General features: G+C 33.6%; 48 protein-coding genes and 3 tRNA genes (2 of these 51 running past the window's edge). 21 read left to right on the top strand and 30 right to left on the bottom strand.

Going from position 1 to position 57,671, the window contains the following annotated elements:
- Both SB689_RS15030 and SB689_RS15025 read left to right on the top strand, forming a co-directional pair.
- Nucleotides 1–411 carry the 3' portion of a transposase gene (locus SB689_RS15030; RefSeq protein WP_410692912.1) on the top strand. The gene continues 36 nt to the left of window position 1, outside the view, so 411 of the gene's 447 nt are visible here — the last part of the coding sequence; its start codon lies beyond the left edge, outside the window; the stop codon is at nucleotides 409–411.
- Between the two features lie 6 nt (nucleotides 412–417).
- Nucleotides 418–753, top strand: a complete 336-nt coding sequence (locus SB689_RS15025; RefSeq protein WP_410692911.1) for a helix-turn-helix domain-containing protein — start codon at nucleotides 418–420, stop codon at nucleotides 751–753.
- A gap of 629 nt (nucleotides 754–1,382) precedes the next feature.
- Here SB689_RS15025 and SB689_RS15020 read toward each other — a convergent pair.
- Together SB689_RS15020 and SB689_RS15015 are read right to left on the bottom strand one after the other, a co-directional pair.
- Complete coding sequence (locus tag SB689_RS15020; protein WP_410692910.1) at nucleotides 1,383–2,894, bottom strand: hypothetical protein; 1,512 nt, start codon at nucleotides 2,892–2,894, stop codon at nucleotides 1,383–1,385.
- A gap of 62 nt (nucleotides 2,895–2,956) precedes the next feature.
- Complete coding sequence (locus tag SB689_RS15015) at nucleotides 2,957–3,856, bottom strand: hypothetical protein (protein WP_410692909.1); 900 nt, start codon at nucleotides 3,854–3,856, stop codon at nucleotides 2,957–2,959.
- Nucleotides 3,857–4,227: 371 nt separating this feature from the next.
- Between SB689_RS15015 and SB689_RS15010 the strand changes: the two genes are divergently transcribed.
- Nucleotides 4,228–5,649 (top strand): tetratricopeptide repeat protein, encoded by a 1,422-nt coding sequence (locus SB689_RS15010; protein WP_410692908.1) that lies wholly within the window; start codon nucleotides 4,228–4,230, stop codon nucleotides 5,647–5,649.
- 32 nt (nucleotides 5,650–5,681) lie between these two features.
- Here the strand turns inward: SB689_RS15010 and SB689_RS15005 are convergent, their stop codons facing one another.
- The 8 genes from SB689_RS15005 to SB689_RS14970 form a co-directional block, all read right to left on the bottom strand.
- Nucleotides 5,682–6,725 (bottom strand): NAD(P)/FAD-dependent oxidoreductase, encoded by a 1,044-nt coding sequence (locus SB689_RS15005; protein WP_410692907.1) that lies wholly within the window; start codon nucleotides 6,723–6,725, stop codon nucleotides 5,682–5,684.
- A 54-nt stretch (nucleotides 6,726–6,779) separates the two neighbouring features.
- Nucleotides 6,780–7,718, bottom strand: coding sequence for a gliding motility protein GldN (gene gldN, locus SB689_RS15000; protein WP_066751647.1), 939 nt, complete (start codon nucleotides 7,716–7,718; stop codon nucleotides 6,780–6,782).
- Between the two features lie 24 nt (nucleotides 7,719–7,742).
- Nucleotides 7,743–9,332: a GldM family protein gene (locus tag SB689_RS14995; RefSeq protein ID WP_410692906.1), complete on the bottom strand. Its 1,590-nt coding sequence runs from the start codon at nucleotides 9,330–9,332 to the stop codon at nucleotides 7,743–7,745.
- Nucleotides 9,333–9,382: 50 nt separating this feature from the next.
- Nucleotides 9,383–10,075 (bottom strand): gliding motility protein GldL, encoded by a 693-nt coding sequence (gene gldL, locus SB689_RS14990; protein ID WP_066751651.1) that lies wholly within the window; start codon nucleotides 10,073–10,075, stop codon nucleotides 9,383–9,385.
- Between the two features lie 62 nt (nucleotides 10,076–10,137).
- Complete coding sequence (gene gldK / locus SB689_RS14985) at nucleotides 10,138–11,556, bottom strand: gliding motility lipoprotein GldK (protein WP_066751654.1); 1,419 nt, start codon at nucleotides 11,554–11,556, stop codon at nucleotides 10,138–10,140.
- 108 nt (nucleotides 11,557–11,664) lie between these two features.
- Nucleotides 11,665–13,518 carry a glutamine--fructose-6-phosphate transaminase (isomerizing) gene (glmS, locus tag SB689_RS14980; protein WP_410692905.1) on the bottom strand — a complete coding sequence of 618 codons (1,854 nt, stop codon included), beginning with the start codon at nucleotides 13,516–13,518 and terminating at the stop codon, nucleotides 11,665–11,667.
- A 25-nt stretch (nucleotides 13,519–13,543) separates the two neighbouring features.
- Entirely contained in the window at nucleotides 13,544–15,106 is a 1,563-nt protein-coding gene (locus tag SB689_RS14975) for a DUF4270 family protein (RefSeq protein ID WP_410692904.1), read from the bottom strand.
- A gap of 13 nt (nucleotides 15,107–15,119) precedes the next feature.
- Nucleotides 15,120–15,890, bottom strand: a complete 771-nt coding sequence (locus SB689_RS14970) for a glycogen/starch synthase (protein WP_072409446.1) — start codon at nucleotides 15,888–15,890, stop codon at nucleotides 15,120–15,122.
- Nucleotides 15,891–16,060: 170 nt separating this feature from the next.
- Here SB689_RS14970 and panC point away from each other — a divergent pair, with 170 nt between their 5' ends.
- Nucleotides 16,061–16,909, top strand: coding sequence for a pantoate--beta-alanine ligase (gene panC / locus SB689_RS14965; RefSeq protein WP_410692903.1), 849 nt, complete (start codon nucleotides 16,061–16,063; stop codon nucleotides 16,907–16,909).
- A 247-nt stretch (nucleotides 16,910–17,156) separates the two neighbouring features.
- On the opposite strand, the gene SB689_RS14960 is transcribed toward panC, so the two are convergent.
- The 3 genes from SB689_RS14960 to SB689_RS14950 form a co-directional block, all read right to left on the bottom strand.
- Nucleotides 17,157–17,229, bottom strand: a tRNA-Lys gene (locus SB689_RS14960).
- A 76-nt stretch (nucleotides 17,230–17,305) separates the two neighbouring features.
- Nucleotides 17,306–17,388, bottom strand: a tRNA-Leu gene (locus SB689_RS14955).
- A 41-nt stretch (nucleotides 17,389–17,429) separates the two neighbouring features.
- Nucleotides 17,430–17,502 (bottom strand) — tRNA-Lys (locus tag SB689_RS14950).
- 115 nt (nucleotides 17,503–17,617) lie between these two features.
- Between SB689_RS14950 and SB689_RS14945 the strand changes: the two genes are divergently transcribed.
- Nucleotides 17,618–18,133 carry a shikimate kinase gene (locus tag SB689_RS14945; protein ID WP_410692902.1) on the top strand — a complete coding sequence of 172 codons (516 nt, stop codon included), beginning with the start codon at nucleotides 17,618–17,620 and terminating at the stop codon, nucleotides 18,131–18,133.
- Here SB689_RS14945 and SB689_RS14940 read toward each other — a convergent pair.
- Nucleotides 18,128–18,589 (bottom strand): RNA-binding S4 domain-containing protein, encoded by a 462-nt coding sequence (locus tag SB689_RS14940; RefSeq protein ID WP_410692901.1) that lies wholly within the window; start codon nucleotides 18,587–18,589, stop codon nucleotides 18,128–18,130. The two genes, SB689_RS14945 and SB689_RS14940, sit on opposite strands and share 6 nt — an antisense overlap.
- A gap of 55 nt (nucleotides 18,590–18,644) precedes the next feature.
- Between SB689_RS14940 and SB689_RS14935 the strand changes: the two genes are divergently transcribed.
- Nucleotides 18,645–19,412 carry a hypothetical protein gene (locus tag SB689_RS14935; RefSeq protein WP_410692900.1) on the top strand — a complete coding sequence of 256 codons (768 nt, stop codon included), beginning with the start codon at nucleotides 18,645–18,647 and terminating at the stop codon, nucleotides 19,410–19,412.
- Nucleotides 19,413–19,484: 72 nt separating this feature from the next.
- Here the strand turns inward: SB689_RS14935 and SB689_RS14930 are convergent, their stop codons facing one another.
- From SB689_RS14930 to SB689_RS14920, 3 genes are all read right to left on the bottom strand, one after another.
- Nucleotides 19,485–21,002: an FMN-binding glutamate synthase family protein gene (locus tag SB689_RS14930; RefSeq protein WP_410692899.1), complete on the bottom strand. Its 1,518-nt coding sequence runs from the start codon at nucleotides 21,000–21,002 to the stop codon at nucleotides 19,485–19,487.
- A 54-nt stretch (nucleotides 21,003–21,056) separates the two neighbouring features.
- On the bottom strand, nucleotides 21,057–22,403 hold the full coding sequence (gene mtaB / locus SB689_RS14925) for a tRNA (N(6)-L-threonylcarbamoyladenosine(37)-C(2))-methylthiotransferase MtaB (protein ID WP_410692898.1): 1,347 nt from the start codon (nucleotides 22,401–22,403) through the stop codon (nucleotides 21,057–21,059).
- Between the two features lie 67 nt (nucleotides 22,404–22,470).
- On the bottom strand, nucleotides 22,471–23,061 hold the full coding sequence (locus tag SB689_RS14920) for a DUF1572 family protein (RefSeq protein WP_410692897.1): 591 nt from the start codon (nucleotides 23,059–23,061) through the stop codon (nucleotides 22,471–22,473).
- A 58-nt stretch (nucleotides 23,062–23,119) separates the two neighbouring features.
- Between SB689_RS14920 and SB689_RS14915 the strand changes: the two genes are divergently transcribed.
- Nucleotides 23,120–23,479, top strand: coding sequence for a nuclear transport factor 2 family protein (locus tag SB689_RS14915; protein ID WP_410692896.1), 360 nt, complete (start codon nucleotides 23,120–23,122; stop codon nucleotides 23,477–23,479).
- Between the two features lie 46 nt (nucleotides 23,480–23,525).
- Here SB689_RS14915 and SB689_RS14910 read toward each other — a convergent pair whose 3' ends face one another.
- Nucleotides 23,526–25,631 (bottom strand): T9SS type B sorting domain-containing protein, encoded by a 2,106-nt coding sequence (locus SB689_RS14910; protein ID WP_410692895.1) that lies wholly within the window; start codon nucleotides 25,629–25,631, stop codon nucleotides 23,526–23,528.
- Between the two features lie 159 nt (nucleotides 25,632–25,790).
- Complete coding sequence (locus SB689_RS14905) at nucleotides 25,791–26,588, bottom strand: hypothetical protein (protein WP_410692894.1); 798 nt, start codon at nucleotides 26,586–26,588, stop codon at nucleotides 25,791–25,793.
- Nucleotides 26,589–26,791: 203 nt separating this feature from the next.
- Here SB689_RS14905 and glgP point away from each other — a divergent pair, with 203 nt between their 5' ends.
- Nucleotides 26,792–28,456, top strand: a complete 1,665-nt coding sequence (glgP, locus tag SB689_RS14900; protein ID WP_410692893.1) for an alpha-glucan family phosphorylase — start codon at nucleotides 26,792–26,794, stop codon at nucleotides 28,454–28,456.
- A 59-nt stretch (nucleotides 28,457–28,515) separates the two neighbouring features.
- On the opposite strand, the gene SB689_RS14895 is transcribed toward glgP, so the two are convergent.
- Together SB689_RS14895 and SB689_RS14890 are read right to left on the bottom strand one after the other, a co-directional pair.
- The gene (locus tag SB689_RS14895) at nucleotides 28,516–28,701 is read right to left on the bottom strand and encodes a DUF6496 domain-containing protein (protein WP_410692892.1); all 186 of its coding nucleotides are present in this window, start codon (nucleotides 28,699–28,701) and stop codon (nucleotides 28,516–28,518) included.
- Nucleotides 28,702–28,711: 10 nt separating this feature from the next.
- The gene (locus SB689_RS14890) at nucleotides 28,712–29,185 is read right to left on the bottom strand and encodes a hypothetical protein (protein ID WP_410692891.1); all 474 of its coding nucleotides are present in this window, start codon (nucleotides 29,183–29,185) and stop codon (nucleotides 28,712–28,714) included.
- Nucleotides 29,186–29,400: 215 nt separating this feature from the next.
- On the opposite strand from SB689_RS14890, the gene SB689_RS14885 reads away from it, so the two are divergent.
- From SB689_RS14885 to recG, 8 genes are all read left to right on the top strand, one after another.
- Nucleotides 29,401–30,582 carry a hypothetical protein gene (locus SB689_RS14885; RefSeq protein WP_410692890.1) on the top strand — a complete coding sequence of 394 codons (1,182 nt, stop codon included), beginning with the start codon at nucleotides 29,401–29,403 and terminating at the stop codon, nucleotides 30,580–30,582.
- 4 nt (nucleotides 30,583–30,586) lie between these two features.
- Entirely contained in the window at nucleotides 30,587–31,975 is a 1,389-nt protein-coding gene (locus SB689_RS14880; RefSeq protein WP_410692889.1) for a hypothetical protein, read from the top strand.
- A gap of 132 nt (nucleotides 31,976–32,107) precedes the next feature.
- Nucleotides 32,108–34,237 carry a S9 family peptidase gene (locus SB689_RS14875; protein ID WP_410692888.1) on the top strand — a complete coding sequence of 710 codons (2,130 nt, stop codon included), beginning with the start codon at nucleotides 32,108–32,110 and terminating at the stop codon, nucleotides 34,235–34,237.
- Between the two features lie 151 nt (nucleotides 34,238–34,388).
- Nucleotides 34,389–36,044 (top strand): peptide MFS transporter, encoded by a 1,656-nt coding sequence (locus SB689_RS14870; protein WP_410692887.1) that lies wholly within the window; start codon nucleotides 34,389–34,391, stop codon nucleotides 36,042–36,044.
- A 133-nt stretch (nucleotides 36,045–36,177) separates the two neighbouring features.
- Nucleotides 36,178–37,932, top strand: a complete 1,755-nt coding sequence (locus SB689_RS14865; RefSeq protein WP_410692886.1) for a peptide MFS transporter — start codon at nucleotides 36,178–36,180, stop codon at nucleotides 37,930–37,932.
- A 155-nt stretch (nucleotides 37,933–38,087) separates the two neighbouring features.
- Nucleotides 38,088–39,599, top strand: coding sequence for a peptide MFS transporter (locus tag SB689_RS14860; protein ID WP_410692917.1), 1,512 nt, complete (start codon nucleotides 38,088–38,090; stop codon nucleotides 39,597–39,599).
- A gap of 44 nt (nucleotides 39,600–39,643) precedes the next feature.
- Nucleotides 39,644–40,177: a thioredoxin family protein gene (locus tag SB689_RS14855; protein ID WP_066751721.1), complete on the top strand. Its 534-nt coding sequence runs from the start codon at nucleotides 39,644–39,646 to the stop codon at nucleotides 40,175–40,177.
- A gap of 73 nt (nucleotides 40,178–40,250) precedes the next feature.
- The gene (gene recG, locus SB689_RS14850; RefSeq protein ID WP_410692885.1) at nucleotides 40,251–42,335 is read left to right on the top strand and encodes an ATP-dependent DNA helicase RecG; all 2,085 of its coding nucleotides are present in this window, start codon (nucleotides 40,251–40,253) and stop codon (nucleotides 42,333–42,335) included.
- Nucleotides 42,336–42,947: 612 nt separating this feature from the next.
- On the opposite strand, the gene SB689_RS14845 is transcribed toward recG, so the two are convergent.
- From SB689_RS14845 to dapA, 4 genes are all read right to left on the bottom strand, one after another.
- On the bottom strand, nucleotides 42,948–43,397 hold the full coding sequence (locus tag SB689_RS14845; protein WP_410692884.1) for a response regulator: 450 nt from the start codon (nucleotides 43,395–43,397) through the stop codon (nucleotides 42,948–42,950).
- The gene (locus SB689_RS14840; protein ID WP_410692883.1) at nucleotides 43,390–43,971 is read right to left on the bottom strand and encodes a helix-turn-helix domain-containing protein; all 582 of its coding nucleotides are present in this window, start codon (nucleotides 43,969–43,971) and stop codon (nucleotides 43,390–43,392) included. The genes SB689_RS14845 and SB689_RS14840 overlap by 8 nt, the downstream gene beginning before the upstream one ends.
- Nucleotides 43,972–44,267: 296 nt before the next feature.
- Complete coding sequence (locus tag SB689_RS14835; RefSeq protein ID WP_410692882.1) at nucleotides 44,268–44,771, bottom strand: GNAT family N-acetyltransferase; 504 nt, start codon at nucleotides 44,769–44,771, stop codon at nucleotides 44,268–44,270.
- Between the two features lie 205 nt (nucleotides 44,772–44,976).
- Entirely contained in the window at nucleotides 44,977–45,849 is an 873-nt protein-coding gene (gene dapA / locus SB689_RS14830; RefSeq protein WP_410692881.1) for a 4-hydroxy-tetrahydrodipicolinate synthase, read from the bottom strand.
- A gap of 195 nt (nucleotides 45,850–46,044) precedes the next feature.
- Between dapA and SB689_RS14825 the strand changes: the two genes are divergently transcribed.
- From SB689_RS14825 to recO, 4 genes are read left to right on the top strand one after another with little or no spacing between them, the layout of a single operon-like run.
- On the top strand, nucleotides 46,045–46,803 hold the full coding sequence (locus tag SB689_RS14825; protein ID WP_410692880.1) for a 5'-nucleotidase C-terminal domain-containing protein: 759 nt from the start codon (nucleotides 46,045–46,047) through the stop codon (nucleotides 46,801–46,803).
- Nucleotides 46,803–47,753: a bifunctional metallophosphatase/5'-nucleotidase gene (locus SB689_RS14820; RefSeq protein ID WP_410692879.1), complete on the top strand. Its 951-nt coding sequence runs from the start codon at nucleotides 46,803–46,805 to the stop codon at nucleotides 47,751–47,753. The genes SB689_RS14825 and SB689_RS14820 overlap by 1 nt, the downstream gene beginning before the upstream one ends.
- Before the next feature lies 1 nt (nucleotide 47,754).
- Nucleotides 47,755–49,998, top strand: a complete 2,244-nt coding sequence (locus tag SB689_RS14815; protein WP_410692878.1) for a T9SS type A sorting domain-containing protein — start codon at nucleotides 47,755–47,757, stop codon at nucleotides 49,996–49,998.
- Nucleotides 49,998–50,684, top strand: a complete 687-nt coding sequence (recO, locus tag SB689_RS14810) for a DNA repair protein RecO (RefSeq protein ID WP_410692877.1) — start codon at nucleotides 49,998–50,000, stop codon at nucleotides 50,682–50,684. The genes SB689_RS14815 and recO overlap by 1 nt, the downstream gene beginning before the upstream one ends.
- A 10-nt stretch (nucleotides 50,685–50,694) precedes the next feature.
- Here the strand turns inward: recO and SB689_RS14805 are convergent, their stop codons facing one another.
- The 5 genes from SB689_RS14805 to SB689_RS14785 all read right to left on the bottom strand — a co-directional run bounded on the left by SB689_RS14805 (nucleotide 50,695) and on the right by SB689_RS14785 (nucleotide 55,905).
- Complete coding sequence (locus SB689_RS14805; protein ID WP_410692876.1) at nucleotides 50,695–53,349, bottom strand: MGH1-like glycoside hydrolase domain-containing protein; 2,655 nt, start codon at nucleotides 53,347–53,349, stop codon at nucleotides 50,695–50,697.
- A gap of 8 nt (nucleotides 53,350–53,357) precedes the next feature.
- On the bottom strand, nucleotides 53,358–53,798 hold the full coding sequence (locus tag SB689_RS14800; protein ID WP_410692875.1) for a hypothetical protein: 441 nt from the start codon (nucleotides 53,796–53,798) through the stop codon (nucleotides 53,358–53,360).
- 27 nt (nucleotides 53,799–53,825) lie between these two features.
- Entirely contained in the window at nucleotides 53,826–54,635 is an 810-nt protein-coding gene (locus SB689_RS14795; RefSeq protein ID WP_410692874.1) for a glucose 1-dehydrogenase, read from the bottom strand.
- 170 nt (nucleotides 54,636–54,805) lie between these two features.
- Nucleotides 54,806–55,279 carry a GNAT family N-acetyltransferase gene (locus tag SB689_RS14790; protein WP_410692873.1) on the bottom strand — a complete coding sequence of 158 codons (474 nt, stop codon included), beginning with the start codon at nucleotides 55,277–55,279 and terminating at the stop codon, nucleotides 54,806–54,808.
- Between the two features lie 8 nt (nucleotides 55,280–55,287).
- Entirely contained in the window at nucleotides 55,288–55,905 is a 618-nt protein-coding gene (locus SB689_RS14785; RefSeq protein ID WP_410692872.1) for a DUF1684 domain-containing protein, read from the bottom strand.
- Between the two features lie 248 nt (nucleotides 55,906–56,153).
- Here SB689_RS14785 and SB689_RS14780 point away from each other — a divergent pair, with 248 nt between their 5' ends.
- Nucleotides 56,154–57,671, top strand: the 5' portion of a protein-coding gene (locus SB689_RS14780) for a GMC family oxidoreductase N-terminal domain-containing protein (protein ID WP_410692871.1). It continues 60 nt past the right edge of the window; 1,518 of the gene's 1,578 nt are visible here — the first part of the coding sequence; its start codon is at nucleotides 56,154–56,156; its stop codon lies beyond the right edge, outside the window.

Below are 57,671 nucleotides of genomic sequence, written 5' to 3'. Positions count from 1 at the left end.
ATCCACAAAAGAGTTACAGAATGTGATATCAGTATTACCAGAATCTGCAATTTTTTCAACTGTGATGAGCAACTGATTGATGAAATGTACCAGAGTGATTCTTTAGATTCTGCTCATATTTTAAAATGGAGTAAACTGCTTGAGTATGATTTTTTCAGGATATATTCTCAGCATTTAATTCTCTATTCGCCACAGGCATCACTTCAGCCTAACAGTGCCAAAACAGAAAAAAGCAGTTTGCCACAGTTTAGAAAAAATATTTACACCAAAGAGATCATTGATTTTATCATAGAAATTATTGAGACAAAAAAGAAAACAAAGACTCAGGTCATAAAAGAATATAAGATTCCCAAAACCACCCTTTACAAGTGGATCGCCAAATATAGAACAGGTATTAATAATGAAAAATAATGAAGTATGAGAAATAACACACCAAACTCTCCGGATTATAAAAGGATCTTCAATGATATGATACAGATGAAGTTTCCCGAAAAAGAAAAAGAATGTCAAAATATATTAAGTAAAAAAGAATTATCCAGTTTGGATATTCTTCATCTTAATGAAAAAATATTTGGAACCGAGGACAGAGAAACTCAAATATTCAATCAGTCTCACAGATCTTACGACAAGGAAACTGTGATTGAAATTTTGGAACTTCAGAAGAAAAACAACCTGAATAATTCAGAGTTGGCAAGAGATCTGAAAATGAGCCGAAATACAATTACCAAATGGAAAAAAATGTTTGCTGCGTAATATTTTTAAGAAGTAATTTCAATTTTTAATTAATATTTTACTTAGAGCCAAAGATTTAATATAAATCTTTGGCTCTTTTTTATATTCAACAAATTAAGCTATATCTAAAAAATAATTCCAAGAGTCTTTTTAAATAAAATTTGATGTTTTTAAGCACACTAAAAGAGTCAAATTATCAGTTTTTTTCTTACAAAATCATAAGTTTAGTTCATGAAAAAAACCGAAGATTTAAATAAATCTTCGGTAAACACAAACACTAAAAAGATCAGGGATATTGGGGAACATTATCCCTTCCTTTAAAGAAAAACACTAACTATGAAAATCAAAAACTACGTGTATAGTTTAGATAATTTTTTTTCATCAAAAAGGAAACAAGGACAATGGGAATTTTGCCCTTGCTTCCGGGTAAACACTAAGTATGAAAAACTTAAACACTAATTTTTTCATCATTTGTTTTTTTATTTTCTTTTAAAAAGATCTAGAAAAAGACAGGGCAATGGAAGATGAGTAATGTATGGGGATCCCTGCCTTTAACTCATTAGAAAAATATTAAAATTGTTACTTTTTATTATTTTTGTACAACTGTATTGGCTAAACAAACCTCAACTGCATTTATTTTAACCGAATATTTATAATACATTCCCTATACAAAATTTGACAGCACTTCCTCTTGGTAAATCTCTATTCGGATAAGTCTCGCCACCCGTTTGTGTTCCATTGATTTCAACTTCATCAAACCATGCTCCTCCTATGACATAGGTACCATAAGGATTATCTACATAGGCACCTCCTATCACTTTATTACTTGTAATAGTAGTTGATGAAATGCTATAGTAATTATTCTTGTTACATATTAATTGCATGGTAGGATATACTGTTATCCCATTTTTTTTGAAGGTGTAGATATATTTTTCATCATCATGGATATTACTATGAAAAACTTTAAAATTAGTAATAGGTCTATTAAATTTAATTCGTATTCGGGAACTGCTTGGATATCTAAATATATGTTTACCTGGAACTTGAGGGTCAGGTTTACCCGTATCAATATAATTACCCATGAAATTCCCTGCAGAGACTTCAGAATCATTACCATTACATTGAAATCTTGACATACCAACTCGTTGTGTATAATTAAGAGCATTACTAAAAGTAGCAGTAACATTTGTTCCACCTACTGTAAAGGTCCCAGAATTTGTAAACATGGTATTACTACAAGATTCTGACATATCAATTGGTGGCAGAGTAGAACATTTTGACACCCATTTTGAGTTGTCCCAATTTTCCATACATTTTGTTGTTGTATTAAAAATCATCAGTCCCGCAGGTTTGGGATTTATTGCATTTCTTTGATCTGTTGTCATTCTTGGGGGTAGAAAGCCTTTATTATTAGCATTTAATTCTAGTATAGCTTTAGAAGAAGGGTTTGTAGTACCAATTCCTACGTTTGAACCTAATGGGTTTAGAATTAATGGTAAAGGAATACCCGTTTTATCAAGGCTTGAAACATAAGCTCCGTAAGGAGAATAAGGGAAAGTTCCGAAATCCATCACATGATTAGAACTTCCGTCTATTCTTAAGGTGGCATTGGTGGCACTAGGCTGGGCATTAACTCCTTGCACTACAAGTTTATGGGTAGGAGCAGCAGTTCCGATTCCGACTCTGTGATTCGCAGCATCTGCCGAAAAAGTAGTTCCGTCCACAGAAAATGCTTGGGCAGCGGTTCCTGTAAAAGCCAGCGTTCGGTTTCCCTGTGCTACGATACGATTTTCAGTTAGAGTTCCGTTACTGTTGTAAATATTTGTATTTTTTCCTCCAAAACCAGCTGACTTAAATTTAACCCAGATACTTCCGTTGAAATAATAATACCCTAAAGCATCTATATTAATAGCGTTATCAGCTTGGGAACCCGTAGAAATATTATTGACATAGATTAAAGTTGAGACTGCAATTCCTGTCATAGACTGCGCCTTCTGTCGGTCTACTCTTGGGATTAGTAATCCTTCTGGTATGGTAGAGATTCCTGTTGTATTTTTTGCAGTAATGTCAAACGTGGCTTTCGGCTCGGGAGTATTCACCCCCACCTGAGAGAAAGAAAAGCCAAAGCATAACAATGCTGATATAATTTTTATTTTTTTCATTTTCTTAATTTTAAAAAACTCCATCTATATTTTCAAAAAATCTAATAGATAGAATTAAAATTTTACTGATAATTGATCCAGGTACTTCCATTATAGTACTGCATTACATTCACAGTGTTATTATAAATCATCAATCCAGCAGGAGGAGAAGAAATAGCATTACGCTCGTTTGTATTCATTCTTGGAGGAAGAAAGCCTTTATTATTAGAGTCTAATTCTAGTATAGCTTTAGGAGAAGGGTTTGTAGTACCAATTCCTACATTTGCCCCCAAAGGATTTAATATTAATGGTAAGGGACTACTCAATACTTTATCCACACTTCCAATATAAGATCCATAAGGGGAATCGGCGAATGTCCCGAAATCTAACGAATGGTTGCTATTTCCATCGACTCTAAGAATAGCATTGGTGTAATTGGGTTGGGCATTAGTTCCTTTTACAACCAATTTGTTCGTTGGGCTTATTGTTCCAATTCCGACTTTGTCATTTGCGGCATCTACAGAAAAAGTAGAATCATCTATAGAAAATGCATTATTTGCATTTGAAGTAAAAGCTAATGTTTTATTGTCTTGAGCAACCGTCCTGTTTTCGGAAAGGGAACCATTTTTATTGTAAAGATTGGTATCTTCAGAAGAACCGGAGGTAATCAGCTTTACCCAAACATTTGTATTTGCATCGTAGTAATAGTATCCGGCTACATCTATATTAATGGCTGTACCGCTCTGATTTCCAGTGGAAATACTGTTTATATAAACTAATGTAGAGGTTTCAACATCGGTCATCGATTGTGCTCTTTGTCGGTCTACTCTGGGAATAAGCAGACCTTCTGCCGTTTCTGATGTACCCGTAATATTTTTTGCCGTGATATCAAAAGTTGCTTCCGGCGTGGCCGTATTAATACCAATTTGCGCAAAAGCCATAGCTCCCAAAAACAGCATTCCGATAAATGTTATTTTTTTCATTCTTTAATTTGTTTTTAAAAATTAATACATTCAAAATTTTTTCCTTGTGTGTTTAGAATCGTACTTGAAAAAATGACTAGTCTTATTTTTCCGAAATCTTCTCTCGAAAGAGGGTGCAAATGTAGAATTGAAAATGTGAGATTTCTTTACGTCATTTTTACGACACAACTGTAATTTATTTAAAATCAAACAATTAAAACCTAACTTAAGTAAGAATGAAGTATAAAAGAAAATAAGGTCAACAATTTTTTTTACGGTTTAATTGATCTTTTTAGAATATTTATTGATAGATATTACAATAGAATGTTTCATTTAAAACATAAGCGTAATTTTATTTTCGAAAACATTATATTTGTTATTAAACCACATGTATGTTCCCATTACAATTAAAAAAATTAATCTATATCTTATTTATACTTATATTTTCATTACATAAATCTCAAGCTTACACTTTAGATGAGTTAGATAGAATTACTGAAGAGTATAGAAAGTCCGGGAAAATGAAGGATATTATTGATATTAATAAAAAGGCTCTTGCACAATATCAGAAACAAAATAATAAAGAAGGAATTGTTTTAGCCTCTATTAATATTTCCAATTACCTAGTGATAAACACTGAACATAAAGAAAGTTTACTTTACCTTGAAAAAATAGAAAAGGATATAGAAGAAATAGAAAATCCGGAACTCAAATCAAGATTTTATGGTGGCTACGGAAGAAATTACTGTTATTTGGGAATGTATGAATTATCAAATGAATATTTCAATAAGGCAATCAAATACGGGGAACAAATTTTAGATAAAGATAAAAGGAAAAGACGTCTATACCTCTGCTACTCTTGGAAAAATCTTAATTTTAAAGAACTAAAAATTACAGATTCTATAAAGCTAATGGAGCGAAAATGCCTTGCATTATCCCCAACTCCGTTCCTGTATGCGTCCATAGCCGAAAGATTTTTAGATGAAAAAAAGCATTTGGACTCTGCGGAATACTATCTACAAAAAGGATATACTTTGAATAAAAAATTCTCTTTATATGAAAAAGGTTTATTTTTTTATAATTATGGAAGATTATATACCGAGAAAAAGGAATATAAGAAAGCACTAGGGTATTATTTACAGGCAAAACCCATATTTGAAAAAACAAAAAGTTTAAGTGAAAGAAGAATTACCTATGATAAAATTTATAGAACTTATAAAACACTCAATGATGTAGAAAAAGCCGATGAATACTATAAAAAATATGCTTTTCTAACAGATAGTATTAGTAGAAGAGAGAGAAAGGCAATCAATATTCCTATTAAAAACATTGCAGAAGAAAAAGATGAGCAGAAAAAAGATGAAAAATTTCAGCTTTATATTGTTATTATTTTTGCAGTTTTAGCTTCTATCCTTACATTTTATTTTATCCGTAAAAAAAATCTTAAAAACCAAAGACAAAAAGATAAGATCATCGATGAAAATCAGCAGGAAACTATTAAACTAAAGAAAAGAGCTAATCCGATTATTTTTAATGAGGTGAAGGAGCTTGCAAAAAATGCTGACCCTTTTTTCCTGACACGCTTCAAAGAAGTTTATCCCGAGTTTTACGAGAATCTTATTTCTCAATATCCTACCCTTACCTCCAATGAACTTAAATTCTGTGCACTGCTGAGGTTAAATCTTTCCAACAAAGAAATCTCCCAATATGAGAATTTATCGATCCGAACGATTGAAACAAAAAGATACAGACTGAGAAAAAAAATGAATTTCTCATCTGATACCGATTTCAATAAATGGATCATGGAATTGTAAAATTTCACCTATTTTTAAAACAGATAAATAATTTAATCTTTCATTTTAAATCTATTCAAAGACACTTCTTCATCTAAAGGAATATCATTTTCAATAAAATCATATAAACTCTTTGAAAAGTAACATCCGTTCAAAATTCCACGCGCTCCAAGGCCGTTAAAAACGTATAAGTTTTTATTTTGATGATGTCGGCCGATAATCGGTCTTCGATCCTTCACAGTAGGCCTAAAACCGAAATTTACTTCTTCAACTTCAAAATCATAAGGATAAAATTCCGATAATCCTTTGACCAATTGTTCAACTGCAGAATCGTCTATGTGATGATGCAATTGTTCTCTGTCGTAAGTTCCACCATAAAAATATAAACCGTTATAAGTTGGAAATAGAAAATGTTTCTTTTTAATTGTAATATTTTCAGGAATTGGAGTAGAAAGTTTTACTTTGATATGATGTCCTTTATTGGGAATTACAGCAATATCTGAAAAATAGGGATTATCTTTCACGCCCATTCCTTCACAGAAAAGGATATTTTTATAGCTAATATTTTTGTAGGTATTTTCGGAAGTATTTAATTTAGTGTAATCAAATTTCTCTTTTATTAAGTGGGAGTTATCCTCGAAATAAGTGAAGAAATCACCAAAAAAATTGTTTACATCAAGCCTTGCAGACTGATTAACCATTCCTGTATTGAAGGAGTTATTAACAATATCTAAATGTTTAAAATCTTTATCCAAAAAATTAATTAAATCTTCATTCCCTGATTTTTTAAGCCAAAGATTCTGTTCATTTTCATCATGGAAAATCCTGTGGATAGGAGCTTCAATCAAATAATTTTTGCCTGTATAGGTTTCAATTTCTTTAAGAGAATCTTTAAGGAAATCAATCTGTTCCTGAGCTTTCCAAAAGGTTGTGAATTTCTTTAGTACAACAGGATTAATAATCCCCGCGGAAACCTGAGAAGCACTCTTTTTCCCTTCCGAATACAGCACAAAAGACTTATTATTCTTTATTAACTGATGAGCGAAAAACAGTCCCGCATATCCATCTCCTACAATTATATAATCTACATTTTCCATAATAAAAAAACCTGAGTAAAAGTACTCAGGTTTTCTATAAATATCAAGTGAAATTTAGTAATTCCACATATCATTTTCCATTTGAAGAATTTGCTCCTTAATTCTGTCACTTTCTTCAATCTGCTCTTCAGCATTTCTAGGAATATAATCTTTAATAACTCCATCTCCTAAACCGCTTGAAGACTTGTAGATTACAGAAGAAAATCTTCTTGCATTCAATAAATCATCAAAAGATAGGTCTGCAGATGAGTTCTTTCTGTTGTAAACAAAGTTATTTGCTAAAACATCTCTTGCACTAGGATAATAAACCCAGAACAAATCGATTAATTCATCAGCTCCAACTAACGGTTGTCCGTCTGGTCCTGTTCTACCTTGTACAGCAGGATCTGGACCCATTGCTGCGATACCAAGAGGTCTGTATTTCATTTGACCGTCTCTTTTATCGATAAACCACATACCCATAATTTTAAGAACCTTAACCTTATCTGTAGTTGTTTTAAAGATATCTGTATATTCTTTCTTCTCTTGCTCAGTAAGTTGTCTTCCTGAGTTAAGAATGTCAATAGCTGCATCAGAGACTCTTACACTTTCCAATCTTTTCTGAATTCCTTCAGGAGAAAGTTTAGTTACAAAGTTCTCGTCGTCATATACCTCCTGAATTTTTCCAGTAATAGCTGCATCAAGTAATAATTGATATAAAGATCTTGTTTGAGTAGCCAATAATCCATCCGGATTATCATAATAGTACGGCTGGTTGATCTTATCGTTCATATCAATAATCTCCCAAACAAACATACTTTTCAAGATATCTTTATCATCTACAAAACCATATTCCAAAGGCTTCACTGTTTTGTCAACGATAGTATCTCCAACTTTTTGTTTGTTCTCAGCTCTCATCTGTCTAAACTCCTCAGGAGAAGAAGCGTTTAGAATAGTTTGGGAAAATGCAAACCCCGAAACTAAAACTAAAAGACTGCTTATATATTTTTTCATAATACTATTTTAAACTTATTAAAATTAATTAATATTGATAACGATAGGAGATATATTCTTAATCTGCTGATTACCTAATCCTGTAGCCGTTGCTTTAATATCAAATATATAAACTACGTCTCCTGTTCTTAAGTTTTTAACCAATCCAGCTGCGTCATCTAAGCTGCTACCTTTAATCAATAATGCTGCTCTACCAGGGATTTTTACCATAAACTGATTAACAGTGAATGAAACTGGGAAGTCGAAATCCGGTATTGCTGCTTGTACAGACTGGTTAGGTACTGAAGTTGCAGGCATAGATAATACGTTCTGACCTCTCATTTGTCCTTGTGGTGGTGGTACATTTTTAATTCTGTATTCAAACACCTGAGAAACATTTTGTCCACTAGGGTTTTTACCTGATAGTGTTAATTTAACAGTATTTCCTGAACTTGGACTAACAATCCATTTTCCTGGACCTGTACTTCTTACAGTAGCACCCGGAGCAGATAATGAAAGTTTAGAATTGTCAGCACCTAAGATTGATCCTGAAACAGGGTTCTCAAGTCCTCTATACATTACGTTCATCTTATCAGCAGAAAGTAATAATCCTTTTTCAAGTTTTACTTCTTGCGGACCAGCGATTACATTATAAGTATGCGTGTAAGGGAAGTTTTGAGCTTTTCCTGTAGCATCCGTTAAAGTAATAGATCCATTAAGTTTGTGCTCACCAAGTCCACCAGTATTTAAAGGAATATATCCTTTACCGTTTTCTTGTCTGCTAACTCCACTGATACTAATTTTATTACTGTTAGAATAAGTTCCCAACATAATAACCGCTTCTGCTTTTTTACCAGACTGAATATCTGTAGGTGCAGAAACAATAGCTTCGTAGTTATTAAACTTGATGCTTGCATCCACTTTTTCCTGAAGCAATAATGCTAATGCATCAGATTGTACGTTTCTTGCATCATTCTGGATAATTCCAAGATTTGATATTGCTGCAATAAGCGACTGGTGGTAGAATTTATTCTGGAACCAAGTTTTACCATTTGGAGATTTTCCTTGAGGATATTCTGCAATGATAGATGCATTCGCTCTATCAACCAAATCCTTTAATTGAGGGTTCTTTCCAAAAGTTGCAGAAATATAATTTCTTAGGTCATCCATTTTAGCTTTCAAATCCATTGCTCCTTTTGTTGGAGAATTTTCGTCTCCGTCCTTAAAGAAGTATATCATTGTAGCCTCATTATTATTAAGTGCTGCGAAGTTTTCGCTTACATCAATATCTTTTCCATCTTTGTCTTTTTCGTGAAATTCAGATTGCTTTTTAAGATTATTTTTAATCTCTTCTGCTGAATTCACTAATACATCTACTTTAGATTTCAAGACTTTGTACTGCTCCCAAGGCGTAGCGTAAGTATCTGGTACTTGTTGAGCTTTTGCCTCTAAAGTTCTTTCGAAAATTTTCTCGTTTTTCTTTTCAGTTAAAAATCTAGTCTCGTTAAGTGCTTTAGTAGAATCATAAAATGATCTGATGATTTCCGCATCAATATTTAGGGCCATCATAGCGATGAACACCAAATACATAAGGTTGATCATCTTCTGACGAGGCGTCTGTTTTCCTGTTGCCATTCTCTGTTGTTTTTGATTAAGTAGTTAAAATTTAGAAATGGTTTAGGAAATTATGACTTCATAGCAGTTAACATACCACCATAAACTCTGTTTAAGTTATTTAAGTTAGATGTTAAACCTTGTAATTCCTGATTAAATTTTTCTGAGTGTTCAGCAGATTTTTGCATATCTGCAACATATTTGTTAGCAAATTCTGATTGTCTTTTACCGTTTTCCAACTGCATTACATATAGAGCATTCATGCTTTCCATGTGTGTAGCTGCTTTGTTTAACTGATCATTATACTTATGAGTAGAAGCAGAAACGTCAACAGTTTGGTTGATCTGGTCTACAGAGTTTGAAAATTTATCAATACCTGTTCTTAATCTGTCAAATAATTGAACATCTAATTTTGCATCAGCAAGCATCTTATCCAATTTTGTAGAAAGAGAATTTTCTAATTCAGCAAATTGAGCAGCTCCATTTTTAGATGATATATTTGAATGGATTGGGTTTGGGTTTGCATGTTTATCTAATAATTCTGGGTAAACATTTTCCCAAGCATAAGACTCTTCAGATTTTGGAGGGTCAAAAGCGAAAATAATAAAGATAATTGCCTCAGTAATAAGCCCCACGGTAAGAGCGATGTTACCATTGATTGGTCCTAATGTAATGTGAGTAATTTTAAGCCAAGCTCCAAGAATTACAATTGCAGCACCGAACGAATAAAAGAAATTCATCCAAGCATCTTTAGTCTTAAACATATAAGTTAGTTTTTTTAATGTTAAATAAAATTGTTATTGAAAAAATAAATGTCCGATAATTATTATCTGTTAACTCTTCTTGGCTTAACAGCAGCTTCAGGAATATCCTGGATTGTTCTAAATCCGATATAACTTCTCGCAGAATCTTTTCTTTCCCAATCTCTTGCACCAGTCATAAGCATATAACCTACGTCTTTCCAAGAACCACCTCTTACAGATTTCTTAGTATCAGTTTTACTTTTAGTTGAAGGATTTAAAGTAGAAGAGAAACCGTATGAAGAATTATTATATCCAGACTCTGTCCATTCAGAAACGTTTCCGGCCATATCAAATAACCCAAATCCGTTTTTCTTAAATTTCTTTACTGGAGCGGCATATGTATAAGTACCTTTTTTATCATCTTCCATGTAATTACCTCTTTTCGGCTTAAAGTTTGCTAAGTAACAACCTCTATCATCCATTAAATAAGGACCTCCCCAAGGGTAAGTAGCATTTTGCATACCTCCTCTTGCAGCGTATTCCCATTCAATTTCTGTAGGTAAACGGAAAGTCAATGGTCTTTGTTTTCTTCTTTTTAAGCTTTCGTTGTAATCAGATTTCAATTTAGATCTGAAGTTACAGTATGCTCTAGCCTGGTCCCAAGTTACCCCAACAACAGGATAATCTTTGTAAGCTTTGTGCCAGAAATATTGTTCGAACAATGGCTCATTATAAGCAAAGTGGAAATCTTTTACCCAAACAGTAGTGTCCGGATAAACTGCAATACTCTCGCTCTTAAGGAAGTTTACACCTCTCTCGTTGTCAGCAAGTGCAGCATCCATATCTCCCCACTGATAATTATATTTTAATTTACTAACATCTAAGATTCTTTCGCTACCCATTCTTGAAGAAGCAGGTAAATATAAAGACTCTAATACTTCTGCATATTCTACATCAGGATATTTTGTAGTACTCCAATGTAAAGGAATTTTCCAGTCTAGTCTCTTGCTTGCATCAAATCCGCCGTCATCTCTACCTCCTTGTCCCTCTAAATACTCTTGATATGGTGTTAAATTCTCTTCTTTTTTAGCAAGGTATGCATAATCTCCTATGCTTGCACCTTTACCTCCGCCTTCACCACCTTCTCCGGCAGCTTCAGCAAGTAAAGTTCTAGCAATTGAATCTCTTACATAGTTGATAAACACCCTGTACTCTGCATTCGTAGTTTCAGCTTCGTCCATGAAGAAAGAAGAGACAGTCACAGTTTTCAATGCTGCTTTTTCAGGAGTATTTGTTGGATCCTGGTCTGCTAAACCAGCAACAAACGATCCTGCAGGAATTGCCACCATTCCGAATGGTCTTTCCGCAACAAATGATTTTGTTTTTTCTCTTGGTATCAATTCTCCTTTTGTTCCTGGCTTCCCTACAGAAGAGCTTCCACCACCTGAACAAGATACCGACGCTACTGACGCAGACAATAATAAAAGAAATATCCTTTTCATGTTAATTTTTATAATTAAGCCGTAAATATATAATTTTTTTAAGAAACTTTTAAGATTTTTTTTGAAATAACGAAAGAAATCTAAATTTATTTTATTTACAAGTATTTTTTATTCCACAGTTACAGATTTCGCAAGGTTTCTCGGTTGGTCTACATTGGCACCTCTATATACAGCGATATAATATGCTAAAAGCTGTAAAGGTACTGATGCAACAATTGGAGAGAAACATTCTGAAGTCTCAGGGATCTCAATAACATAATCTGCCATTTCACTTACCTGTGTGTCTCCTCTATTTACTACAGCAATGATTTTTCCTTTTCTGGCCTTAATTTCCTGAACATTGCTAACAATCTTATCATAGTGTCCTTTTTTAGGAGCAATGATAACGATTGGCATGTTTTCGTCAATTAATGCAATTGGTCCGTGCTTCATTTCTGCAGCAGGATATCCTTCAGCATGAATATAAGAGATTTCTTTTAGTTTTAGGGCACCTTCAAGAGCTGCAGGATAATTGTATCCTCTTCCTAAATAAAGGAAATTAGTAGCACCTACGAAGTCTTTTGCGATATTCTGAGTCAATTCATGGGTTGCATTAAGAACATCTTCTATTTTCTTAGGGATAGCATCTAATTCAGCAATTAAGCTCATAAATTCAGCGTTTCCTAGGTTACCGTTGTGTTTACCTAATTTAAGTGCGATTAAGCTAAGAATGGTAAGCTGAGCTGTAAATGCTTTTGTAGAAGCCACACCAATTTCCGGTCCTGCATGAGTATATGAACCTGCATCTGTAATTCTCGCAATAGATGAATCTACAACATTACATATACCATATATAAATGCACCTCTTTCTTTGGCAAGTTTTAAAGCGGCCATAGTATCAGCAGTTTCTCCAGACTGAGAAATTGCAATTACCACATCTTTATCAGTAATAATCGGGTTTCTGTATCTGAATTCTGATGCATATTCTACTTCTACAGGAATTCTTGCATATTCTTCGATTAAATATTCACCAATAAGACCTGCGTGCCAAGAAGTACCACAAGCAATAATGATGATTCTATTTGCATTTTTGAATTTTTCAACATGATCCCAGATTCCGGCCATTTTGATAACACCTTCATCAACAATCAGTCTTCCTCTCATTGTATCTTGTACAGATTTTGGCTGCTCAAAAATCTCTTTCAGCATAAAGTGCTCGTAACCACCTTTTTCAATCTGTTCCAAACTCAACTTAAGTTTCTGAATTTCAGGCTCAATCTTAGAATTATCATTAATTGTTCTGATATCTACTCCATTTTCCAATGAAATAGTTGCCATATGCCCTTCTTCTAAATAAATTGCCTCTTTTGTAAATTCTACGAAAGGAGAAGCATCGGAAGCAATAAAATATTCTTTATCACCAATACCGATAGCCAATGGAGAACCTAATCTACCAACAACCAATACTCCAGGATAGTCTTCATGCATAACTGTAATTGCATACGCACCATAAACTTCGTTAAGTGCATATCTTACAGCCGTTGGAAAATCCATTTCCACGTTAAGATCCATAAAATACTGGATAAGATTTACCAATACTTCAGTATCAGTTTCAGATTTAAATGTAAATCCTTTTTCAGTAAGCATTTTTTTAATCGTATCATAATTTTCAATGATACCATTATGAATGATTGCTATCTTATTATTATTAGACAAATGAGGGTGAGAATTTCTATCACTTGGAACACCGTGAGTTGCCCAACGTGTATGCCCCATTCCTATTGTAGCCGTTCCTTTTAAATGGCTCGCAATATTAACAAGATCTTCTACTTTACCTTTTGTCTTTTCAACTTCAAGCTTGTTATTTTTATCTTCCAGAACAATCCCTGCACTATCATAACCTCTATATTCTAATCTTCTAAGACCATTAATTACTACATCGTAAGCGTCCTGAAAACCTGTATATCCTACTATTCCGCACATATTTTTATCAAGTGTTTTTTAAGTTTTATTTTGTACCGTAAATGATTTTTAACTGAACTTTATTAGGATCTGAAGTTTTAGATCCTATAAATACCGCTCTTTCAACAGCATATGGCGTTGATGTATATTGGTATCCAGCCAAGCTACCTGCTGATGTAGTTAAGAAACTACCTAAATCAATTTTAAAATATTTATTTGCAATAGCAGTATCACTTAGCGTGCCCTCAATAATATCTTTTACGGATTTTGTAACTGTAAAATCATAATAAGTTGGATTTTTGTCTAAGTCATATGCTCTATAAATTGCAAAATTGTTAGAGAGATTAATACCTAAATCCGCTGTAAATGCTGTGGTAATTTTAGGATTTGCAGGATCAGTAAGATCTTTATCTCTTTGAACGATTGTAAAGTTTTTAGGTTTTGCATATTGACTCTTCCAAACATCACCATCTGTATATAATCTGATCTTAGCGCTAATAATGGCTGCTTTATTATTTTGATACAATACTTTAAGCTTATCAATTGTTTCCTTAGGAAGCCTAACTCCTATTGAAGCTCCTCCCATACCCTGAGCATATAATCTTTCATCTCCATTTTCTAGGTCACTTCCTGAAGCTACAGTTCCAGAAGGGGTTCCAACTCTTTCATATACATAATTTCCGATATGAGCATTAGCAGAACCTAAGGCAAATGTATAAGTTGATTGTGGTCTTGTTGTATTACCGTTTTCAGTCTTATCATTTTTATAATACATCACTAACTCCATATCATTAGGAGAGAATTGTATTAAATAAGCATCATCTTCATCAACAGAAAGTTTTATTCCTTTGAAGTGTCTAATGAAATTTGAAACATCGCTAAGTTCAGGCTGACCTTTTTTATCAATAATTTTAGTTTTAAAGAAACTTGGTGATAAAGGAATTCTAAAGCCAGTTGCAGATGTAAATAATGAAGAAGCATCAGAATCTTTAGTAATTGCTACAGAATTAACAGTTCCCGTAAAATCTTTAGTTCCGATTTCTTGTCCAATTGTATAAGCTTTGTTTGAATAAGCTATATCTGCAGGACCATTTAAAAACTCAGTTACTTCATTTACTCTTATCGTAAGTTTTGGAGATTTTGTTCTACCATATTTTACTGCAGGATAAGTACTTACAACTTTTTTAGCAGCTACACTTCCATCCGGATAGATGTAATCTTCATTCGTAGTCGTTGTAACAGAATCTGAAGCATATGTTGGTTTAATCACCAATACCACAGAATCAACTGCAGGATTAGTCCCGAAATCAGGACTATATGCTGGTAATCTTAACTGTGTATAATAAGCAGCTTTTTGCTTACCAAACTGAGCATCTTTTACAGCACCCAAAGTCGCATACCCTAATTTAGAGGCATCACTTCTGATACTGTCATTATTATTAATATTATAGGCAATAAGAGGATAAGAAACCTCCTCGCCATGTGCAGCTCCGTCTAAGAATAATTGTTCTCCTAAAGAATCCGGATCGGGTTCGCAATTATAAAGCAATACACTTCCAAAAATCGCCAAAGAAAGAATGGCGAAAGCTTTTTTAATATTATAAGTCATTAAAATGTGTTTTTTAATAAAGTTGGTTTATAGAATCCACATCGAGATATTCCGATTTTGGAGTTGATGTTTCGTTGAAGGCTTTATCCAAGTCTCCATCCAAAAATTCGTCTCCTTTTACTACAGCGTCTACATAGTTCATACTTTCAATTACAAAACTTTGAACGCTTGGATTATCTAACGCTTTTAATCCTGAAATATTATCAAATTTCAGTTTATCAGCTATATTTTTATCAAAAGGTGCATCTTTCTCATTATATAATGAAAGAACGATTTTTGCATCTTTGAAATAAGTATCAGATTCGTAGTACGTTTTAAGATAAATTGGAACGAAAGAAGCCATCCAGCCATTAAGGTGAATTACATCAGGAACCCAGTTTAGTTTCTTGATAGTCTCAATTACTCCTCTTGCAAAGAAAATTGCTCTCTCGTCATTGTCGTCGAAAGGAGTTCCTTCATCATCAAAATAATATTGTTTTCTTTTGAAGTATTCTTCGTTGTCTATAAAGTACACCTGCAGTCTTTCCCCCGGAAGAGACGCTACTTTAATAATTAAGGGTTGATCTAGATCGTTAATAATAATATTCATCCCAGAAAGGCGTATAACCTCGTGTAACTGGAACTTTCTCTCACTTATTTGTCCAAATCTTGGCATAAAAACTCTTACATCATTGCCTTCTTGGTGCATCTTAAGTGCCATTTTGTTTACCACTGCAGCCATATTCGTGTCTTCTTGATATGGATACATCTCTGTAGTAATGTACAGTATTTTTTGATTCGGCATAAACTTCTATCTAATTTTTGTAAAAATGCTTTAATGTGCAAAATTACAAAAAAACATCCAACATTATTTTAATTAACATTTTTTTACGATAATTCCCTTTTCCAAATTGTTAAAAACGCATTTTATTATATGATATTTTTAGTATTTTTGAATTGCTATTAAAATAAACTATGGAAGTTCTAAAAAACAAAAAAACACTTCAGGATTTCATTGAAAGACAGAAAGAAATGGGTAAAAGGATAGGTTTTGCACCTACAATGGGGGCTTTGCATAATGGCCATTTATCTCTGTATGAGGCAGCTAGAAAAGAAAACGACCTTGTCATTTCTTCAATTTTTGTGAATCCTACCCAGTTTAATAATCCTGAAGATCTGGAAAAATATCCTCGAGATATTAATAGAGATGTCTTAATTTTAAAAAATTCAGGGCTTGTGGATGCGGTTTATATTCCAAATGTTGAAGATATTTACCCTGAAAAAGCAGTAAGCCAACATTATGATTATGATGGATTAGAGAATGAAATGGAAGGAAAATCCAGACCGGGGCATTTTGACGGCGTAGGAACTGTTGTAGAAGAGCTTTTTAATCAGGTAAAACCAGACAATGCTTATTTTGGTGAAAAAGATTTCCAACAATTGGCTATTATCAAAAAAATGGTCGAAAAGAAGCAATTGACGGTAAAAATAAAAGGAGTTCCTATTTATAGAGCAGAAAACGGATTAGCATTAAGCTCAAGAAACCAAAGACTTCATGAAGACAGAAGAGAGGCTTCAAAGGTTATTTTTGAGACTTTAAATAAAGTGAATGATTGGTTCAGAGTTGTAACGATTCCGGAGATCAAAGAAAGAGTTCAGGATATTATGGATCATCAGCAAGGAATGCAGTTGGAATATTTCCTTATCGCAGATGAAGAAACTTTAAAGGAAACAGATTTCTTTTATAAAGACAGAAATTTCAGAGCGTTTATCGTTGTGATGGTAGACGGAGTGAGATTGATCGACAATATGCATTTAGATTAAAAATTTCATATAAAATATAAATAAGCGTTATCTTTTTAAGTGACGCTTTTTTTATGTTTTAATTCAAAATTTATTATTGATTAAATGATGAAGATTAAATATCTGTTTAAGTAAATCCTAAGATAGTACTTTAAAAAACTGATTTGGCTTTGGTATATATAAAAAATCAAAGGCCACCGTTAGGAAGCCTTTGAACACCAAATCACAAAATATTAATATGAAAAAAATTTACTTTTCAGTAAACTTGTGACCCGGCTGGGATTCGAACCCAGGACCCATACATTAAAAGTGTATTGCTCTACCAGCTGAGCTACCGAGTCGGTCACTAAATTTTAAGATTGCAAAAGTATGAAAAATTTTTCACATCTTAAAATAAAATTTCAATTTTCTTTGCAGTGCCTGCGACTGGATTCGAACCAGCACATCCTTAGGAAACCACCCCCTCAAGATGGCGTGTCTACCAATTTCACCACGCAGGCTAAAAAGAATTACAAAAATCTAGTAATCATTTTTTCGCTTGTGACCCGGCTGGGATTCGAACCCAGGACCCATACATTAAAAGTGTATTGCTCTACCAGCTGAGCTACCGAGTCGGTCACTTTATTATCAAGTTTTGTTGTGAGTAACGTCCCTTGTTTTGAGTGGTGCAAAGATATAGCTTTTTTTTATTTCTCAAAACTTTTTCGCAAATTTGTTTAAAATAAATTCATGATAATTTCACTGGTAGGATACATGGGGAGTGGCAAATCTCACATTTCCAAAATATTAAGCGAAAAAATAAATTTTAAATTAATTGACCTAGATAAAGAGATTTCTAGGCGAAATAAATTAACCATTCCTGAAATATTCGAAAAAAAGGGAGAAATCTACTTTAGAAAGCTGGAAAGAGAAACTTTGGAAGAACTCTTGGCTACGGAAGAAAATCTTGTTTTAAGCCTGGGTGGAGGAACTCCGGTTTATTACAATAACATGGAAATTGTAAATCTTAACTCTAAGAGCGTATTTTTAAGAGCTTCAATTCAAACTTTATCAGAAAGGATTTCAAAACAAAAAGAGAAAAGGCCGATAATAGCCAACATTTCGGATGAAAACCTTTCTGAGTTTATTGCTAAGCATTTATTCGAAAGAAACGAATTCTACAGCAAAGCACAGTTTAATATCATTACAGACTCGCGAGACCCGGAAGATATCGTTAATGAAATCATTGAAAAACTATATTTATAAGTCTTTTTCATTTTTTTCATCTTCATTTGAATCATTGGAGTCACTTGTTTCGCCAAAAAAGTCATCCCAGTCTGTGAAATCTCCGGAAATATCGTTTCCTGAATATTCATCCATGTCTCGTCTGTCTTTTTTGGTGGGTCTTCCCTCTCCTCTGGTTCTGTAATAATCCTGGGTCATTTTACGCAGTTTGAGTGTTTCATACTGCTCTTTGTCCGTCATGTCCTTGATATGAAGCGGAACCAATTTGGCGCCCATTCTGCTTTTAGGAATCTGGATGACCTTAATTTTGTAATCAATCTGATTTTTACGGATCTTAATAACATCTCCTTCCTTCACTTCTTTAGAAGACTTTACAACCGATTCGCCAATGGAAACTCTATTTTTTTTAATCTCCTCAGTAGCAATGGTTCTGGTCTTATAAAAACGAATGCTCCATAAAAATTTATCTATTCTCATAATTTTTTATACTTTTGTCGTTATATTATTTGTAAAGTAATCAAAGTTTTTTGAAATGAAAAAAATATTTTTATATATCCTTGCGGGATCACTGTGCTTTTCTGCTTGTAAAAAGGATGATGATGTTGAAACTTATGTAGAACCAGAAGACATCGCAGTACAAAATACCTATGACGACCAGTCTATCCAAAAGTTTTTAGATGCCAACTATTTGGATACCCAAGGAAATATAAAACCTTTCAGCGCAACAGATACAGCTGATGATAATTACAAAAAACTATCTCAATTGGCGCCGGTAACGCTTCCTTCAGGAGTTATTTATATCAAAAGAGCTAATGCTCAGCCTGAAGATGCACCAGCAACAGCACCGGGTAAAACAATTGGAGCTACAGACATTACAAGAATCATGATGAGAGCTAAAACTTATCTTGGAGCCAATACAAATGGAGACGTAGCATTTATCTCTGGTACGGATATGACAGGATATAACACGATTGATGGATCAGGTTCGCCAGTTATCGATCCTAAATTTTATTTTATTAGCCCTAAAAATACTTTGATTACTGGAGCAACAACTGATGCTGCAAAACAACAAAGTTATTATATGATTGAAGGCTTTAGTGAAGCTTTACAAAAATTCAAAGCTTTCGACCAGCCAGACGGATCTGCTTACAACCTACAAGGTGTAATTATTGTTCCTTCAAGAGCTGCCTTTGCAAGAGACGCTCACTACAATTACAGTGGTTATTCTTTCAGAAACAGAACGTTTGTATTTAACTTCCAAGTTTATAAAACTGAAGCTAGACCTGCTGATCAATTATAATTTTATAAATGATAACATAAAAAAAACCACTTCTCATCGAAGTGGTTTTTATTTTGTACATATGTCAAGAATTTAAGATCTTGCTTTCTGCTTTACATTTCCTAAAATATCTGGGAAATAAAGGTCTGCCAGATGATCAAACTCATCACCTCTCATAAACATTGTGGCATCTACTTCTTCGTATGAAGTTCTTCCCGCAGCTGCAATTAATTCATTACAAGTGTGAAGTGTATTTTTATGAAAATGATAAACTCTTTCTGCTTTATCGGTAACATCAAGACCTTTGATTAGCATTTTATCCTGCGTTGCAACACCTGTTGGACACTTATTGTTATTACATCTCAACGCCTGAATACAACCTAAAGAAAACATAAATCCTCTCGCATTATTACACATATCTGCACCCATTGCAACGGCTCTCAGAATATCTAAACTTGTTAAAACTTTTCCGCTTGCAATCACTCTCAGTTTATCTCTTACATTATAACTATTCAGGGTTCTGTTAACAAAGATTAAAGCTGGTTCTAAAGGCATTCCTACTCCATCAGAAAATTCTGGTGGTGCAGCTCCTGTTCCTCCTTCTGCTCCGTCGATTGTGATGAAATCAGGGTAGATTTTAAGAACATTCATTTGAACACAGATATCGTCAAACTCTTTGGTATCACCGATACATAATTTAAATCCGACAGGTTTTCCTCCGGAAAGTTCTCTCAATTGTTGAACAAACCTTAACAATCCTGCTGCATTAGAAAAAGCGGAATGAGAAGGCGGAGAAATAATTGTCATTCCCGGTGTGACGTGACGGATTTTTGCAATTTCAGGAGTATTTTTCACTCCCGGTAAAACTCCACCATGACCAGGTTTTGCACCTTGAGATAATTTAATTTCAATCATCTTCACATTCGGAAGATTGGAATATTTTGTAAATAATTCAGGATTAAATTTCCCTTCATCATCTCTACAGCCAAAATATCCTGTCCCAATTTGCCAGCAAAGGTCACCTCCTTCCAAATGGTGGGGAGAAATTCCTCCTTCACCTGTATTATGGTAAAAATTTCCTTTTTTAGCACCTTTATTTAGAGAAATCTGAGCTCTATCACTTAACGCTCCAAAACTCATTGCCGAAATATTAAATAACGAAGCATGATAAGGTTGAGAACACTGCTCCCCTCCTACCCAAACTCTCGGCAGTTCTTCTGCAGGAGATTTAGCATAAATGGAATGTTTAATTCCTTCATATTTTCTATGATTAACTTCTAACTGAGTTCCAAAAGGCACCGTATCACTCAGGTTTTTGGCACGTCTGTACACCGCAGAACGTTGATTTCTTGGAAAAGGCTTCCCATCCGTTTCTCTTTCGATGAAATACTGCTGCATTTCAGGTGAAATACTCTCGAAAAAGTATCTGAAGTACCCAACAACAGGAAAGTTGCGTAAAATGGCGTGTTTCGATTGATAGGCGTTGTATACGCCCAATGCATAGAACGCAGACAAAGAAATTGGTATCCAATAATCTGCCCGGATTAGTAAAGCTACAATCCATGCAACAATTACTAATACAATTCCCCAAGATAAAAACTTATCTCTCATAGAATGTAATATTTAAAAGTTAAAAATAAATTTAGTAGAAATTTTGCAAAGAGACTACACTTTTGCTAAAAAACTTTCATAAGAAGATTGCACAGAAACCGTGCCATCTGACAGGATTTTTTCTAAATTCAGAAATTCGATCTGGTTTACAGACGCTTGGTCAAAATCTTTTTGCACACGCACATAATTTTCTGTGAAGCCAAACATTTTGCCGTCTTTATTTTCATGCTCCCAAAGAACTGGAAGCGTTTTACCTAATTGTGTTTGATAAAATGCCATTTTCTTCTTTTCAGAAAGGATTCTAAGCATTTTATTACGTTTTTTTCTTTCAGGAATCGGAACAACACCATCCATACCTACAGCTTCTGTATTTTCTCTTTCAGAATAAGTGAAAACGTGTAAATAAGTGATTGGAAGATTATTCAGGAAGTTATAGGTTTCCATGAATCTTTCCTCAGTTTCTCCCGGAAAACCAACGATTACATCAACACCGATAGCCGCATCAGGCATTACCTCACGGATCTTATTGACTCTGTCGTTGTATAATTTCGTTAAATAACGACGTTTCATTTTTTTCAACAAATCATCGCATCCCGATTGCAACGGAATATGAAAATGCGGAACAAAACTTTTACTTTTAGAAACCAATTCGATACTTTCATCTTTTAAAAGATTCGGTTCGATGGAAGAAATACGGATTCTTTCGATCCCTTCAACCTGATCAAGCTCTGAAATTAAGTCTAAGAAAGTATGTTCGTGTCTTTTGTTTCCAAATTCCCCTTTTCCGTAATCACCAATGTTTACACCTGTAAGAACGATTTCTTTGATGTCTCTTGCAGCAATTTCTTTGGCATTATTCAGAACATTTTCGATGGTATCTGAACGGGAAATCCCTCTGGCTAGAGGAATTGTACAATACGTACATTTATAATCACAGCCATCCTGAACTTTCAAAAAAGCTCTGGTTCTGTCTCCGATCGAGTAACTTCCGATAAAGAAATCAGTTTCTTCAATTTCACAAGAATGAACAACTCCTTCGCTTTCAGATTTTTCTAAATCATCCAAATAACTCAGAATATTGAATTTTTCTTTAGCTCCAAGAACCAAATCAACGCCAGTAATTTGTGAAATTTCTTCAGGCTTCAACTGAGCATAACATCCAACAATCACTACCAACCCTTCAGGATTGGCTTTCATTGCTCTTTTTACATGAAGTTTACACTCACGGTCAGCATTTTCAGTTACCGAACAGGTATTGATTACATAAATATCAGCTCTATCATCAAAACTTACTTTATCATAACCGGCATCTGTTAATTGACGGGCAATAGTAGATGTTTCCGCAAAGTTTAATTTGCAGCCGAGTGTATGAAAAGCGGCAGTTCTATGAAAATGGGACATTGAGTATTCCTGATTTTTTATGGGTGCAAAGATAGTAATTTAAATAAAAACTATGAATTGATTCAGTCTATTGTTTATATTCGTCCCTCACTTCCGTACTATTTTGAAAGCAAACAGGCGATGAATTTGAATTAAAATCCGTCTCAATGAATTTATTTTTCATTTCAGAATTAAATTCATGGGATTTATTTCTGGCAATGGAAAGCGTTTTCCAATCATCATTTTTCATCATTTTGGCGATGTAAACGATCTGTCCGATATGATAAGGATAATGAGCCATCTGACGGAAAACCGCATCTACAACCAACTGAGGTTCGCCTCTTATATAAAGTGTAGCATATAAATTTTCGTCATTAATTTGGTTTAAAGCATCGAAAAAGCATTTCCAGCCTTTTTCCCAGAAGTCTAGGATTTCCGTTTTAGTTTTAAAATTATTTACAAATTCTTCATCACGGTTTCGCCAGCTTTTTTCTCCGTCTTCCGTTAAAAAATTTGTCCATCGGGAAAGCATATTTCCTCCAAGATGCTTTACAATGACCGCTATCGAATTACTTTCTTCGTTAAACTGCCAAAAGATCTGCTCCTCAGAAAGTTGCTCAAATGTTTTGTCACCAAGAGATTTGTAATATTCGAAACGTTTGATAAATAGCTCTTTCATATCATTTAAAATAAAAACCAAGTTAATAATTTTCGCGTATATTACATAAATGGAAATTATGAATTGTAAGATCAGTCATTTTATGAAGGATTTAAATTCTTTAAAAACAGAACAGCTTGAAAAATGGTTTACCGATGAAAGTATTATCTGGATTCCGCCTTCCAAAGAAATTTCGGGTAAAAACAGAATTTTAGCTTTGTTCAGGGCAATTTTTAGGCGTTATGAAAATATCGAATGGCGAGTTTCCGAGATCTTTCCATTAGGAAATGGAAAATATTTTTATCAGACCAATTCTTTAGGAAATATGTCAGGAAAAGGCACTTACGAAAATGAAATATGTACAATTATTCAGTTTTCAGACTGCGGAAAAATATTATATCTCTCTGATTATTTTAAAGATACAAAAGTATTTAACTAAAAAACCATCTCGTTAAAGATGGTTTTATTTTATATTGATGATTTAATTATTCTCGGTTTTTAACCATTACCCATCCTGTATATTTGAATAGGGTATTCTTTTTATCTTTTTCATTCCACGAAACAGAATACCAGTAATTTCCTGTAGGAACTTTCATTCCGCCATTCGTAGTTCCGTTCCATTTATAGCCGTTAAATTTATCCGCCTGGAAAATTTTAGATCCATATCTGTCGAAAATATTGAAGACCAGATTTTGTTTTGCTGCCAATGCGGAATAATCAATCACATCATTTATTCCGTCGCCGTTTGGTGTGATGACATTGATAAGATTCGGAACAACAATCGTAATATTAATCGGTTCGCAATCATAAGCATCTTTTACATAAATCATATTATCACCTCTCGGAACATTCGTAAAAATGTTAGAATCCTGCCAAGTGATATTGTCTATTGAATATTTGTATGGAGCAGTTCCGCCCATTACGGAAATCGTAACTGTAGTTGTTGAAATATCAACACTGGAAATTACAGGCTGTTCAGAAGCATACACTTTTACCGTTTGAGTTGTGATACAGTCACCTGTTTTTAGCTTAACCCAATAGGTTCCAACTCCAACATTATTAATAGATTGAGTCGTAGCGCCCGTACTCCATTGATAAGAACTGAATCCAGGTCCGGCATCCAATGTTGTTTTATCTTCCATACAGATTATTTTATCTTTTAAAACTGTAGAATAGACCGGAGCTATTACGATTAAAGTAACTTTAGCAATGGCAAAACAACCGTTCCCGTTCGTTACTTTTATATAAACAACGCCACTCGGAGCGATATATGCAGCTGCTAGTGTGGCAGGAATTTCATTTGTACCGTTCAATGCATCAGTTAAAGATGGATAATATTTTTTGGTAATTCCTCCCTGTGTTGTAACCGAAGCATTGGTAAGGTTAAATAATCCTGTTGAAGGATTGGTTTCTATAAAACAAGATCTCAGCGTTGCATCATTTACCACAACTACCGGGAAAAATTTCAATGTGATCACCGCTGTTGCGATACATCCAAATTGAGACGTTATTTTTACATATACTGTACCTTCTGCGGCAACATAAGCCGTAAAATTCAGGATTTCATTGGTTCCTGCATTAAGGTCAGTGAGTGTAGGATAATATTTCTTAGTCGCGGTGGGATCTCCAAAAACGGCCGCTGTTGTAAGATTAAATGTTCCTAACCCCGCATTGTTATTATTACAGGCAAATAAATTAACATTCGTTCCCGTAATATTTCCCATCTTAAATTTGAATGCACCAACCTGTCGACAGGAATTGATAGGATTTGTAGGATTCGCAGGATCCAAATAATGAATACTGTAATAATAAGTAGTCGTTGTATTAACCGTAATTGGCGTTAAAATAGGATTTGTCCCCGAAAGTGCATTATTTTGTGTAGTATGATAACTGATCAGGAAATTCGGGTTATTATTAAGAATTCCCGCTGATAAAGTCGTGAAATCAAAAATCGCAGGATTATTACATACAACAACCTCTCTCGGATCTGCTGGGTTTGCGGCAGGCAGTCCCGGAGCTACAAACGGATGAGGCTGTATCGTAGGATCTGTAAATGGTGAAGCTAAAGTAGCCGTTCCTCCCCAAGTTAAAGAAAATGGAGCCATCGTAGGATTAATCCCATCAACCCAGTTATCAATATATAAATAATAAGTCTGTCCCGGCAGAACATCCAAATATTTGCAATAAGGTGTTAATGAACCTCCTGCAGCATTGGTAAGCGTGCTTGTCATATTCAATCCTGTAGATGCTCCGACTCCGATTACGGTTGCTGCATTACAACGAATTGGTGAACCCAAACTTCCGCAGGTAACGTTTGGACCATAAACTGCCCAATCGTAATCTGCTGCAGGATCATTCGGAACTAGATCAAAAGTAAGCGTTCCTCCTGTAGCAATCGTGAATTTGTACCAAATCGAATTATGTTCACCTGTCGTTAAACATCCTCCCAAACTTTCATTGACGGCGCCAATTCCCAAAGGAGAATAGGTGATACTCGAGTTTCCACAAACCGACAATGCAGATGTACAATCTGCTTGTGAAAAAAAGGTCTGTGAAATAAATAAGAGAAGAAATAGTAGAGTTTTTTTCATATATTTTTTTTCAATGGTTATTAATTTAAGTGTTCGTAAGACAGTGGATATCAAATATAAACATTTTTTCAATCAATAATAACAATATTCAAAAAAAATAATACATTTAAATGTGAAAAATTAAAAATTATTCAAGATTTAAAAAGAAAACAACAATGATTATTTTATACTCGTAATATTTCCGCAAAGGTTTTCAAGATGAAAGATCTTATGGAAAGGACTTTTTACTTCATTCAAATGTTCTTTATCCTGAATAAAAGTATATCGGGAAGCAATAGAATTCATATCAGAAACAATTACCAGCCAACATTCGTCCACAGAAGTATCGTAGTAAGGAAATTTTTCGTTTTTCTTTTCTATCAATTCTAAAATTTTCTCGGAACAAAGCTCATCAAACAAATTCATGTTATACTCATGAGTGATGAAAACATTTCTGCGATGAAAAGATTTTCTGATACTTTTTACACAGCCAAAAGGTTTTCCTTTTTTAATACTTTTATAAATATTCAAAATATTTTCCTCCTGTTCTTCCAGACGTTCAAACTTAATATTCGGGTGAAATCCTAAAAAATAAACACCACGATATTTCGTAGTGTCTTCTTGTTCTAATAATATTTCTGCCTGACGGAACATCTTGTTAAGATTACTTTCCACCTTCTTCATTTCCAAATGGTTGATGACTTCGGTTAATTCTATTCCGATTTTTTTGTCGTTGAATTTTGCGATAAAGTCAGGGCTTTCGCAGGTAAGATCTTCAAATTTAACTTCAGGAAAATGGTGCATGAAAGAATTAAGGAGCAAGATCTCGGCTTTCTTCTTATATTTTTCGCGGTCATGAAGCGGAGACTCATCTATCGTACGGTGATACTTCTCCATCGGCTTTTTTTTCAAATGTCGATTCAGGTAGTATAAACTCAGATTTTTGATCAGATCTTCATCGGAAAATACCTTTTTCATGACTTCTTTTTTATTATGTTAAACAACAAATATCCGCTACAATTTCACTAATAAAGTTTTTGATTATCAATTTCTTACACTTAAAGGTAAGCAAAAAAACTGTTCAGAAGATGCTTTTAAAAATAATTTATTATATAATTAATGTAGAGTTTATTTTCATAATCGATACATTTGTTTTTCGATTACAAAAAAAACATTGATGTATGGATTTTAAAAATTTTAAAATGCCGTTTGGTATTAATCCTCAATATTCTAAAAAAGTCGCCTATTTCTCAATGGAATTTGCCCTTGAGCAGGTCTTAAAAATATATTCAGGAGGTTTGGGTTTCTTGGCTGGTTCTCACATGAGAAGTGCTTATAATTTAAAGCAAGACCTTATTGGGATCGGGATTCTCTGGAAATTCGGATATTATGATCAGGCGAGAAATCATGATCAAACTTTACAGCCGACCTGGACAAAAAAAATGTACAGTTTCCTTGAAGATACGGGAATAAAATTTCAAATTGAAATTCACAGTGCGCCTGTTTGGGTAAAGGTTTGGTATTTAGATCCTGAAACTTTCAACACGGCACCGATGTTTTTCCTTTCAACGGATGTTCCTGAAAATGACCACATTTCTAAAACTATTTCACATAGATTATATGACGCTAACGAGTCTACAAAGCTTGCGCAATACATTTTATTAGGAAAAGGTGGTGCAAAATTATTAGATGAAATGAATCTTGAAAGAGACACTTACCATCTTAACGAAGCTCACGGACTTCCTGCAGCTTTCCATTTATTGAAAAAATATAAAGGAGATCTGAATAAAGTGAAAGAGAAATTAGTTTTCACGACTCACACGCCTGAAGAAGCCGGGAATGAGAAACATAATATGAAATTATGTTACGATATGTCCTATTTTTCAGGTTTCAGCATGGAAGAAGTTAAAAGTATTGAAGGCTTTGACGATGACCGTTTCAACCATTCGCTTTGTGCTTTGAAAATGGCGAAAGTTGCCAACGGAGTTTCCCAACTTCATGGAGTCGTTTCCAGAGCAATGTGGAGCAAATATCCTGGAATTTGTGAAATAACTTCGATCACCAACGCTCAGGAATTCAAATACTGGTCGGACAAACCGTTATATAATTCTAAAGATGAAAATAACGAAATTGTATTTGATTACCGTAAAAAACATTTAAAAAAGAGGCTTTTCAAAATCGTTGCAGACCAAACGGGAAATTTATTTAATCCAAATATTTTCACAATCGTTTGGGCGAGAAGATTTGCAGGTTACAAACGTGCTGACTTACTTTTACACGATAAAGACAGGTTTTATAAATTATTAAATAATCCAAAATATCCTGTACAAATTATCTGGGCTGGAAAGCCTTATCCGATGGATTATTCCGCAATTTCTACTTTCAACACGCTGGTTGAAGAAAGTAAAAATCATAAAAATATGGCGGTTCTTACAGATTATGAACTTTCATTGAGTAAATCTTTAAAACAAGGTTCTGATCTTTGGTTAAATAACCCTAGAGTTCCTAGAGAAGCATCAGGAACGTCAGGAATGACGGCATCAATGAACGGTTCTGTAAACCTTTCAACAGACGATGGCTGGATCCCAGAATTCGCGAAACACGGAGAAAACTCGTTCGTAGTTCCAAAATGTGATTATGAAAAAATGAGTATTTATGAACAGGATAATTATGATTTGAATAAATTATATGAAATCCTTGAAAATGAAATACTTCCAACATATTACGACAGTCATAATAAATGGAGAAAAATTCAGCACAACTCCATGAATGATGTTAAAGATCAGTTCAATAGCGATCGAATGGCTGATGAATATTATAAAAACCTTTACAATTACAAAGGATAAAATTTATTTTTAAACCATAAAAAATTCCGTGAAAAATCTTCACGGAATTTTTATTTGTATTAATCTTTTTTCTTTTTAGGTATTTTTAAACCTTGCTCTTTGGCTTCAGAAATACCGATGGCAATCGCCTGTTTTCTGTCCGTCACTTTTTCTCCGGAAGAAGATTTCAGTTTTCCTTCCTTGAATTCGTGCATTACTTTTCCTACTTTGTCCTGAGCTTTATCTGAATATTTTGTTTTGCTCATGATCCTATTTTTAAGATTTTGGTAACGTAACTCCTAATTCATAAACATCAGCATGCTTCAAATACTTTGAGCGCTCTCTTGAAGTCACCGATTCTAAATGATCATTTTTAATCACAATGATCGGATCTTCTGTATTTTCAATTTCAAAATTGGCAAAATATCTTTCGTCGGGGCTCGTTTTATCATTACTAGCCTTTATTTTTTGTAATTCGTCGGCATATTTTCTAAATCCGGGATCGGAAGAGTGGATAAATTTATATTCTTCACCAGCATACACATAAAAATGAAGTTTTTTCTCGATAAGTCCGGCTTCATCTGTAATTTGAGGATTATCATTTCCATCTTTAAAAGCTACTTCTACCAAAGTTCCTCCTTTTTTTTGCGCACAGTCTTCAGCATCTTTAAAGCTTGAAAAACCTGTGTATACAATTTGATCACTCAAAACATAACGGTTAAGTTTCTGATCGTATGCATTCGTTTCCATAATTATTATTTTAAATTGATTGATATAATGATACATTCAATTTTTTTGCCAAACAGAACCTATTTTACTAATATTTAGTAAATATTTCAGAAGATTCTTGAACTGAATATAAACTGTGAATTTTCAACCATTAATTCTATATCTTTAAAAATTAATTAATTAAATTAAAAATATTCATTTAAACAATTAAATTTGCAGACTAAAATTTTGACGATATGAAATTAAATTTTATTTTTTCTATTTTTCTATCACTAACAGCCGTATTGGGTAAGGCTCAAAGAATTGATTCAGAAAACATTTCTTTTCAAATATTAAAAGAACCTACAAATGCCATAGAAGCTCAGAACAGAAACTTCTCGGTAGTCGTAAATTCACCTTACAACATCACAAAAGAAAATGTGGTGGCAGATGCTAAGGCTAATTTCCAAAAAAGTGTTGATAATTATGACCAAAGCGTTACAGATGCAAAACTTCAGCACGAAGAAAGGCTAAAAGAGTACGATCTTGAAGTAAAAAAACTTCAGGAAAAATACAAAATCGAATCCGCAGAATATGGCAAACTGAAAACTGTTGAAAAAATTGCAATGAATGCCCAGCCGCCGGTTTTGAGAATTCCTTCTCGTCCGCAACTGAATGTACCACAAAAACCTGTTTACACTGAACCTGATTTAAGAAATGCTTTGATTGTTGACAACAAAGTTCTTGCTTCACAAATCAATATTGATGGTTTTTCAAGAGGCGGAAATTACATCGAAATTTCTGTAAACATGGAAAGAACAAACTTTCAGGATAACGCAGGAAAATCTTTTGCAAATCAACCTACAAAATTGGTTGTAAAGCAAAACGGTGTTGTAAAAATCGATAAAACATTATTCTCTGATTTTGAAGAAATTGCATCAAGTCCAACAAACGAAATTAATTTAAGTGTTCATGAAAAAAATTATCTTCAAAAAGTAATCAATAGAATTAATGACATCTTAGCTGAGAATTTTGCGTATTCAAAAATTATTTCAACGGTAAAATTGGAGAACGTAAAAAATAAAGGAGATTATGACAATTTAGATAAAGCATACATCTACGTAACAACCAATCTTAAAAAAATGCAGGCAAAACCGGATTACGCTCCAAACAAAGCTGCTTTTGAAAACCTAAACAAAGGTGTTGAGATCTGGAAAAGTACTTTATTAAAAATTGATTACAACGATAAAAAAGCAATATTCAACGGTAAAATTGCAACTTATATTTATATGAATTTAATTCGTTTAAATATTGCATTAGGAAACAAAGCTGAAGCTGAAAAATATTTAAATGAAATGCAGGAGCATCTTGTTGACCTTAAATTATCTTGGGATCAAAACAACGAACTGAAAGCTCTTGAACTAAAAATCTATAACTAATTCCATGAAAAAAACTTTAATCCTTTCTCTGACCGTAATCAGTTCTCTGGTTTTCGGGCAAAAGAAATTCGTTTACGGTGATGCTTTCGAATTCAATTCAAAATACGAAAAAGACATCAAATTAGTTCTTTGTGACGACTATAATCAATACGTTTTCAGTGATATTAACGAAGACGGTTACAGCTCATATCCTCACAAAAAAATCTTAATGAGAAAACTGGATCAAAACGGAAACTTAATCGATACTTATACTAAAGATTATGCAAATAAAACCAATGGTGTTTTGCATAATTATTTAGGTTCAATTGAGGTCAGCAAAGATCAATTTGTGATTTATACGGAAGAAATTGAAACCAAGATCAACAGAAAAGAGATTTTTCAACATGTTTTCAACAGAAAAGACGGAAATTTTACTACAACAAGCGTTGGAAAACTTTTCACAGAAGGCGGAATGAAACAAGGAACAACTTTCCTTAGATTCTCAGAAAACGGAAAATATGTTGCTATTGTAAACGACAGATCTGTATCTAAAAAAACAGCAAACACTATCGATAATATTGTGATCGACCTTTCTACCCTTTCAAAAAAATGGGATAAAGAGATCACTTTAGACACTGAATATTTTGAATCTGATGCGGCAGTTACCAATTCAGGAAGAGTTTTAATTCTAAGAAAATCAACCGGTTGGAAAGAATCTTCTAAATTGGTTTACGTTTCGGCTCAAGGCGAGCAGGATATTGCTTTAAAAGAGAAATTAATTCTAAAAACATTAACTCCGGTTTCTATTAATGATCAGGATTATTTGGTTTCTTTCGGATATTTTACGGGAGTAAGAATCAACCAGAGTAATTTTGGAGATATGGCGTTCATCAATCTTCAGAACGGAAACATTACGATGAGTGAGGTTTCTGATTTCAGATCAAATACTAATATGTCTGGAGTAGATGTTCCTTTGGTTCAGGTTGTAGACGGAAAAGCACTTTTATACGGCTTTAATGTAAATAAAACGTTACCACCGTCAACACCTTCTAATCGTTTCCCTGATCCTATTTATTCTTACGGTCCGGGTAAATGGTTTACTGTAAAATCTGATGGAACTGCAAGTACAACTTCAACTGAAAAAAGAGGAGATATAGGATTCTTTACAAAAGATAATATCAACTATTTCTTCACGGACAGCTATGGTTTCACACCTTATAAAGTAGGAAGTGATTTCACGGATAAAAGTAAATTTGTTGAATTTCAGAACAGATATACAAGCACTGAGGCAAAGTATGGGCAACCTATTTTAACTTCTGTTAAATATATTCCGCAGTCTGACCGTGTGATTTTCCTGAGAAAAGTAGGCGACAATAAATTGCTTACTCAAAGTCTTTATGGCTGGCAGAATTAATAATTTTTATTGATAAATAAATGAAAAGTTGGCAGAAATGTCAACTTTTTTGTTTTAAATAATTCACCAAATCCTAAACTTCATCTGTAAGATTTAAATATTTTATATATTTGAATTCTTTTAAAATTAGAAATGAAAAAATTCTTACTAACGCTTACAGTTGCTGCTGTATTTCAAAGTTTATCCGCTCAGGAAATCACTTTAGATAAAATATATTCAGGTTATTACCGTGGAAAAGGCATTGCCGGAATCACTTCCATGAAAAACGGTGAAAATTATTTAGTTATCGAACAAGGTGGAATTGCAAAATACTCTTACAAAACTTCTCAAAAAGAAGGCAACATTGTTGACGGACAATTCGAAAGCTATGAATTTTCTGATGATGAGTCTAAAATCCTTTTATTAAAGCAGAGTCAGCCGATTTACAGACATTCTTTTTTAGGAGTATTTGATGTAAAAGATTTAAAATCTGGGAAAGTTGTCAGCTTAAATAACGGAAAACCTATTCAGGAACCAAGATTTTCTCCTGATGCGACCAAAGTAGCTTTTATTGTTGATAATAATTTATTTTATCAGGATTTAAGTTCAGATAAAATCACACAGATAACTGAACACGGCGTTAAAAATAAAATATTAAACGGTCTTGCAGACTGGGTTTATGAAGAAGAATTCGGACATGCGAGATTGTATGAATGGACAAAAAATTCTGATGCCATTCTTTTCGTTAAATTAGACGAAACCGAAGTTCCGGAAATCTATATTCCAATCTATGGAAAATCTTTGTATCCGCAGGAAATGCGTTACAAATATCCAAAAGCGGGAGAAAAAAACTCTGTTGTTTCGGCTCATATTTATCAGTTAAGTGATGGTAAAAAAACAAAAGTTAATTTAGATAATTATAAGCATTATTATATTCCAAACGTTATTCAGACGGCAAAACCTGACGAAATTGTTTTAATTACTTCTGAAAGAGTTCAAAATGCTTCTGATGTTTTAAAAGTGAATACAAAAACAGGAGCAGTTCAAAAATTATTCACAGAAACTGACGAAAAATGGATCGATACAGACAGTCCGACATTAGAATTCTTAGAGGATAATTCTTTCCTTTGGGGTTCTGAAAGAGATGGAAACCGTCATTTATATTGGTATGACAAAGACGGAAAACTTAAAAAACAAGTTACAAAAGGTAATTGGGAGGTAACTGATTATTATGGGTTTAATCCAAAATCAAAAGAAATCTACGTTCAGACCACAGAAAAAGGAAGCATTAATAAAGTGGTTTCTAAAGTAAATATTGAGAACGGAAAAACTCAGTTGATTTCAAACACAGACGGAAATAATTCTGCAAATTTCAGTAAAAATTATAATTATTTCATTGAAACATCTTCTACAGCATCAAAACCTAACACTTTTGTTTTAAAAGACGGAAATGGTAAAACGATAAAAGAACTTCAAAACAATAATGATCAGCTTCAAAAATTAAAGTCTGATAATTTTGTTGAAAAAGAATTCATTACGATTCCAAACGAAGCCGGCGATCAGATGAATGCATGGATTATTAAGCCTAAAAACTTTGATAAAAACAAAAAATATCCATTATTTATGTTCCAATATTCGGGTCCAGGTTCTCAACAGGTTGCTAATTCTTGGGACAATGGAAATGCAATGTGGTTTGAAATGTTGGCACAAAAAGGTTATGTTATAGCTTGTGTTGACGGACGTGGAACAGGTTTCAAAGGTGCTAAATTCAAGAAGGTAACTTACATGAATTTAGGTAAATATGAAATTGAAGATCAAATTACAGCTGCAAAATGGTTCGGTAACCAATCTTACATCGATAAATCAAGAATCGGAATGTTCGGATGGAGTTTCGGAGGTTATATGACGAGTTTGGCAATGACTAAAGGAGCTGATGTTTTCAAAATGGGAATAGCGGTTGCGCCGGTTACAAACTGGAGATATTATGATTCAGTTTACACGGAAAGATTCATGAGAACACCTCAGGAAAATGCTGATGGTTACGATAAAAACTCTCCTACTGAATATGCTAATTTATTAAAAGGAAAATTCTTATTGATCCACGGAACAGCTGATGATAACGTACATTTTCAAAATTCTATGGAATTCTCAGAAGCTTTGATTCAAAACAAAAAACAGTTTGATTTCATGGCTTATCCAGACAAAAACCACGGAATTTTTGGTGGACAAACTAGACCACAATTGTATCAGAAAATGACTGATTTTATCTTGGAGAATTTATAAAGATCAATAAATATATCTAAAACGCAATCCTTTTCAATTTTTTGAGAGGGATTTTTTTATATTCATTTCATAAATCGTTTTCGTAAAACATTATTTATTTTATCAATTAAAATTAAAAAGCTATTTTTGGGAAAATTGAAATTTATCAACTATGAAGACTAAACATCCTAAAGGGTTGCCTTTCCTCTTCTTTACTGAAATGTGGGAACGTTTCGGGTACTATTTAATTCTCGGAATTTTTGTGCTTTATGTTATTGAACCTACCGGAATGAAGGGCGGACTCGGACTTCCCGACAAAACCGCAGACGATATTTTCGGAACTTACATCGCTTTGACTTATTTGACTCCTTTCATCGGAGGTTTTTTGGCGGATAGAGTTTTAGGATATATAAAATCTATTTATTTGGGTGGAATTTTAATGGCAGCCGGATATATTGGGATGGGAGTTTTTAAAGAACTTCCTTTGTTTTACGGATCTTTAGCTTTAATTATTATCGGAAATGGTTTTTTTAAACCTACAATTTCTACATTATTAGGAAATTTATACTCCGAAGAACCTTATAAAGCCAATAAAGACTCTGGATACAACATTTTCTACATGGGAATTAATATTGGAGCGTTTATTTGCAACATTATTGCGGCTTTCATGAGAAATAAATTCGGTTGGGGTGAAGCATTCATCACCGCTGGAGTTGGAATGTTAATCGGAATGGTCATTTTTACCATCGGTAGAAAACATTACATTCACGCGGCTCAAATGAAGCCTGTACAGGAAGGCGATACCAAGCTTTCTGAAATTTTGCTTAAAGTCTTTCTTCCCGCAATTATTGCAGGGGTGATCGGATGGTTTATTCCTGGAAATATCTTTGGAAGCGACAGTACGGATGCCTTTATTTTCGCATGTATTCCTGTTATTTACTTTTATGCTTCACTTTACTTTAAAGCTAAACCTGCAGAAAAAGCCTCTATCGGTGCCCTTTTATCTGTATTTATGATCAGTATGTTCTTTTGGGCAGTTTTCAAACAAAATGGAACAGCTTTAACGAGATGGGCTAATTATTATACCGATCGAAGTGTTCCTGCTTCAATGGAAAAACCTTTAGAGGATATTTATATGGTTGAACGAAAAAGCTATGAAGATAAAGAAGTTCCTGTATATAATGATCAGTATCAATCTCAAAAAGATAAAGACGGGAAACCACTTAAAGAAGTTGGAAAAGATATTTACTTTAATAATATTTCAGATTTAGACCGCAAAGCTTTGGGAGGAACTGGTCCAAATGAAGTTTACTTATACAATACAGAACTGTTTCAATCCATCAATCCATTTTGGGTAATTGCATTGACGCCTGTTGTCGTAGGATTCTGGGCTTTATTAAGACGAAAAGGAAAAGAACCTTTAACACCAACAAAAATTGTTTTGGGATTATTTATTTCGGCATTATCTTGTCTCGTCATGGTATTGGCAGTGATGGCCGGAGAAAACGGAGCCATAAAAGTATCAGCATTGTGGCTAGTTGCCGGATATGGAGTGATTACAATCGGAGAACTTTGTCTTTCACCGATGGGATTATCTTTTGTTTCTAAATTATCTCCTGCAAGATTAACAGCATTAATGATGGGAGGTTTCTTCCTTGCCAATTCAGTAGGAAACAAACTATCAGGAATTTTAGCAAGTACGTGGTACAACTATGATAACAAAGCGAATTATTTCTTAGTTAATTTCGCTTTGTTGATATTTGCCACACTTTTAGGCTTATCAATGCTGAAAAGATTAAACAAAATCATGAAAGAAAAAGGGCATTAATCCTTATCTTCATAAAGAATATCAAAGCTGTAGACCTGTTCTGCAGCTTTTTTCTTTAAATATAAAATTAAAACCTTGCTGAAAACACAAAAAAAACTATATTTGTCAGTCTTAACAAAAATTAACAATAAAAATGGATAATACTGAAGCATTAAGTCCTAAACCGGATGAATTTGTAGAAAGAAAAGGTTCCAGACACCCAAAAGGATTATGGGTACTTTTCGGAACCGAAATGTGGGAGCGTTTCAACTTTTATGGAATGAGAGCGCTTTTGACGCTTTTCATGGTAAATTCCCTATTAATAAAAGAAGCTGATGCGGCAATCATTTATGGTGGATTTTTAGCTTTATGTTATCTTACTCCGCTTTTAGGAGGTTTTATTGCTGATAAATATATCGGAAATAGAAATGCTATCCTTATTGGTGGATCTTTAATGGCAATTGGTCAGTTTTTATTATTCATCAGTGCCTCAAGTTTTTCCGCAGATTTAGGAAGTGCGAAAACAATTATGTGGCTGGCATTGTTCGTTATTATTTTTGGTAACGGATTCTTCAAACCGAACATTTCCTCAATGGTAGGAAGTCTTTATCCTAAACAGGAAAAATCAAAACTAGACTCTGCTTTCACGATTTTCTACATGGGAATCAACATTGGAGCGTTCCTTGGACAGTTCATTTGTCCTTACGTAGGAGACGTAAAAGATGCTACAACGGGAGTAAGAGATATTTTTGCTTTTAAATGGGGATTCTTAGCTGCTTCAATTGCAATGGTAGTTGGAACAATAACATTCTTTATCCTTAAAAACAAATACGTAGTAACACCGGAAGGAAGACCTATCGGTGGATTACCAAAAAATAATACAAGTGAAGATTTTGAAGAAGGTGAAACTCAGACAGCAAAATTCACTGGAGCATCATTAGGAATCACTGGAGGTATTTTCGTTGTTTTATTCTTCGTTTTCAGATATTTACTTGTTGGTGAATTTGGGTTTAAAGCTGTGGAAATGGGGCAATTAATCAAAGGAATTATTTATCCTTTCATTTATGCTGCAGGTATTGCTTTGGCATTCTTAATTATGAGTTCTGCTGAAAACAAGATAGAAAGACAAAGAATTTGGGTAATTTATATCGTTTCATTCTTTATTATTTTCTTCTGGGCAGCTTTCGAGCAGGCAGGATCTTCATTAACATTTATCGCAGATAACCAAACTGACAGAAGCATCTTCGGATGGAATATGCCACCGTCAATGGTTCAGATTTTCAACGGTATTTTCGTTGTATTATTGGCAGTTCCTTTTAGTTTATGTTGGGATAAATTAAGAGCAAAAGGAAAAGAACCGGTTTCTCCAATGAAACAGGCAATGGGTCTTGCTTTAATTGCTTTAAGTTATTTCATTATCGCACATAATGTAAAAGATCTTGGAAACTCAGGATTATTAGCTATCAAATGGTTAATGCTTTTATATTTCATCCAAACTTGTGGTGAACTTTGTTTATCTCCAATCGGTTTATCTTTAGTAGGTAAATTGGCTCCAAAAAGATTCGCATCTTTATTATATGGTGTATTCTTTATTTCTAATGCTGCTGGTTATGCATTGGCAGGTTCATTAGGAGCATTGATCCCTGCAACTGGTGATAAATTCTCTAAAGCACAGGAAATCGGAGTAAATCTTCAAGATGTTCTAGATAAAAAAGTGACATTAAATGCTGATCAGGTGGCTGCGTTTGAAAAAGCTCAATTACCTTTGGCAAACCCAACTTTTGTAGGAGTTGAAATCCACAACTTATTCGAATTCTTCATGGTATTCGTTGTATTGTGTGGTATTGCTGCTGTAATTTTGGCTTTAATTTCACCAATCTTAAAGAAAATGATGCACGGTGTAAACTAACCGCATCAATAAAATATAATTAAAACCTCTGCTAAGTCGGAGGTTTTTTTTATTTTCGTGTGTTCTTTATCAAATAATTCTAATTTGTGACGCATTGCGTCACAAATTAGAATTATTTGAAAGCAAACTTAAATACAAACTTATCATATACAATTATGAGCTTAACTTTAGATGAAATACAAGATTTCAAAGGAAAATATCCAAAACAAATATGGAGCTTATTTTTCTCTGAAATGTGGGAACGTTTTTGTTTCTACGGAATGCGCGGAATGTTGGTATTCTTCATGATCTCACAACTTAATTTCCACGAAAAAGAAGCCAATCTTCAATACGGTGCGACGCAAGCATTTGTTTACGCTTTCACATTTATTGGTGGTTTATTTGCCGATAAAATATTGGGATTCCGAAAATCTTTGTTTTGGGGTGGATTATTAATGATTGTTGGAAGTTTAATTTTGGCAACAGATCCACACAAATTCTTTTTCCTTGGAATTGCGTTTACCGTTGTAGGAACAGGTTTCTTTAAACCGAATATTTCATCAATGGTTGGTCAGCTTTACAAACCCAATGACTCAAGAGCTGATGCGGGTTTTTCTCTTTTCTATGCAGGAATTAACCTTGGAGCTTTGCTTGGAGGATATTTATGTATTGCTATAGGAAAAGGAGAAATCTTAGGAAATGTTATTTCTGAAACAATGAGATGGAATGTAGCATTTGGACTAGCTGCTATTGTAATGGTAATCAGTTTGATCAACTTTGTTTTTACCCAGAGAAGTTTAGGAACCATCGGGCTTCAGCCAGGACATCCAGATAATGAAATAAAATCTGCCCCAATTCCAAAATGGCAGGAGTATGGAGTTTATGTTTTATCATTAATCTTCGTTCCGATTATTATGGTAATGGTTGCAAAGACGCAGTATACAGACTATTTTATGTACACAATCGGACCACTTACGTTGATTTATCTTTTCTATGAAATGACAAAAGTAACCGTTGCAGAACGTAAAAAACTTTTGGCGGCCTTGGTTTTTATCTTGTTTTCAATCTTATTCTGGGGAATTTACGAACAAAGTGGAGGTTCATTAAGTATTTTCGCGGCTAAAAATTTAAATAAAGATCTTTTAGGATTAGACCCGAATGGTGTTAATAATTCCGGAGGTGCATTTTTTATCATTTTCTTGGCTCCGATCATCGGTTTGCTTTGGATTTGGTTGAATAAGAGAAAAATAGAACCCAACACGATCATTAAATTTGGACTTGGATTTATTTTTCTTGGACTTGGTTATTACGTATTATTTGCAACGAAATTCTTTGCTAATTTACAGGGAATTACTTCATTGAACTTCTTTACTATAGCTTTATTAGTAATTACTTTGGGTGAGCTTTGTCTTTCTCCCATCGGATTATCAATCATGACCAAACTTTCCACAAAAAACCTTCAGGGAATGATGATGGGAATGTGGTTTTTAGCATCAGCTTACGGACAATATGTTGCAGGAATCATTGGAGCAGGCTTGGCGACAGCAAAAGAAGGCTCTACCAACTATGATGCTTTAATCACTTACACTGATGGATATAAACAATTAGGATTATACGCTATAATTGCCGGAGTTGTATTAATTTTGATCTCTCCATTCGTTAAAAAATTAATGCAGGAAGTAAAATAGAAATAAGGAAATTATGCTTATTTTTATTATTTAAATACCAAATTATGAAGAAAATTATAAGCATATTCCTCCTATTTATAGTAAGTTTCAGCTTTGCTCAGGTAAAATGGATGACTATTGAAGAGGCTTTAAAAGCTCAAAAAGAAAATCCAAAAAAAATATTGGTCGATTTTTATGCAGATTGGTGCGCTCCATGTAAGATAATGGATAAAAATACATACGGACACCAAGTAATTGCTGATATTTTAAACCAAAATTACTATCCTGTAAAGTTTAATGCCGAGGAAAAAAATTCTGTTGAAATTTTTGACAGAACATTTTCAAATCCTAATACAGAGCAGAAAAAAGGAAGAAATTCTTTACATGAATTCACTCAATACATGAATGTATCAGCTGTTCCAAGCACTGTTTTTCTGGATGAGAAAGGTGGCCCGATCACCATTCTGCAGGGAGAATTATCCGCAAAAGAACTGGAACCTTATTTAGAATTAATTTCAAAAGATTTATATAAGAAAATCCGAACCAGACAACAATGGGAAGATTATCAGAAGAAATTTAAATCTAAAATAAAAGATTAAAAAATTTAAAGCTTTCAAATATTGAAAGCTTTTTTAATTTCTAAATTTTCACGAAATTCGTTGCTTCTTTTAAATGACTTTAGAAACATCCATCGAATACGTAAAAGGAATCGGTCCTGAAAAAGCCAAACTCATTAAAAATGTGTTGGGAATTTCTACCGTGGAAGATTTTCTTACCTTCTACCCGACCCGTTATATTGATAAAAACAAAGTATATAAAATTGCCAACCTTGAGGAAAGCAGTATTGAAATTCAGTTAAAAGGAAAAATTACCAGTGTTCAGGAAATCCAGACAGGAAAAGTAAAAAGATTGTCTGCAAAATTCAATGATGATACGGGAATGATGGATTTGGTTTGGTTTCAGTATTCGAAATGGATGGTGGAACAGCTTCCTATCAATCGTGAGATCTATATTTTTGGTAAAATTAATGTTTTCAATAATCAATTTTCAATGCCGCATCCGGAAATTGAAATTGACGAAAGAAAGGAAAATGACAATCGTTTAAGACCGATTTATCCAAGTTCAGAAAAGCTAACGAAAAGAGGGTTGCATCAAAAATTCTTTCAGACGGTTTTAAGAAATATCTGCAAAGAAATTCCTAATCTGATACAGGAAAATCTTCCGGATTACATGATGAACTCGTTTAAATTTATGTCCAGACAGCATACGTATTTAAATATTCATTTTCCGAAAGATCTGGATCATTTTGAGAAAGCAAATAATAGATTAAAGTTTGAAGAATCTTTCTTTTTTCAATTAGGATTTGGATTAAAAAAACTTCATCATAAAACCCAATCTCATGGAAATCCATTTCCTGTAGTTGGAGCCCATTTTACTGATTTTTATGCCAATAATCTTCCGTTTGAACTCACCAATGCTCAAAAAAGAGTATTAAAGGAGATTCGTTTAGACATGAAAAAGCCAATCCAGATGAACAGGCTTTTGCAAGGAGATGTAGGCTCTGGAAAAACAATGGTAGCTTTATTAACCATGCTGATAGCGATGGATAATGGTTTTCAAAGTTGTTTGATGGCTCCGACTGAAATTCTGGCTCAACAGCATTTTAACGGCATCAGAGAGCTATTGGCAGAAACAAATATCACCGTTCGTATTTTAACAGGTTCTTCCAAAGCTTCTGAACGGAAAATTATTCATGAAGAATTAGAAAATGGTGAACTTTCTATTTTAATAGGAACTCATGCTGTTTTAGAAGATAAGGTTAAATTTAAAAATCTTGGTTTAGCAATTATTGATGAACAACATCGATTTGGTGTTGCTCAGAGAGCTAAGCTTTGGGCTAAAAATAAAATTCCTCCCCATATTTTGGTGATGACTGCTACTCCTATTCCAAGGACGCTGGCGATGAGTTTTTACTCTGATCTTGATGTTTCTGTGATTGATGAAATGCCTGTTGGTAGAAAGCCCATCATTACAGCCCACAGACGTGAAAAAGACAGGACTTTTGTGTATAATTTCTGCAGAGATGAGATCAAAAAAGGTAGACAGGTTTATTTTGTGTATCCGTTAATTGAAGAATCGGAAACGCTGGATTATAAAAATCTGATGGAAGGTCTTGATCATGTGATGAATTCTTTTCCGGACTACAAAGTCTCCATGCTTCATGGTAAAATGAAACCTGCTGAAAAAGATGCTGCCATGAATTATTTCGCATCAGGAGAAGCAGAAATAATGGTTGCAACGACCGTAATTGAAGTTGGTGTGAATGTTCCGAATGCTTCGGTAATGGTGATTGAAAGCTCAGAAAGATTTGGTTTATCACAGCTTCATCAGCTGAGAGGTCGTGTTGGCCGTGGCGCCGAACAGAGTTATTGTATTCTGATGACTTCCGACAAGCTATCCAAAGAAAGCAGAACCCGCATCAAAACGATGACGGAGACTAATGACGGCTTTAAAATTTCAGAAGTAGATATGCAACTTCGCGGTCCCGGAGATATTCTGGGAACCCAACAAAGCGGTGTCATAGATTTTAAAAGACTGGATCTGGTAAACGATTCTGCGATTATAAAAGCCACAAAAAAGACGGTAGAAAAAATTCTGGAAGCCGATCCAATGTTAGCAAGCCCTGAAAATCTCGTGATCAAAAACTACTATGTGAGATATTACAAAGGCAAAAATAAATGGAGTAAAATTTCATAAAAAAACCGCGAAAAGACTTTTCTTAACGCGGTTCCCCCTTATAAAACTGTTATTTTGAAGAAATTATTTTGTACCGTTTTTAATAAAATATTTTAATAGTTATAACTTAATATCTTGTGATTTGGTGTGAAAATATTTATACTTATTACCTGAAGTAATTTTTTAGTTATAACTATTAAAATAAATTGAAAAAAACAAAATGAATTATGTTTCCAACTTGTTTATTATAAAAACTAACCGTTTTTCGTTAAAGGATTTTTTTTAAATGAAACGAATATATTTTCCTTTAACTACTCTTGAGTTTTCATGATTGTACCGTTTTTTTAAAGATCTTCTTCGCTTCTAAAATTGGAAATTCATATAACCCATTTTGTTTTAACTAACATTGTGATTTATATAATTTAGTTTCTTGATGAAACAATTATTTCATTCATTTAATGTTTTTTATATCTAAACATTGTGTTAAAAATTGCTTTTACAAAAGTGATGATATACTACGGAAAAGGTTTTATATTATTTTAATTATTCGTTACAAAATTTTCACCTTTGTGTGAATATTATGCAATAAATACGATTAAATTAATTTTAAAACATATTACTTAAAGCCTTTATTTATAATACTTTCATGATAAAATTATCTCTGTTAAGTCCGGACGTATAATATTGCCAGTTTATTGTGATCACCTCAGAAAGTACCTTTTTCATGGCATTATAATCGTCCTTCTTTTTAATAAAAATATTGACTCCGTTTACAAAGATCTCCTCCACTTCATTTTCGGATAAATTTTCCGAATAAATAGCGGTCACCATATTATCAAACCTAAAATCAGTTTTTATTTCTGAAATGCATTCCAGACTGTTTTTCTGAGAAATATGATAATTCATAAATAAAATCTCAGGAATCTGGGCTTCTTTGCTATTCAGATATTCCATCAAATTTGCTCCGCTTCCAAAGCTCTGAACTTTAACTCCTATTTTTAACTCTTTAAAAATATTCTTAAAAAGAATACGGTTTCCTTCGTCATCATCTACCAAAATTACACTCAAATATTCCCTATTCATACTGCATTCTGGTATTGCTGATAAGGCTCTGCGCCTTTCTTCTCTTTACGATAATTTTTTGAAACTGAGAAGGTGTAACACCTGTCATATTCTTAAACTGCGTACTTAAATGAGCAACACTAGAATAGTTCAGTTTATGGGCAATCTCCGTCAGGCTCTGCTTATTATTGATGATAAGCTCTTTCGCATATTCAATTTTTTGCAGGATAATAAAGTTTTCTATGGAAGTAAAACTTACCTCAGAAAATAGATTAGACAGGTATCCATAACTGTGATTTAGTTTCTCGGCAATATAAATAGAGGCTTTCACAGGAATCATTTCTTCCGAAAAAACCAGTTCTACAATTGCATCCTTTATTTTTTGCACCAAAGCCGTTCTTTGGCTTTCGATAATTTCTATACCGTAATCTTCAAGATTTTTCTTAAAAATAGTATGCTGTTCCTGGGTAAGCGATTCATAAAATTCTACTTCTCCAAAATTCAGCAAGCGATATTTCAAACCATGTTCCTTAAGTTTTTCATCCAAAATCTTTTTACAAAGAGCATTGAAATCAAATTTTACATACATTTTCATCCTAATATAAGTGTGTCGATTTTTTTAGTAAATATAATACTTTATTTCAATTAAAAGTGATATAGGGATAAAAATCTTGATTTTTTGTATAAACGCAAAAAACTCCTGTATTGTTGAATACAGGAATTTAAACACTAAGGATGAAAAAAAATATACTGATAGAAAGCTAAAAAAGCTTAAAACCAAGCATATGAATGTATTGTTGTAAAGTGATTTGGTTCTATTACAAAGATGAAATAATTACTGATATCACTTGTTATAGAATTACAATGAAATGTTACAGAATTTTAAGTCATTTATTTGTGAATTAAATACTCCATTAAATAGTCGTCCATGAAAAAATTATTACCAATATCGAAAACCCCTTCATCATATACTTTGTAACCTTGAGATTCATAGAATTTTTTCGCAGAATTATACTTGTTCACATTCAAAATAATTCTCTTATCTCCCCTCTCGGAAACTTCTTTATTTAAAAATTCTAAGGCTTTTTTGCCAAAACCTTTTCCTTTACTTTCCGGAATTAGATAAATACGGTGAAGTTTTGTTGTTTCCTTTTCATATCCGATTTCATATCCGATAAAACCTTCAAATGAATCATTACTCTCATCCTGAATTAAAAAATAATGATAATTTGGATTCTGCATATGATTGGCAATTTCTTTCTGAGAATACATTGTACTCAGCATAAATTCCATTTGCTCCTTAGAAAGTATTTCCGCATAAGCATTTTCCCAAGATCTTCTTGCCAAATCCTGAATCATTGGAATATCGTTTTCTGTGGCTTTTATCAATTTCATGATTTTAAATTTTGATGTCTTTTTTTAAACGCAAAGTTCGCAAAGGCGTTTCACTCAGCGAAGAACTTAATTAAAAAGGTGAAAAGTATTGAAACCTTTCACCTTATTATATATTTTGTCAATTGTCAATTTTGCTTTGCAAGTGAATTGTAAATTTTAAATATTAAGTTATTAAATTCACAATTGACTTATTGACAATTCACTACTAAATTTTTGCCATTTCAGCTTTAATTTTTGCATAAAGTCCTTCTGAAGCAGCAACAAGAGGAAGTCTTAAATAGTTTTTAATGATTCCCTTTTCTGCCAAGATAACTTTAATTCCGCAAGGGTTTCCTTCAGCAAAAATCAATCTGGTGATATCAACCAATTTGTTGTGGATTTCGTATGCTTCCTTTACTTTTCCGTCAAATGCCAACTGAACCATTGTAGAAAATTCTTTAGGATACCCTTGTCCGATTACAGAAATTACACCATTTCCACCTGCTAAAGTTACAGGAAGCGTGTATTCGTCATCACCGGAAACCAAATTGAAACCTTCAGGTTTTTTTCTTAAAATATCGAAATACTGTAAAATATTTGGTGCAGCTTCTTTAATTAAGAATAAATTCGGGAATTCATTTGCTAAACGTAAAGTTGTTTCTGCTTCAACATTTTGTCCCGTTCTTGAAGGAACATTATAAATAATGATATTTTTTCCTGTAGAAGCTAATGCTTTATAATGTTGATAAAGCCCCTCCTGATTAGGTTTATTGTAATATGGAGACACAGAAAGTACCGCTTCAAAAGCTGAAAGATCTGTTTCCTCGATTTGTTTTTTAACTTCAAGCGTATTATTTCCACCAATTCCCAACACCAAAGGCAAGCGTTTACTATTCACCTTAATGATATGATCTACCACCTGTTTCTTCTCCTCATCAGAAAGCGTTGCGGCTTCTGCTGTAGTACCTAAAACAACTAAATAATTGGTTCCGTTCTCGATATTATACTCAACAAGTTTTGTTAAACTGTCGAAATCAACGGATAAATCTTCATTAAAGGGTGTCACCAACGCCACACCTACTCCTTTTAAAATGCTCATCTGTTAGAATTATTTTTGCCAAATTTAATAATTTAAGCTAAGAATTTATAATAAATAATAATGTTTTATTATACATATAATTATATTTGCATATACTAAAAGATATTATGAAATCGCTATGACTGAAATTGTTGACAAAAACATTACAAATAGTGGCGATTACATATGACCTTAATAAAAAATAATATGCTGCATATGAAAAATAAATTCTTGTTACTAGGAATTGTTCTGGCTACACTTTCCGCTTGTAAGACGGTTTCTCCGTTGCAGGTGGCGAATGTGAAGACTCAGAAAAATATTTCTATTAATAATGAGCTAAAGAATGATGAGGAGTTTGTAAAAATTATTGAACCTTATAAGCAAAAATTGGATAAAGAGATGAATCAAAAGATCTCCCACACCAATGTTGATCTTACAAAGCAAGGGGACAATAGTAATTTAGGTAATCTTTTAGCAGACTATACATTCGATGGAGCTGATGTGTGGGCAAAATCAAAACTAAATAAAAACGTAGATGCCGCATTAATCAATATCGGAGGAATCCGCACAACGATTGGCAAAGGCGATATTTTTTTGAAAAATGTATTTGAAGTAATGCCTTTTGAAAATGAAGTGGTTATCATAAAGATGAAAGGTTCGGATTTACAGGGACTTTTTAGTTATTACGCTGAACATCAAGTTAATAATCCGGTTTCTCATTTATATATTGAAACAAAAAACGGACAGGCAATCAAAACTTTAATCAACGGAAAAGAAGTAAACCCAACTCAGGATTATTACATCGCAACGTCTGATTATCTGGCTTTGGGTGGAGACAATATGAAATTCTTCGCAAAAGGAGAATCCATTCCTACAGGACTTAAAATGAGAGATTTATTTATTGATTATTTTAAGAAAAATCCTGAAGTTGTAGCAAATACAGACGTTCGTTTAAATTTTATTGGTAAGAAGTAATGGATAGAAAAAAGTTTTTAAAAGCAATAGGTGGCGGAACTTTAGCAATGGCTTTAGCTCCCAATATGATGATGGCGGAAGAATTAAAAATTCTTGACTTAAAATCCGCAAACAAGCTTACGATTCTTCATACCAACGATCAACACAGCAGAATAGAGCCTTTTGATGCAAGTTATACCAAAAATCCTAATCAGGGAGGTTTTGCAAGAAGAGCAAGTTTAATTCAACAAATCAGAAATCAGGAAAGTAACCTTTTGCTTCTTGATTCAGGTGATATTTTTCAGGGAACTCCTTATTTCAACTTTTTTGGAGGTGAATTGGAGTTTAAATTAATGTCCATGATGAAGTATGACGCTTCAACGATGGGAAATCATGATTTTGATAATAGTTTAGACGGATTTTTAAAGGTTTTGCCTAATGCGCAGTTTCCTTTTATCTGTTCGAATTATGATTTTAAAAATACAATTCTCGACGGGAAAACTTCTCAATACAAGATTTTCAACAAAAACGGAATCAAAGTAGGGATTTTCGGTGTCGGAATTCAGTTGGATGGATTGGTTGGTAAAAAGCAATACGGAGAAACGGTTTATTCTGATCCCGTTGATGTTGCTCAACATTATTCAAACTTTCTTAAAAACGAACAAAAATGTGATCTTGTGATCTGCCTTTCACACATCGGCTACGATTACAAAGACGAACCAAATAAAATAAGTGATAAAATTTTAGCAGCCAAAACTGAAAATATTGATTTAATTTTAGGCGGTCACACCCACACTTTCTTGCCAGAACCTCAAACTTTTACTAACAGACAGGGTAAAAATGTTTTGGTGAATCAAGTTGGCTGGGCAGGTCTTCTTTTAGGCAGAATAGATTTCTTTTTTGATTCAAATAAAAATGTAAAACGTATTTCCTGGAATAATCAGGCAATAGACAGCTCTATAATAGCATAATATGAAAAAATTCTCTATAGTTTCTCTTGGTATTTTAGCATCCCTGCAATTGGTAAATGCTCAAACTATTTCTTCAAAAAAATGGACAGATTTGTTTTCCTATAACAACGTCATCGCCATGAAAGAAGATAACGGAAAAATAGTTGCCGCTGCAGAAAACGGACTTTTCTACTATACAGTTTCCACAGGAGAAATTACCAAGCTGTCTAAAGCAAACGGCCTGCATGAGGTAAAAATAACTGCTTTTGATTATAATCCGCAAACTAAAGTAGGACTTATAGGCTACCAAAACGGTTCTTTGGATGTTGTCACCCCGGACGGAGTAACTTATGTTGTGGACATTCCTATCGCTACAGGTTATAATGGCAGCAAAAAGATCAATCATATTTCAATTACAGGCGATAAAGCAGTTGTTTCTGTAGGATATGGAGTTTCTATATTTGATTTAAAAAAGAAAGAATTTAATGATTCTGCTTTTTTCTTAACAGGAGGAGTTTATCAAGCAAGTAATGAGGCTGTTTTGTTTGGAAATAAAGTATATTCTGTTACAAATACAGGGTTAAAGACTCATGAAATGAATACAACGTTTCCCGTATTTAGTACCTGGGCAACAGAAATGCCAGGGAATTTTACTCACATAGATTCAGAAGCTGTACTTACATTTTCGTCACCTACTACTTCTTACATTTATAACAATGGTGTTTCTACACCTATTGGACAGACATTTACTAATGTTCATGATGTTGTTGTAAATTCGAATAATATTGTTGTAACAGACTTGGCAAGGATATATTCTTTTAATACAAACGGAACTGCAGGTACAGTTTCAAGTTTTGGAGAAGAATGTAATACTGCTACTACTGTTGGTGGAAGGGTTTATGGTGGAACCATATTATCAGGTATAAAAAACGAAACAAATAATACTTTTAAACCGGATGGCCCATATAAAAATACAGCATATAAAATTTCATTATTAGATAATCAAATATGGCTTTCAACAGGTGGATTGGATAATTATAATGCTCCCATCTATAGAAATCTAGGCTATTATCATTTTGATGGCGGAAAATGGAATTATCCTGATTATTTTACGAATAATCCCATTATTTTCAACATTTTAGATGTAGTACCTAATCCATCAAACCCAAGTCAAGTTTTTTTTATAAACTACTCACTCCGTCCAAATGAAAAAGGTATTTACAAGATGGAAAATAATACCTTCAAAAAAGTATATAAAAATAATGATTCTGATAGTAATTATAACCGCCCGGGAGGTTTAGTTTTTGATGAAAACAACCAGCTATTTGTTTCTTTAGGAGTTATAGAGAATCAAGTAGCAAATACAGGGTATTATTTTTATAATGCCGGTGCAGATGATTTTACAGCTGTTCCTGTTATTGCAGCTGGAAATGTTCAAAAGCCTCTTGTAAAAGACGGTATTATCTATATTCCAAGTCCATTTTTTGATCCGGGAGGACTTATTATGAAACAATATGGGAATAATCCTGCCTCTACAACTACTCCTTCAAAACTCATCAATAAAAGTAATAATTTACCTGCAAGTGGTACAGTATCCGCTTCAATAGATAAGGATGATAATGTATGGATAGGTACAAGAAGTGGATTGAGAATTCTTTCCAACCCTAAATCTGCGATTACTGAAACTTCTCCTCAGGCTGAAGCTATTGTTATAGAGCAAAACGGTATTGGAGAAGAATTATTCAGAGATAATACTATTTTACAAATTGAAACTGACGCAGGAAACCATAAATGGGTATCCGTAGATGGTGGTGGAGTATATTATTTATCATCAGACGGTCAACAAACTATTAAACATTTTACAAAACAAAACTCTCCTTTACCAACAAATAGTATCACTGATATTAAAGTTGATAGAAAAACCGGAAAAGTATATTTTGTAACCTTAGACGGTGTTGTGGTTTATCAAGGTGATGTAGCAGATGTTACATCTGATTTTGGTAACGTAGTAGTTTACCCGAACCCTGTAGTATATTCAAACTTTAAAGGAAAAGTTACCATTAAAGGTTTAGCAGAAAAAACAAATATCAGAATTGCTGATGTTGCAGGAAATGTAGTTCACTCAGCTGTTGCGAGAGGTGGTTACTACGAATGGGATCTTAACAATATAAGAGGATCAAGAGTAGCTTCCGGGATTTATTTTGTACTAATGACCAACGAAGATGGTTCTGATAAAGCTACTGCAAAAATAGCTGTAGTTAATTAATGAATTCTCAAAACGGATTTTTACTTTCATTTATAAAATATGGCGAAAATGATGCTGTTTTGCATTGTTTTACCGAAGATGATGGCTTTCAGACCTATTTCTTAAAAGGAGTTTACACCAAAAGAAATAAGAAGAAAGCTTTGCTTCTGCCATTAAATCAACTTAATTTTTCTGTTAATACAGGAAGAGGTAACGGCATTCAGTCGGTTTCTAAATTTGAACTGACCAAAAACAACGATATTTATAACGATATCAAAGCGAATACTGTTATATTTTTCGTATCAGATTTTTTAAATCAGGTTTTAAGGCATGAAAATAAAAATCCGAATATTTTCTTCTGTATTGACGAATTTACGGATCAATTAACGCAAAAAAATTACCAGTCTCATTTAATATTTTTAATTAAAATTTTAAAAATTCAGGGTGTGGCGCCTTTGCTTGATGAGGGGAAATATTTAGATCCCGAAACAGGAACTTTTTCCTTTAATTCCATTCATCACCTTTTCAATGAAGAATTATCATTGATTTGGAAAAATATTATTTCCTCTGCAGATCCTTATCAGATAAAAATTCATTCATCATTAAGAAAAAACTTTCTGGATAGCGTTTTGGTGTATTATCATTATCATATTACGGATTTTAGGACACCGACTTCCTTAGAAGTTATTCAACAGATTTTTGAGTAAAATTTCTTTCCTATTTTGCATCATCCGGCATTTCAGTTTCAGATTCTGCAATTTCCTTTTTGGTAAATCTTGGCTGAAGAATTTTTGCTATTAAGCCCGTCCATCCAGTTTGATGGGAAGCTCCTACTCCACGGCCATTGTCTCCGTGAAAATATTCATAAAATAAAATATAATCTTTAAAATCGGGGTCAGTTTGAAATCTTGGATATTGTCCGTTAAAAGGTCGGTTTCCATTTTCATCTTTCAAAAATAGCTTAGATAATCTTTTACTTAAAGCATCCGCAATTTGATCCAAATTCGAATAATTCCCACTTCCTGTAGGATATTCAACCATAAAATCAGGACTGTAATAAAAGAAAAATCGCTGCAAACTTTCAATAATTAAAAAATTAATCGGAAACCAAATCGGACCACGCCAATTACTATTTCCACCAAAAAGTCTGCTGTCACTTTCTGCCGGAGTATATTTTACTGAGTAATCTGTTCCGTTTAAATTGAGTTGATAAGGATTTTTTTCATATTCTTTAGACAAAGCGCGAACACCATAATCACTTAAAAACTGATTCGGATCGAGCATTCGACTCAACAATCTTTTCAAACGATGTCCTCGCAAAAGCGACAGTAAGTGTTTTGAATCCTGACCTTTCACTTCCCAACGGGAAACCAAAGAAGCCAATTCAGGTTTATTTTCAAGCACCCAATTCATTCTTTTCTTAAAATTGGGAAGCTTTTCGATCATTTCGTCATCAATAACCTCAACGGCAAACATAGGAATTAAACCAACGATCGTTCTCAATTTCAAATACATATGAGTTCCGTCATTGGCCGCAAGTGCATCATAGAAAAACTCATCCTGCTCATCCCAAAGACTGAAACATTCGTCTCCCATATTGTCAAGAGAATTAGCAATTGAGAGGAAATGTTCAAAGAATTTCATCGCCATTTCTTCGTACACTTTGTTGTAAAGTGCCAATTCAAGGGCAATTCTCATCATATTTAGGGCAAACATGGCCATCCAACTTGTTCCGTCCGATTGTTCCAGTTCTTCGCCGTTTGGAAGTGGCATATTTCTGTCAAAAACTCCAATATTATCGAGTCCTAAAAATCCGCCTTCAAAAATATTATTTCCGTTGTTATCTTTTTTGTTGACCCACCACGTAAAATTCATCAACAATTTTTGAAAAGCACTTTCCAGAAACTCCAGATCAGGTTTTTCATTCAAATATTCATCAATTTTAAACACCCTGAAAACCGCCCAGGCATGAACCGGAGGATTCACATCACTGAAATTCCATTCATACGCCGGAAGCTGGCCATTTGGATGCATATACCATTCAAAAAGGAATAATTTTAACTGATGTTTGGCAAAACCGGGATCAATTAAAGAAAAACTGATGGTATGAAAAGCCAGATCCCAAGTCGCATACCACGGATATTCCCATTTATCGGGCATTGAAATGATATGCTCATTGTTGAGATGCTTCCACTCATAATTCCTGATTTTTTCGCGAGATTTTGATGGATTGACTTCTGAAGGATCGCCTTTTAACCATTTTTCAACGTTGTAATGATAAAACATTTTGTTCCACAACATTCCCGCGAAAGCCTGTCTTTGAACCAGTTTTTCGTCTTCAGATTGAATTCCTTCCTGAATTTCATTGTAAAATTCATCTGCATCTTTTTGTCTTGAATTAAAAATCTCATCAAAATCTTCAAAAGGCTGTTTTAAATCTTTATCTGAAAGTCTGAATTCAAATACTTTGGTTTCTTTAGCTTTAAAATTTTCATCAATAAAAAATGAAGCTTTTGTTCCGATATCTTTTGGATTAACGGCTTGAGAATTTCCATTGATCACAAAATCATTGATTCCGTCTTTGCTGTATTTTGATTCTCTCGGACATTGATAAAGCTTTTCATTATTAGTTTCATTGTCACAAAATAATGTTTTTAAAGACTGTTTTGCGTAGAGATTTTTTGTTTCTAAATCTTTGTGATCAATTTTTATTGAAGTAGATTCTTCCGAACTTAATTGAGGTTTATAATCATCATATCCCCAATTCCAGGTATTTCTGAACCATATTGTTGGAAGAATAATTAATGGTGCTTCTTTTTCAGATTTATTGATAATCGTAAGCTTTACCAAAATATCATTCTGACTTTCCTTTGCATATTCAATAAAAATATCGAAGTATTCATTTTGATCAAAAATTCCGGTGTCGATTAATTCGTATTCCGTTTCTTCCTTTGTTCTCGTTGCATTTGTCTGCACCAAATCTTCGTACGGAAAGGCATTTTGAGGATATTTGTACAGCATTTTCATGTAAGAATGCGTTGGCGTTGCATCCAGATAGTAAAAATATTCTTTGACATCTTCACCGTGATTCCCTTGCCCGTTTGATAGGCCAAAGAAACGTTCCTTCACCATTTTATCTTTTTTATTCCAAAATCCGACAGAAAAAACTAACTTTTGAAGATCATCACAAATTCCGCAAATGCCTTCTTCACCCCATCTGTAGGTTTTTGCTTCTGCGGAATCATGGTTGGTATAATTCCATGCATCACCGTTTTCGCTGTAATCCTCGCGTACCAATCCCCATTCGCGGTTGCTGACATATGATCCCCATTTTTTCCACGAAATATCTAAAAGTCTATCCTTTTCCAACATGTTTTTAATTATGATATTTTGAAATAATTGCCTTTTAAGTCATTTACTTTTTTAATATCACAACCAAAGACAAAGGTTCGATATGCTGTTTGTTTTTCTCCAGAGGAATAAGGAATTTTATCTTGATAATATTCTATTCTCATCTCTTGAAGAATATTTTTCAATTCTTTCGATTCATCTTCATTAAATAAAAAACCGATACAGTGAGAAGTTGACCATTTGTTAGAGCTTATATGTTTATAAGCATATTCAACAATTTCTTTTTCAGTCTTAAAAATCTCAAGAATTTCTCTTTTCCCTCTTTCTGTAAAATACCAATGGTAAAAATTTCCGTTTTTTTCAATTCCGAAACCTTCCCAAATATGATTTCCGTTGATAGAATATTCACCAAAATTATGGCAATTTTCAATCATCCATTTTTCTAATTCAACTTCTGTTTCAGGAATCATTCAATTATTCTTTTTTAATCAAAAAATTTATCCTCCCGTTGAAAAACTTTCAAAAGTCGTCATTCCACCGTCTACGAAAATACTTGTCCCCGTGATGTAATCTGCGAGATCACTCGCTATAAATGCAGCCAGATTTCCGATGTCCCGCGGTTGCCCGATTCTGTTGTAAGGAATTAAATTAAGAAGAGAATTCAACGCTTCTGGAGTTCCCCAAGCGTCTTTATTGATCGGTGTTTGAATCGCTCCCGGACAAATGGAATTCACACGAATTTTATCTGCACCGTATTCCTGAGCCAACGTCTGCATCAACATTCTGATCGCTCCTTTACTCGAAGCGTAATTCGCGTGACCAGCCCAAGGAATGATCTCATGAACCGAGCTGATATGAATGATTTTTCCGCAGGCAATAGATCGTGTTGGATCAATTCCGCGACGAAGAAATTCTTTGATAGCTTCTCTTGCGCAAAGAAACTGACCTGTAAGATTGATTCCGATCACCGTATTCCATTGATCAAGCGTCATTTCTGTGAATTTGGCGTCCTTTTGTACTCCGGCATTATTAACGAGAATATCAACCGTTCCGAATTGTGAAACTACATCCTGAAACATTTTTATCACCTGATCTTCCTTGGAAACATCACATTGATAGGTAATTCCGTTTCCTCCCGCATCGGTAATTTCTTTTAAAACAGCTTTGGCTTCGTCTGTAGATCTTTCCGAAGAATGATTCACAATAATTGTAGCGCCCGCTGATGCCAATGATTTGGCGACTCCTGTTCCTATTCCGCTTGAAGCTCCGGTAACGACTGCTACCTGATTACGAAGTGATATTTCCATGTTTTTTTATTTGATATTACTCAAAGTTAGCAGAAAGTATCACGCCAAACGGGAAATTTTATAATTAAATTTTTCTTAAAGTTTAGAAATAATAGGTTTTGGCTAAAGCCTTTTGGAATTTATCTTTTTTGTGAACGGGCTAAAGCCAGCTCCTATTGATAGGGAAAATCTTAAAGTCTCTTATACATCAGATATTGAGGTCCGCTTCTGCCCATTCTGCTTTTGCCATCATACAAATATCCAACCTTGATGTAAAGTTCGTAAGCAGTCAAATTATTTTGGTTTACAGCTAATACTATTTCGTCACAGTTTTTGAAATTTTCTCTTACAAAATCATCAATCTGAATCATGGAAGCTTTTCCAATTCCTTTGCCTTGATATTTTGGATTGATTGATAAAGACCTCAACAACGTAGAATTTGGATTATCCGTAAGGTCAAGTTTATCTTCTCCGAAATCCAATGTGAAAAAACCTACCGCTTTTTCATCCTCAAAAATGGTTATGGGAAATTCTAAGTTGGTATTTCTTTCTTTTATTCTGTTTAAAGCAAATTCTGCTGTGGAGGTATATTTTAACTGAACTTCATCTAAAGTATAACTCACTTCCGATAAGTCTTCCCGCTTGAAAAAATTTAACTTGATCATATTAGATTTTAATGATGATAAATGTCTTCATACATAACGCCTGCACGAATTTCCACTGGAAGTTTATTTTCTTCGGGAACTATAGGACAGTTGTAATCATAAGCATTGTAGGCACAAAATGGTTGGTAAGATTTATTAAAATCTAGAACGATTGTATTTCCTTTTGGAATTGTTAGATCCATATATTTTCCTCCACCGTAGGTTTCTTTTTCATTCGTCTGATCTCGGAAAGGTAGGAAAAGATAATCCCTGTATTTCTTTTGTTTGATTAAATCTAAGCTTTGGTATAAGGTTAAAGTATACGGTTTTCCGTCCAGCTCAAAAGTTGCTTTTCCGTATTCTCTGTAAGATTTTGTTTTTCCTGACGATGTTGGAAGATCAAAAGGTTTTGGACTTTTAGTTTTTACAAATTTTGCAGTGACCTTATATTTTGGACTAAAAGGAAAAAAAGGATGTCCTTTGAAATTAGTAAAATTATCTCCACGCAAAGGTGTTTCTTTAGAATTAAGATATTCAGCATTTAATTCCTCCTGAAATTTTTTGACCTCCATTACATCTTTTGAAACCATTTTTTGAGAGAACGCAAACAATGGAAACATCAACATTATCAATATGTATTTTTTCATAAACTCAATTAATATTTAAAACTATGAAATTTTAATTTGATGAAGATTAAAAATATGTTACAAAGCTCTCTTTTTCTTCTTTAAAAATAAAATTCATTAAACAAATTTAGATAAAGATTATTTTAAATAAAAACTCAAAATAAAACCAATATAAACATCAATAATGAAAATTTTAATGCAAAATAAGAACAAATTAATTCTTTAGCATATTTTTTGGATAGGGAGAGAAGAAAAAACATAGCAAACAAATGAACAGAAAAAAATTTATTCAATCTAGCCTTCTTGCCGTTGGAGGTTTTTATTTTTTAAACTCCAATCTTTTTAAAGCAGCACAACCGAAATCTATCGAACAAAAAGAAATTGAAGCCCCAATCATCATTATCGGTTCCGGATATGGCGGTGCAGTTTCAGCACTAAGACTTTGTGAAGCCGGAAAAAAAGTGCTTATGTTGGAAATGGGACTTAACTGGGAGAAATCAGGAATTCCTTTTTCTAATTTATTAAAACCCGGAAAAAGTGCGGCTTGGCTGAGAAAGAAAACCATTGCCCCGTTTATGAATCTCTTCAATTTAACGCCTTTTACGGGAGCTTTGGACAGATTGGAATTTGAAAACATCAATATTTGGATGGGAAGAGGTGTTGGCGGAGGTTCACTCGTAAACGGCGGAATGGCGGTTACTCCGAAAGAAACTTATTTCAAAGAGGTTTTCCCAAATCTTGACGCTACAAAATTTTATGATTTCTATTTCCCATTAGCCCGAAAAGAGCTTAAAGTTAATGTGATTGATGAACAGTTTTTAAATGACTGTCCTTATTATAAATTTACTCGAGTTGGTGAAGAAGAAGCTCATAAGGCGGGTTTCAAAACAATGAGAGTTCCGAATGTGTATGATTTTAAATACATGGAAAAGGAATATAAAAATGAAGTCCCCCGTTCTGCGCTGAATACTGAAGTTATTTATGGAAATAATCACGGTAAAAACAGTTTAGATAAAACCTATCTTAAAAAAGCTTTAGACACAGGAAATCTTGAAATCCTTGATCTTCATTATGTTGATAACATTAAGCTTAATTCAGATAAAACCTATACATTGAATGCTCAAAACATTAATACTTCAGGAGATGTGGTTGCCGAAAAAGTTTTTCAATGTAAAAAACTGATCATGGCTGCCGGAACAATGGGAACATTAAAGCTTCTGCTCCGTTCTAATGCCATGAATGACTTTCCGATTGGTCAAAATATCGGAAAAAACTGGGGAAATAATGGAAACTTTATGACGGGAAGAAACTTTGTAAATCCTTTACACGGAGGAACAGGATCTCAACAATCTACAATTCCTGTTGGAGGTGTTGATAATTGGGATGATAAGGAACATCCGTTTTTCACGGAAATTGCTCCTCTTCCAATGGGAATGGATGTTGCAACCGGTTTGTATTTATTGATCAACAGAGTCGACAAAAAAGGTCAGGTTTCTTACGATAAAGTCAATAAAAAATTAGTGTTAGACTGGAATAAAACCCACACTGAAAAAATGAAGGAAAATGCTGATTATTTCGTAAAAAAGATGAATCAAGCCAATGGAGGAACAAGAGCACATCTTCTTTTTGACAATGGTTTCGGGGCCGATATTTGTTATCATCCGCTCGGAGGTTGTGTGTTGGGAGAAGCAACCAACCAATATGGAAAATTAAAAGAACATGATAATTTATATGTTCTGGACGGATCTTTGATTCCCGGAACGATTGGCGTAAATCCTTTTGTGACG

Origin of the sequence: Chryseobacterium sp. SIMBA_038, assembly GCF_046535115.1 — a bacterium.
Classification (GTDB): domain Bacteria; phylum Bacteroidota; class Bacteroidia; order Flavobacteriales; family Weeksellaceae; genus Chryseobacterium.
The sequence above is the reverse complement of the archived record's forward strand: the minus strand, read 5'-3'. Positions and strand labels throughout refer to the sequence as shown.

Excerpts from the sequence above, each read along its gene's own strand:
- SB689_RS15025 (WP_410692911.1), top strand. The coding sequence starts at position 418 with ATGAGAAATAACACACCAAACTCTCCGGATTATAAAAGGATCTTCAAT.
- SB689_RS15020 (WP_410692910.1), bottom strand. The coding sequence starts at position 2,894 with ATGAAAAAAATAAAAATTATATCAGCATTGTTATGCTTTGGCTTTTCT.
- SB689_RS15015 (WP_410692909.1), bottom strand. The coding sequence starts at position 3,856 with ATGAAAAAAATAACATTTATCGGAATGCTGTTTTTGGGAGCTATGGCT.
- SB689_RS15010 (WP_410692908.1), top strand. The coding sequence starts at position 4,228 with ATGTTCCCATTACAATTAAAAAAATTAATCTATATCTTATTTATACTT.
- SB689_RS15005 (WP_410692907.1), bottom strand. The coding sequence starts at position 6,725 with ATGGAAAATGTAGATTATATAATTGTAGGAGATGGATATGCGGGACTG.
- gldN (WP_066751647.1), bottom strand. The coding sequence starts at position 7,718 with ATGAAAAAATATATAAGCAGTCTTTTAGTTTTAGTTTCGGGGTTTGCA.
- SB689_RS14995 (WP_410692906.1), bottom strand. The coding sequence starts at position 9,332 with ATGGCAACAGGAAAACAGACGCCTCGTCAGAAGATGATCAACCTTATG.
- gldL (WP_066751651.1), bottom strand. The coding sequence starts at position 10,075 with ATGTTTAAGACTAAAGATGCTTGGATGAATTTCTTTTATTCGTTCGGT.
- gldK (WP_066751654.1), bottom strand. The coding sequence starts at position 11,556 with ATGAAAAGGATATTTCTTTTATTATTGTCTGCGTCAGTAGCGTCGGTA.
- glmS (WP_410692905.1), bottom strand. The coding sequence starts at position 13,518 with ATGTGCGGAATAGTAGGATATACAGGTTTTCAGGACGCTTACGATGTA.
- SB689_RS14975 (WP_410692904.1), bottom strand. The coding sequence starts at position 15,106 with ATGACTTATAATATTAAAAAAGCTTTCGCCATTCTTTCTTTGGCGATT.
- SB689_RS14970 (WP_072409446.1), bottom strand. The coding sequence starts at position 15,890 with ATGCCGAATCAAAAAATACTGTACATTACTACAGAGATGTATCCATAT.
- panC (WP_410692903.1), top strand. The coding sequence starts at position 16,061 with ATGGAAGTTCTAAAAAACAAAAAAACACTTCAGGATTTCATTGAAAGA.
- SB689_RS14945 (WP_410692902.1), top strand. The coding sequence starts at position 17,618 with ATGATAATTTCACTGGTAGGATACATGGGGAGTGGCAAATCTCACATT.
- SB689_RS14940 (WP_410692901.1), bottom strand. The coding sequence starts at position 18,589 with ATGAGAATAGATAAATTTTTATGGAGCATTCGTTTTTATAAGACCAGA.
- SB689_RS14935 (WP_410692900.1), top strand. The coding sequence starts at position 18,645 with ATGAAAAAAATATTTTTATATATCCTTGCGGGATCACTGTGCTTTTCT.
- SB689_RS14930 (WP_410692899.1), bottom strand. The coding sequence starts at position 21,002 with ATGAGAGATAAGTTTTTATCTTGGGGAATTGTATTAGTAATTGTTGCA.
- mtaB (WP_410692898.1), bottom strand. The coding sequence starts at position 22,403 with ATGTCCCATTTTCATAGAACTGCCGCTTTTCATACACTCGGCTGCAAA.
- SB689_RS14920 (WP_410692897.1), bottom strand. The coding sequence starts at position 23,061 with ATGAAAGAGCTATTTATCAAACGTTTCGAATATTACAAATCTCTTGGT.
- SB689_RS14915 (WP_410692896.1), top strand. The coding sequence starts at position 23,120 with ATGAATTGTAAGATCAGTCATTTTATGAAGGATTTAAATTCTTTAAAA.
- SB689_RS14910 (WP_410692895.1), bottom strand. The coding sequence starts at position 25,631 with ATGAAAAAAACTCTACTATTTCTTCTCTTATTTATTTCACAGACCTTT.
- SB689_RS14905 (WP_410692894.1), bottom strand. The coding sequence starts at position 26,588 with ATGAAAAAGGTATTTTCCGATGAAGATCTGATCAAAAATCTGAGTTTA.
- glgP (WP_410692893.1), top strand. The coding sequence starts at position 26,792 with ATGGATTTTAAAAATTTTAAAATGCCGTTTGGTATTAATCCTCAATAT.
- SB689_RS14895 (WP_410692892.1), bottom strand. The coding sequence starts at position 28,701 with ATGAGCAAAACAAAATATTCAGATAAAGCTCAGGACAAAGTAGGAAAA.
- SB689_RS14890 (WP_410692891.1), bottom strand. The coding sequence starts at position 29,185 with ATGGAAACGAATGCATACGATCAGAAACTTAACCGTTATGTTTTGAGT.
- SB689_RS14885 (WP_410692890.1), top strand. The coding sequence starts at position 29,401 with ATGAAATTAAATTTTATTTTTTCTATTTTTCTATCACTAACAGCCGTA.
- SB689_RS14880 (WP_410692889.1), top strand. The coding sequence starts at position 30,587 with ATGAAAAAAACTTTAATCCTTTCTCTGACCGTAATCAGTTCTCTGGTT.
- SB689_RS14875 (WP_410692888.1), top strand. The coding sequence starts at position 32,108 with ATGAAAAAATTCTTACTAACGCTTACAGTTGCTGCTGTATTTCAAAGT.
- SB689_RS14870 (WP_410692887.1), top strand. The coding sequence starts at position 34,389 with ATGAAGACTAAACATCCTAAAGGGTTGCCTTTCCTCTTCTTTACTGAA.
- SB689_RS14865 (WP_410692886.1), top strand. The coding sequence starts at position 36,178 with ATGGATAATACTGAAGCATTAAGTCCTAAACCGGATGAATTTGTAGAA.
- SB689_RS14860 (WP_410692917.1), top strand. The coding sequence starts at position 38,088 with ATGAGCTTAACTTTAGATGAAATACAAGATTTCAAAGGAAAATATCCA.
- SB689_RS14855 (WP_066751721.1), top strand. The coding sequence starts at position 39,644 with ATGAAGAAAATTATAAGCATATTCCTCCTATTTATAGTAAGTTTCAGC.
- recG (WP_410692885.1), top strand. The coding sequence starts at position 40,251 with ATGACTTTAGAAACATCCATCGAATACGTAAAAGGAATCGGTCCTGAA.
- SB689_RS14845 (WP_410692884.1), bottom strand. The coding sequence starts at position 43,397 with ATGAATAGGGAATATTTGAGTGTAATTTTGGTAGATGATGACGAAGGA.
- SB689_RS14840 (WP_410692883.1), bottom strand. The coding sequence starts at position 43,971 with ATGAAAATGTATGTAAAATTTGATTTCAATGCTCTTTGTAAAAAGATT.
- SB689_RS14835 (WP_410692882.1), bottom strand. The coding sequence starts at position 44,771 with ATGAAATTGATAAAAGCCACAGAAAACGATATTCCAATGATTCAGGAT.
- dapA (WP_410692881.1), bottom strand. The coding sequence starts at position 45,849 with ATGAGCATTTTAAAAGGAGTAGGTGTGGCGTTGGTGACACCCTTTAAT.
- SB689_RS14825 (WP_410692880.1), top strand. The coding sequence starts at position 46,045 with ATGAAAAATAAATTCTTGTTACTAGGAATTGTTCTGGCTACACTTTCC.
- SB689_RS14820 (WP_410692879.1), top strand. The coding sequence starts at position 46,803 with ATGGATAGAAAAAAGTTTTTAAAAGCAATAGGTGGCGGAACTTTAGCA.
- SB689_RS14815 (WP_410692878.1), top strand. The coding sequence starts at position 47,755 with ATGAAAAAATTCTCTATAGTTTCTCTTGGTATTTTAGCATCCCTGCAA.
- recO (WP_410692877.1), top strand. The coding sequence starts at position 49,998 with ATGAATTCTCAAAACGGATTTTTACTTTCATTTATAAAATATGGCGAA.
- SB689_RS14805 (WP_410692876.1), bottom strand. The coding sequence starts at position 53,349 with ATGTTGGAAAAGGATAGACTTTTAGATATTTCGTGGAAAAAATGGGGA.
- SB689_RS14800 (WP_410692875.1), bottom strand. The coding sequence starts at position 53,798 with ATGATTCCTGAAACAGAAGTTGAATTAGAAAAATGGATGATTGAAAAT.
- SB689_RS14795 (WP_410692874.1), bottom strand. The coding sequence starts at position 54,635 with ATGGAAATATCACTTCGTAATCAGGTAGCAGTCGTTACCGGAGCTTCA.
- SB689_RS14790 (WP_410692873.1), bottom strand. The coding sequence starts at position 55,279 with ATGATCAAGTTAAATTTTTTCAAGCGGGAAGACTTATCGGAAGTGAGT.
- SB689_RS14785 (WP_410692872.1), bottom strand. The coding sequence starts at position 55,905 with ATGAAAAAATACATATTGATAATGTTGATGTTTCCATTGTTTGCGTTC.